General features: G+C 34.6%; 58 protein-coding genes and 1 tRNA gene (1 of these 59 running past the window's edge). 24 read left to right on the forward strand and 35 right to left on the reverse strand.

Features of this window, described 5'->3' with window-relative positions; all coding sequences use genetic code 11:
- The 5 genes from CW752_RS05415 to CW752_RS05435 all read left to right on the forward strand — a co-directional run.
- On the forward strand, positions 1–759 hold a 759-nt coding region (locus CW752_RS05415), incomplete at its 5' end, for an acetyl-CoA carboxylase carboxyltransferase subunit beta (protein ID WP_101238742.1).
- 54 nt (positions 760–813) lie between these two features.
- On the forward strand, positions 814–1,323 hold the full coding sequence (locus CW752_RS05420; RefSeq protein ID WP_101238743.1) for a DUF6973 domain-containing protein: 510 nt from the start codon (positions 814–816) through the stop codon (positions 1,321–1,323).
- A gap of 237 nt (positions 1,324–1,560) precedes the next feature.
- Positions 1,561–2,964 (forward strand): nucleoside recognition domain-containing protein, encoded by a 1,404-nt coding sequence (locus CW752_RS05425; RefSeq protein WP_101238744.1) that lies wholly within the window; start codon positions 1,561–1,563, stop codon positions 2,962–2,964.
- 51 nt (positions 2,965–3,015) lie between these two features.
- Positions 3,016–3,381 carry a four helix bundle protein gene (locus CW752_RS05430; protein WP_101238745.1) on the forward strand — a complete coding sequence of 122 codons (366 nt, stop codon included), beginning with the start codon at positions 3,016–3,018 and terminating at the stop codon, positions 3,379–3,381.
- 63 nt (positions 3,382–3,444) lie between these two features.
- Complete coding sequence (locus tag CW752_RS05435; RefSeq protein ID WP_101238746.1) at positions 3,445–3,837, forward strand: hypothetical protein; 393 nt, start codon at positions 3,445–3,447, stop codon at positions 3,835–3,837.
- A gap of 20 nt (positions 3,838–3,857) precedes the next feature.
- On the opposite strand, the gene CW752_RS05440 is transcribed toward CW752_RS05435, so the two are convergent.
- From CW752_RS05440 to CW752_RS05455, 4 genes are all read right to left on the reverse strand, one after another.
- Entirely contained in the window at positions 3,858–4,748 is an 891-nt protein-coding gene (locus tag CW752_RS05440) for a ferric siderophore ABC transporter substrate-binding protein (protein WP_101238747.1), read from the reverse strand.
- 35 nt (positions 4,749–4,783) lie between these two features.
- Positions 4,784–5,182, reverse strand: a complete 399-nt coding sequence (locus CW752_RS05445; RefSeq protein ID WP_101238748.1) for an ExbD/TolR family protein — start codon at positions 5,180–5,182, stop codon at positions 4,784–4,786.
- Between the two features lie 11 nt (positions 5,183–5,193).
- Complete coding sequence (locus CW752_RS05450; protein WP_047095050.1) at positions 5,194–5,898, reverse strand: MotA/TolQ/ExbB proton channel family protein; 705 nt, start codon at positions 5,896–5,898, stop codon at positions 5,194–5,196.
- 170 nt (positions 5,899–6,068) lie between these two features.
- Positions 6,069–6,530, reverse strand: a complete 462-nt coding sequence (locus tag CW752_RS05455; protein WP_101238749.1) for a hypothetical protein — start codon at positions 6,528–6,530, stop codon at positions 6,069–6,071.
- Positions 6,531–6,698: 168 nt separating this feature from the next.
- On the opposite strand from CW752_RS05455, the gene CW752_RS05460 reads away from it, so the two are divergent.
- Both CW752_RS05460 and CW752_RS05465 read left to right on the forward strand, forming a co-directional pair.
- Positions 6,699–8,495, forward strand: coding sequence for a DUF885 domain-containing protein (locus CW752_RS05460; RefSeq protein ID WP_101238750.1), 1,797 nt, complete (start codon positions 6,699–6,701; stop codon positions 8,493–8,495).
- Between the two features lie 101 nt (positions 8,496–8,596).
- Positions 8,597–9,043, forward strand: coding sequence for a DinB family protein (locus tag CW752_RS05465; protein WP_101238751.1), 447 nt, complete (start codon positions 8,597–8,599; stop codon positions 9,041–9,043).
- Positions 9,044–9,264: 221 nt separating this feature from the next.
- On the opposite strand, the gene CW752_RS05470 is transcribed toward CW752_RS05465, so the two are convergent.
- Positions 9,265–9,885: an endonuclease III domain-containing protein gene (locus CW752_RS05470; protein ID WP_101238752.1), complete on the reverse strand. Its 621-nt coding sequence runs from the start codon at positions 9,883–9,885 to the stop codon at positions 9,265–9,267.
- 33 nt (positions 9,886–9,918) lie between these two features.
- Here CW752_RS05470 and bcp point away from each other — a divergent pair, with 33 nt between their 5' ends.
- Positions 9,919–10,365, forward strand: a complete 447-nt coding sequence (bcp, locus tag CW752_RS05475) for a thioredoxin-dependent thiol peroxidase (RefSeq protein ID WP_101238753.1) — start codon at positions 9,919–9,921, stop codon at positions 10,363–10,365.
- Between the two features lie 83 nt (positions 10,366–10,448).
- Here bcp and CW752_RS05480 read toward each other — a convergent pair whose 3' ends face one another.
- The 5 genes from CW752_RS05480 to CW752_RS05500 are packed head-to-tail and all read right to left on the reverse strand — an operon-like array spanning position 10,449 to position 14,657.
- The gene (locus CW752_RS05480; protein ID WP_101238754.1) at positions 10,449–10,982 is read right to left on the reverse strand and encodes a GNAT family N-acetyltransferase; all 534 of its coding nucleotides are present in this window, start codon (positions 10,980–10,982) and stop codon (positions 10,449–10,451) included.
- Positions 10,951–11,616, reverse strand: a complete 666-nt coding sequence (locus CW752_RS05485) for a hypothetical protein (protein WP_101238755.1) — start codon at positions 11,614–11,616, stop codon at positions 10,951–10,953. The genes CW752_RS05480 and CW752_RS05485 overlap by 32 nt, the downstream gene beginning before the upstream one ends.
- Positions 11,617–11,651: 35 nt before the next feature.
- Positions 11,652–12,734: a mannose-1-phosphate guanylyltransferase gene (locus tag CW752_RS05490; RefSeq protein WP_228401634.1), complete on the reverse strand. Its 1,083-nt coding sequence runs from the start codon at positions 12,732–12,734 to the stop codon at positions 11,652–11,654.
- A 2-nt stretch (positions 12,735–12,736) separates the two neighbouring features.
- Positions 12,737–13,327, reverse strand: coding sequence for a SprT-like domain-containing protein (locus tag CW752_RS05495; RefSeq protein WP_101238756.1), 591 nt, complete (start codon positions 13,325–13,327; stop codon positions 12,737–12,739).
- A 1-nt stretch (position 13,328) separates the two neighbouring features.
- Positions 13,329–14,657 carry a TolC family protein gene (locus CW752_RS05500; protein ID WP_101238846.1) on the reverse strand — a complete coding sequence of 443 codons (1,329 nt, stop codon included), beginning with the start codon at positions 14,655–14,657 and terminating at the stop codon, positions 13,329–13,331.
- A 186-nt stretch (positions 14,658–14,843) separates the two neighbouring features.
- On the opposite strand from CW752_RS05500, the gene CW752_RS05505 reads away from it, so the two are divergent.
- From CW752_RS05505 to CW752_RS05515, 3 genes are all read left to right on the forward strand, one after another.
- Complete coding sequence (locus CW752_RS05505; RefSeq protein WP_101238757.1) at positions 14,844–16,088, forward strand: bifunctional folylpolyglutamate synthase/dihydrofolate synthase; 1,245 nt, start codon at positions 14,844–14,846, stop codon at positions 16,086–16,088.
- Positions 16,089–16,130: 42 nt separating this feature from the next.
- A tRNA-Val gene (locus CW752_RS05510) sits at positions 16,131–16,205 on the forward strand.
- Between the two features lie 112 nt (positions 16,206–16,317).
- The gene (locus CW752_RS05515; RefSeq protein ID WP_101238758.1) at positions 16,318–17,445 is read left to right on the forward strand and encodes a glycosyltransferase; all 1,128 of its coding nucleotides are present in this window, start codon (positions 16,318–16,320) and stop codon (positions 17,443–17,445) included.
- Here CW752_RS05515 and CW752_RS05520 read toward each other — a convergent pair.
- The 4 genes from CW752_RS05520 to CW752_RS05535 form a co-directional block, all read right to left on the reverse strand.
- Positions 17,435–18,406, reverse strand: a complete 972-nt coding sequence (locus tag CW752_RS05520) for a glycosyltransferase family 9 protein (RefSeq protein WP_228401637.1) — start codon at positions 18,404–18,406, stop codon at positions 17,435–17,437. The two genes, CW752_RS05515 and CW752_RS05520, sit on opposite strands and share 11 nt — an antisense overlap.
- 2 nt (positions 18,407–18,408) lie before the next feature.
- Positions 18,409–18,828 (reverse strand): SufE family protein, encoded by a 420-nt coding sequence (locus CW752_RS05525; protein WP_101238760.1) that lies wholly within the window; start codon positions 18,826–18,828, stop codon positions 18,409–18,411.
- 108 nt (positions 18,829–18,936) lie between these two features.
- Positions 18,937–20,049, reverse strand: coding sequence for a glycosyltransferase (locus CW752_RS05530; RefSeq protein ID WP_101238761.1), 1,113 nt, complete (start codon positions 20,047–20,049; stop codon positions 18,937–18,939).
- The gene (locus tag CW752_RS05535; RefSeq protein WP_101238762.1) at positions 20,049–20,276 is read right to left on the reverse strand and encodes a uroporphyrinogen decarboxylase; all 228 of its coding nucleotides are present in this window, start codon (positions 20,274–20,276) and stop codon (positions 20,049–20,051) included. Before CW752_RS05535 ends, CW752_RS05530 begins: the two co-directional genes overlap by 1 nt.
- 152 nt (positions 20,277–20,428) lie before the next feature.
- Here CW752_RS05535 and CW752_RS05540 point away from each other — a divergent pair, with 152 nt between their 5' ends.
- A complete protein-coding gene (locus tag CW752_RS05540; protein ID WP_101238763.1) occupies positions 20,429–22,966 on the forward strand; it encodes an ATP-dependent Clp protease ATP-binding subunit in 2,538 nt (845 codons plus the stop codon).
- A gap of 228 nt (positions 22,967–23,194) precedes the next feature.
- On the opposite strand, the gene CW752_RS05545 is transcribed toward CW752_RS05540, so the two are convergent.
- The gene (locus CW752_RS05545) at positions 23,195–23,722 is read right to left on the reverse strand and encodes a hypothetical protein (RefSeq protein WP_101238764.1); all 528 of its coding nucleotides are present in this window, start codon (positions 23,720–23,722) and stop codon (positions 23,195–23,197) included.
- A 177-nt stretch (positions 23,723–23,899) separates the two neighbouring features.
- Between CW752_RS05545 and mnmA the strand changes: the two genes are divergently transcribed.
- Complete coding sequence (mnmA, locus tag CW752_RS05550; RefSeq protein WP_101238765.1) at positions 23,900–25,087, forward strand: tRNA 2-thiouridine(34) synthase MnmA; 1,188 nt, start codon at positions 23,900–23,902, stop codon at positions 25,085–25,087.
- A 70-nt stretch (positions 25,088–25,157) separates the two neighbouring features.
- Here mnmA and CW752_RS05555 read toward each other — a convergent pair whose 3' ends face one another.
- The gene (locus tag CW752_RS05555) at positions 25,158–25,508 is read right to left on the reverse strand and encodes a hypothetical protein (RefSeq protein WP_101238766.1); all 351 of its coding nucleotides are present in this window, start codon (positions 25,506–25,508) and stop codon (positions 25,158–25,160) included.
- Positions 25,509–25,520: 12 nt separating this feature from the next.
- Positions 25,521–26,240 (reverse strand): glycine-rich domain-containing protein, encoded by a 720-nt coding sequence (locus tag CW752_RS05560; protein ID WP_101238847.1) that lies wholly within the window; start codon positions 26,238–26,240, stop codon positions 25,521–25,523.
- A gap of 113 nt (positions 26,241–26,353) precedes the next feature.
- On the opposite strand from CW752_RS05560, the gene CW752_RS05565 reads away from it, so the two are divergent.
- Positions 26,354–27,250, forward strand: coding sequence for a hypothetical protein (locus tag CW752_RS05565; protein WP_101238767.1), 897 nt, complete (start codon positions 26,354–26,356; stop codon positions 27,248–27,250).
- Positions 27,251–27,431: 181 nt separating this feature from the next.
- Entirely contained in the window at positions 27,432–28,661 is a 1,230-nt protein-coding gene (locus tag CW752_RS05570) for a DUF6051 family protein (protein WP_101238768.1), read from the forward strand.
- A gap of 409 nt (positions 28,662–29,070) precedes the next feature.
- Here the strand turns inward: CW752_RS05570 and CW752_RS05575 are convergent, their stop codons facing one another.
- The 10 genes from CW752_RS05575 to CW752_RS05620 form a co-directional block, all read right to left on the reverse strand.
- Positions 29,071–29,814, reverse strand: a complete 744-nt coding sequence (locus CW752_RS05575) for a LytR/AlgR family response regulator transcription factor (protein ID WP_101238769.1) — start codon at positions 29,812–29,814, stop codon at positions 29,071–29,073.
- 60 nt (positions 29,815–29,874) lie between these two features.
- Positions 29,875–30,162, reverse strand: a complete 288-nt coding sequence (locus tag CW752_RS05580) for a 2TM domain-containing protein (RefSeq protein ID WP_101238770.1) — start codon at positions 30,160–30,162, stop codon at positions 29,875–29,877.
- 27 nt (positions 30,163–30,189) lie between these two features.
- Positions 30,190–30,483 (reverse strand): 2TM domain-containing protein, encoded by a 294-nt coding sequence (locus CW752_RS05585; RefSeq protein ID WP_101238848.1) that lies wholly within the window; start codon positions 30,481–30,483, stop codon positions 30,190–30,192.
- A 209-nt stretch (positions 30,484–30,692) separates the two neighbouring features.
- Positions 30,693–31,262: a methyltransferase family protein gene (locus CW752_RS05590; protein WP_101238771.1), complete on the reverse strand. Its 570-nt coding sequence runs from the start codon at positions 31,260–31,262 to the stop codon at positions 30,693–30,695.
- A 57-nt stretch (positions 31,263–31,319) separates the two neighbouring features.
- Positions 31,320–31,625, reverse strand: a complete 306-nt coding sequence (locus CW752_RS05595) for a 2TM domain-containing protein (protein WP_101238772.1) — start codon at positions 31,623–31,625, stop codon at positions 31,320–31,322.
- Positions 31,612–32,943 (reverse strand): 2TM domain-containing protein, encoded by a 1,332-nt coding sequence (locus CW752_RS05600; RefSeq protein WP_101238773.1) that lies wholly within the window; start codon positions 32,941–32,943, stop codon positions 31,612–31,614. Before CW752_RS05600 ends, CW752_RS05595 begins: the two co-directional genes overlap by 14 nt.
- 161 nt (positions 32,944–33,104) lie before the next feature.
- Complete coding sequence (locus CW752_RS05605; protein WP_101238774.1) at positions 33,105–33,764, reverse strand: hypothetical protein; 660 nt, start codon at positions 33,762–33,764, stop codon at positions 33,105–33,107.
- Between the two features lie 47 nt (positions 33,765–33,811).
- Positions 33,812–36,058 carry a TonB-dependent receptor gene (locus CW752_RS05610; protein ID WP_101238775.1) on the reverse strand — a complete coding sequence of 749 codons (2,247 nt, stop codon included), beginning with the start codon at positions 36,056–36,058 and terminating at the stop codon, positions 33,812–33,814.
- Positions 36,059–36,152: 94 nt separating this feature from the next.
- Entirely contained in the window at positions 36,153–37,055 is a 903-nt protein-coding gene (locus CW752_RS05615) for a GyrI-like domain-containing protein (protein ID WP_101238776.1), read from the reverse strand.
- A gap of 83 nt (positions 37,056–37,138) precedes the next feature.
- Positions 37,139–37,780, reverse strand: a complete 642-nt coding sequence (locus tag CW752_RS05620) for a 4'-phosphopantetheinyl transferase family protein (protein ID WP_101238777.1) — start codon at positions 37,778–37,780, stop codon at positions 37,139–37,141.
- 232 nt (positions 37,781–38,012) lie between these two features.
- Here CW752_RS05620 and CW752_RS05625 point away from each other — a divergent pair, with 232 nt between their 5' ends.
- Complete coding sequence (locus tag CW752_RS05625) at positions 38,013–38,516, forward strand: superoxide dismutase family protein (RefSeq protein ID WP_101238778.1); 504 nt, start codon at positions 38,013–38,015, stop codon at positions 38,514–38,516.
- Between the two features lie 59 nt (positions 38,517–38,575).
- Here the strand turns inward: CW752_RS05625 and CW752_RS05630 are convergent, their stop codons facing one another.
- The gene (locus tag CW752_RS05630) at positions 38,576–40,705 is read right to left on the reverse strand and encodes a carboxy terminal-processing peptidase (RefSeq protein ID WP_101238779.1); all 2,130 of its coding nucleotides are present in this window, start codon (positions 40,703–40,705) and stop codon (positions 38,576–38,578) included.
- Between the two features lie 335 nt (positions 40,706–41,040).
- Here CW752_RS05630 and CW752_RS16720 point away from each other — a divergent pair, with 335 nt between their 5' ends.
- On the forward strand, positions 41,041–41,211 hold the full coding sequence (locus tag CW752_RS16720) for a lmo0937 family membrane protein (protein WP_117614361.1): 171 nt from the start codon (positions 41,041–41,043) through the stop codon (positions 41,209–41,211).
- 330 nt (positions 41,212–41,541) lie between these two features.
- Positions 41,542–42,324 (forward strand): 5'/3'-nucleotidase SurE, encoded by a 783-nt coding sequence (gene surE, locus CW752_RS05635; RefSeq protein WP_101238780.1) that lies wholly within the window; start codon positions 41,542–41,544, stop codon positions 42,322–42,324.
- Positions 42,325–42,543: 219 nt separating this feature from the next.
- Here the strand turns inward: surE and CW752_RS05640 are convergent, their stop codons facing one another.
- From CW752_RS05640 to CW752_RS05650, 3 genes are read right to left on the reverse strand one after another with little or no spacing between them, the layout of a single operon-like run.
- A complete protein-coding gene (locus tag CW752_RS05640) occupies positions 42,544–43,947 on the reverse strand; it encodes a radical SAM protein (protein WP_101238781.1) in 1,404 nt (467 codons plus the stop codon).
- A gap of 9 nt (positions 43,948–43,956) precedes the next feature.
- Positions 43,957–44,193, reverse strand: a complete 237-nt coding sequence (locus CW752_RS05645; RefSeq protein ID WP_101238782.1) for a hypothetical protein — start codon at positions 44,191–44,193, stop codon at positions 43,957–43,959.
- Between the two features lie 2 nt (positions 44,194–44,195).
- Entirely contained in the window at positions 44,196–44,945 is a 750-nt protein-coding gene (locus CW752_RS05650) for a prolipoprotein diacylglyceryl transferase (protein WP_101238783.1), read from the reverse strand.
- A gap of 61 nt (positions 44,946–45,006) precedes the next feature.
- Here CW752_RS05650 and CW752_RS05655 point away from each other — a divergent pair, with 61 nt between their 5' ends.
- Positions 45,007–46,047 carry a GMP reductase gene (locus tag CW752_RS05655; RefSeq protein ID WP_101238849.1) on the forward strand — a complete coding sequence of 347 codons (1,041 nt, stop codon included), beginning with the start codon at positions 45,007–45,009 and terminating at the stop codon, positions 46,045–46,047.
- A 94-nt stretch (positions 46,048–46,141) separates the two neighbouring features.
- Here CW752_RS05655 and fabG read toward each other — a convergent pair whose 3' ends face one another.
- The 4 genes from fabG to CW752_RS05675 form a co-directional block, all read right to left on the reverse strand.
- Complete coding sequence (fabG, locus tag CW752_RS05660; RefSeq protein ID WP_101238784.1) at positions 46,142–46,885, reverse strand: 3-oxoacyl-[acyl-carrier-protein] reductase; 744 nt, start codon at positions 46,883–46,885, stop codon at positions 46,142–46,144.
- 171 nt (positions 46,886–47,056) lie between these two features.
- Positions 47,057–48,571 carry a WG repeat-containing protein gene (locus tag CW752_RS05665; protein ID WP_133121656.1) on the reverse strand — a complete coding sequence of 505 codons (1,515 nt, stop codon included), beginning with the start codon at positions 48,569–48,571 and terminating at the stop codon, positions 47,057–47,059.
- 6 nt (positions 48,572–48,577) lie between these two features.
- A complete protein-coding gene (gene rsmI / locus CW752_RS05670; protein ID WP_101238786.1) occupies positions 48,578–49,252 on the reverse strand; it encodes a 16S rRNA (cytidine(1402)-2'-O)-methyltransferase in 675 nt (224 codons plus the stop codon).
- 2 nt (positions 49,253–49,254) lie between these two features.
- On the reverse strand, positions 49,255–50,676 hold the full coding sequence (locus tag CW752_RS05675; protein ID WP_101238787.1) for a hypothetical protein: 1,422 nt from the start codon (positions 50,674–50,676) through the stop codon (positions 49,255–49,257).
- A gap of 61 nt (positions 50,677–50,737) precedes the next feature.
- On the opposite strand from CW752_RS05675, the gene CW752_RS05680 reads away from it, so the two are divergent.
- From CW752_RS05680 to mnmG, 5 genes are all read left to right on the forward strand, one after another.
- Complete coding sequence (locus tag CW752_RS05680) at positions 50,738–51,325, forward strand: thymidine kinase (protein ID WP_101238788.1); 588 nt, start codon at positions 50,738–50,740, stop codon at positions 51,323–51,325.
- Positions 51,326–51,498: 173 nt separating this feature from the next.
- The gene (locus CW752_RS05685) at positions 51,499–53,946 is read left to right on the forward strand and encodes a bifunctional UDP-N-acetylmuramoyl-tripeptide:D-alanyl-D-alanine ligase/alanine racemase (RefSeq protein WP_101238789.1); all 2,448 of its coding nucleotides are present in this window, start codon (positions 51,499–51,501) and stop codon (positions 53,944–53,946) included.
- 2 nt (positions 53,947–53,948) lie between these two features.
- A complete protein-coding gene (locus CW752_RS05690; RefSeq protein ID WP_101238790.1) occupies positions 53,949–56,105 on the forward strand; it encodes a patatin-like phospholipase family protein in 2,157 nt (718 codons plus the stop codon).
- 4 nt (positions 56,106–56,109) lie between these two features.
- Entirely contained in the window at positions 56,110–56,529 is a 420-nt protein-coding gene (ybeY, locus tag CW752_RS05695; protein WP_101238791.1) for an rRNA maturation RNase YbeY, read from the forward strand.
- 146 nt (positions 56,530–56,675) lie between these two features.
- On the forward strand, positions 56,676–57,671 hold the 5' portion of the coding sequence (gene mnmG, locus CW752_RS05700) for a tRNA uridine-5-carboxymethylaminomethyl(34) synthesis enzyme MnmG (RefSeq protein WP_101238792.1). The gene runs 867 nt beyond the window's last position; only the first 996 of its 1,863 coding nucleotides appear in the window; it begins with the start codon at positions 56,676–56,678; its stop codon lies off the right edge, out of view.

The raw sequence follows: 57,671 nt of genomic DNA on the forward strand, positions 1-57,671 counted from the left end.
TCTGGAAAAGTTGTGGAACATGATGAATTAAAGAGAAATAACTATGTTTCTCCTGAAGACGGATTTCATGTAAGAATAGGAAGTGCGGAATTTTTTGACATCCTTTTTGACGGTGGTAAATTTACCGAACTGGATGCCAATGTTGAAAGTATTGATATCTTAAACTTCAAAGATACAAAGGCCTATAAAGACCGATTAAAAGAAGTAAAAGCAAAAACAAAACTGACCGATTCCATCAGAAATGCTGTGGGAACTGTAAAAGGAACTGAAATGGTAGTTTCTTGTATGGATTTCGCGTTTATCGGGGGGTCTTTAGGTTCCGTAATGGGGGAAAAAATCAGAAGGGCTGTAGATTACTGCATCAAGCACAAACTTCCGTATATGATTATCTGTCAGTCCGGAGGAGCAAGAATGCAGGAAGCTACTTATTCATTGATGCAGTTGGCTAAAGTACAGGCTAAACTTGCTCAACTTTCTGAAGCAGGCCTTCTTTACATCGCTTACCTTTGTGATCCTACCTTTGGAGGAATCACTGCTTCTTTCGCAATGACAGCTGATATCATCATGGCTGAACCGGGAGCACTGATCGGTTTTGCAGGACCAAGAGTAATCCGTGAAACGATTGGTAGAGACCTACCGGAAGGATTCCAGACATCAGAATTCTTACAAGAGAAAGGATTTGTAGATTTCATCGTAAAAAGAACTGAAATTCAGGACACAGTTGCAAAAACTGTTAATTTATTAACAGTAAAAGCATAGTACCTGTAACAAAAACAATACAATCTCTCTCTAATTAGGGAGAGATTTTTATTTATGAGGACTTTCAAGATATTTTTCAATACCATTAAGAGTATGAGTTTTAAAAAGATTATCCGTCTTTTATCACTTGTTCTCCCCCATCCTCTTTTTGCTATGTTAAGCTTTTATGCTACCGTTAAAGCATTCACTATTGCTCAGAAAAAGTTCCCGGAAACAGCGTCTAACAACGGTATAGGAAACGCTTTCAGACACGCATTGTGGTGTTGTTTTATCATGATGTACTGCTGCAAAATCTCATCACCTAAAAAAGCGTTGGATTTCTGCAAAAGAATGACAGATATGCATGAAGAATTATTTCCCAATCAACCGCTGGAAACAAAAATGGATCTTCATAACAACAAATTCGGGATGGATTATTTTATGGAATTATTACCAGGAATTCATCGCCAATTTTTTGAAAAAAGCTTTTTCGTAAATGGATTAGTCAAAAAAATGGATGACGCCAAGGTTCTAAAAAATCTGGATGATGACTTTAAAGGACACCTTGTTTATCTGGAAGAGTAAATATCTATTTATTTAAGCCACAAAAGAATTAAACACTTAAGTTTTATAAAGTAGATAAAATGCTGTTGAGAAGAGCACTTAAGCTTTTTAAAATCTTTGATTTTTATCTTATGTAAACTTTTTATGTTGCATTATTTTAAACTTACTTAAGTGGACTAAAGTGTTTTAAAATAAAATCTTTTGTGACTTTTGCAGTTTAAAGTATTTTTGATAAGTTTAAACAATTAAATCAATCGAATGGTTCTTAGCAGAATTTGGTCGGCCTTTATTATTATTGCCATTGCCATTGCCAGTATAAAATACGTTTCATCAAGCCATTATAATGCTATTTTTAACGATATGGTGGTGGGAAAAGGAGGTGATACCGTGAAGATAGCGACTCAACCTTTCAGCACACTCTCCCCCATCGTCAAAGATAGTCTGGTGAAAAAAAATGATTTTGCAGACAGCAGAATTCATTATAAAACAGATTCTTTAAAGCAAAATGTAAAGGTATATCGTGTTCAGGAAGCAGATGGTGTCATCGGTACCTCTGAAACTGCGGTAAAAATATGTCTTGGTCTGATCGGAATTATGACCCTGTTCATGGGTTTCATGAGTATTGCCGAAAAAGCTGGCGGAATCAATTTATTAAGTCGTTTTATTCAGCCCTTTTTCTCAAAATTGTTTCCGGAAATCCCTAAAAACCACCCGGCATTTGGCCATATGCTGATGAATTTTAGTGCTAACCTTTTGGGACTGGATAATGCGGCTACTCCTTTTGGATTAAAAGCAATGGAAAGTCTCCAGACTCTAAATCCTAATAAAGACACCGCAAGTAATTCACAGATTATGTTTCTCTGCCTTCACGCAGGAGGAATGACTTTGATTCCGGTATCTATTATTGCGATCAGGGCCTCAATGGGCTCCAAAACCCCTACCGATATTTTTCTGCCATGTATGATTGCCACTTTCACAGCAACATTAGCAGCGATGATTATTGTTTCTTTATATCAAAAGATCAATCTTCTCCGTCCTGTAGTGATTGCTTATGTTGGGGGAATTTCAGCTATTATTGCTTTATTGGTTGTATATCTTGTTCAGCTTAGCAAAGACGAACTTGATGATTTCAGTAAGGTACTCAGTAATGGCCTTATTCTTTTTATTTTCCTTGCCATTGTACTTGGAGCTGTTTATAAAAAGATCAACGTTTTTGATGCTTTTATTGAAGGAGCCAAAGAAGGCTTCACCACCTGCGTAAAGATTATTCCTTACCTGGTAGGAATGTTGATTGCTATTTCATTACTAAGAACATCCGGTGTTTTTGACGTCCTCATCGATGGAATGAAATGGGTTGCCAACGCAGCAAGCCTGGATCCAAGATTTGTAGATGGATTACCAACTGCTTTAATCAAACCTTTATCCGGTTCCGGAGCAAGGGGAATGATGGTAGATACCATGTCTACATTTGGAGCAGATAGTTTCCAGGGGAAATTAGCTGCTGTTCTTCAGGGAAGCTCAGATACGACGTTTTACGTGATCGCCGTATATTTTGGCGCCGTAGCCATAAAGAACACAAGATATACGGTAATAGCCATGCTTCTGGCCGATTTAGTGGGGATTATAACATCTATTGCTTTAGCTTATTTGTTTTTTGCTTAATCAAGGCAGGTTGATTAATTGCTAGTTTTTTTATCGTTAAAAACGAGATTAATGAGTTACGAAAAACTTGACATTTATAATATTGCTTTTGAGTTATTTATAGAAACTCATCAGCTCTCACTTCAACTGCCAAAGTATGAACTATATGAACTTGGCAGTCAATTAAGGCGTTCAGCAGATTCCGTTGTTACAAATATTGCAGAAGGCTATGGAAGGAACAATTACAAAGGGGATTTTATCAAATTTCTAATTTATTCTCAGGCAAGCTGTGATGAAACCGTTTGTCATTTATCAAAAATCACAATACTATATCCGGAATTAAACTCAGGTTTTAAAGAAAAATCAGAACAATATAAATTATTAGGAGGAAAAATCAATAACTTTATAAAATACGTCCAATTAAACTGGCGCACATAACTCCAAACTAGCAACTAGCAACTAGCAACTAGCAACTAGCAACTAGCAACAAAATTACCATTTATGATTACAGATAAAGAATTCACCCTCAGACTCATCCGTCAATTGACTCAGGCATTGGAAAAGCTGATCCTTGATAAACCGGAAGAAAGCTTAATGCAAAAAGAACTGGATTTTGATACTTTGATGAGAGATATTTTCAAAATGAATTTCACTGAAGTATCTTCAATGACTAAAGAAGAAATGATCACTCTTGTAAATGAAAGACAGGAAAGAGATCGCAAAGATTATTATGAAATGCTGGGAAACCTTTTCTATTTCAAGAGCAGAGAAGCACAGAATAAAGATTTCCAAGATAAGGCTAAGACGTTCTATGAGCTCTATCTTCAGACCAGCGGAATCTTTGCCCTTCCGGTGATCAACAGAATTAATGAATTAAAAAAAGCACTTGAATAAAATAAAGTGCTTTTTGTATTTTAGAATGTAATTTTATAGGTTCCCGTAGAAGAGGTACTGGCTTTCTCCGCCTTTACATACTTCTTAACCCAGGTAACTGAGGTAGAAGATACACAAGGATCTGAAATACCTCCTGATCTTCTCGCAGAAACTACATTTCCCGCCTTATCCACAGTATAGGCAATCGTAATAGATCCACTTGCTGTACAACTGTGAGATGGCTGAGCTCCCCCTCTTCCCATTGTTCCTGGAATATATCCAACAAGTTTTCTATCAATTCCTACTTTGCTGTCCCCGTTTCCGTCTCCACCTAAAGGATCTCCTGCATTTCCTATTCCGTCACCTGTTCCTTGACTTCCGGCTTTTGTACCTCTTCCTTTAATTAGATTCCCGATGGCAGCATTCCCTTTTCCATCGCCATTCCCGGTTTTAGAATTAGCAGTAGTAGCACCTGATTTTTTAGCATTTTTAGAAGCACTGGTACTGGTAGCCACTTTCTTTTCAACTTTTTTTGATTCTTCTTTTTTAGGAACCGTATTTTTTGAATTTTTCCCGGTAATAACCTTCTCCTTAACTTCAGTTTTCTTTGGCTCCGGTATAGGCTCGGGTTCTGGTTTTACAACAGTTTTAGTTTCTGGAACCGGTGTTTCAGCAGGTTCAGACTTTACTTCCTCAGTAGCGGCCGCTAAACTCCCCGGTTGCTCTGCAGGTTCTTCAATTCCTTTTCCGTTCCTGTTATCTCCAAAATTGACAAGCATAGTAGTAACTACTTCTGGTTCTTTATCTAACTCTGGTTTTAATTTATATAGAAAAACAAAAAGCAAAACTGCAGCCCAAATAAGAATAGAAAGCAGTGCGCTTTTTACTCTATCCTTGTTTTCTTCGTTTTTGTTTGCTGTATAGCTTCTCATCTTAAAAAGTAATGATTTCCGGAATTCCGGGTTTATTATTTATCTTTAACCGTTGCAATGGCAATATTAAACTTATATTTTTCAGCAATTTCCATCACAAAAACAACATCTTTATGCAGAGTATTTTCATCTGCTCTGATGGTAAAAGATTTATTGGTTTGACCGGCTAATTTGTCAACAATAGTTTTCTCCAACTCTCCTTTATTGACAGGATTATCATCTACATAAAATGACCCATCCGGTTTAATACTTACGGTTAAAGGATTCGGTATATTATCTTCAACGGCTCCGGTCTTTGGTAAATTCACATCTATTGCACTCTGATTAGCTGCAGAAGACGTTACCATAAAGAAGATCAGCATCAACAGGATAACATCTGTCATCGCTGCTAAACTGAATTCCGGGTTTGCTTTATTTCTTCTTTGAATTTTCATCGTAAGAAAGCTTATAAAGGTTTATTGATAAGATCTAAAAATTCTCCCGACATATTCTGAGCCTTCAATACGAACTTATCAATTCTTGTCAAAAGAATGTTATAGCAGAAGTTAGCAGGAATAGCCACTGCCAAACCTACAGCCGTCTGTCCTAATGCAGTATAAATACCTTCAGAAAGGGTCTTTGGAGAGAAAGAACCTGTTGCATGGGATAAATTGAAGAAAGCAATAATCATCCCGATTACCGTACCCAAAAGTCCTAACATCGGAGCAATACTTGGTACTACCGCCAAAAGGTTTAGGTTTTTCTCCATATTGGCGACCTCTACTTGCGCCTGCGCTTCCATAGCACTGACAATATCAGAAACCGGACGCCCCAATCTTGAAATTCCTTTTTCCAGAATTCTTCCTTCCGGAGAATTTTGAGTTTTACAATAATCGGACGCCGCCTCTATTTTTCCAGCTTTGATAAAGTCTTCAATATTATTCATAAAGTTGGAATCTGTCTTTGAAGTCAGTCTTTTAATAAAGAAAAACCTTTCAAAAAACAGGTATAGAGAAAACACTCCCAACAGCAACACTGTGACCATCACTATTTTAGCGAAGGCTCCTCCATGGAACATGATCTTCCAAAATGAGAACTCTAAATTGTCTGTGGCAACTGCAGGTGTAGCGATTTGTGCAAATAAAATCTGAGAAAGTTCCGTTAACAGCATTAAATGTGAATTTTATTAAAGTTTCAACGACAAATGTAGTGGAATATTATTAATTGATCTCTTAAAAATTGCTTAAAAACTACTTAAAATTTGTTATGATTTGCAAACAACAAATTTCTTTCCAAAAAGAATTTGAAAAGAAATTGGTATAAAAAATAAAGTGGAGACGTTTAGTCCTCGTCTACCTCAATATCATCCTGCTTAAATTCGCATTTTAACCGGAAAGGAATCGGGGTATCGGATCCTGTATAGAAATCATCGATAGTTCCCTTCCAGATTACCTGGAGTTCACCTTCTTCGTTTTTCTCAAAAAGAAGCTCATTATCATAGATATAGGCCTCTTCATCATCGAACAGATCTACTTCCGTATATGTCTCCTCATCAGAGTCATTAATTTTGATTGTTTTGCCTTCTATATCCGTAGATTCGATAGGGAAATCGAAAACTTCCAGTGAAAGCTGCGGAAAGTTGTACTGTAATGAATCATCATCTACATGATCCAAACTGTCATCCGTTATAATTTCAACCTCTAAAAAATGTTGCTGGTTGCTGTAGACTGCTTTACAATAAGTATTTCTGATATTGTATTTTAGCGTTTCCTCTGGATGGTAAATTTTTAAAATCCCTTTCATTTTTCCTTAAAAAAGAACTGTAATAATATGATTGTTAAACGTTTTAGACAAAGATAAAAAATTGATTGTAAGTGAAAAGGATTTTGAAAATTATTTTTTAAAATCAAATCACAGAATGAGTCGGAATCTCCCAATAATACTTACTTTTGTTACATAAAGATTCTGGAAATGAAAAACATTGTATCAAAAAGTATTTTAGGATTGGGACTCATCATAGGCCTTGCCTCCTGCAAAAAGTCTGACTCTCCCCTTACAAAAGTGACTCCCAGTAATTTGGATTCTATTGCATCCAATTATTACGAACAATATCTTAAACTATACCCTTTAGATGCTACTTCTCAAGGAGATACAAGATACAATGACCAGCTTCCCATTAATATTGATAAAGATTTCATTTCAGGAGAGATTGCCTTTTACAATTCGGTACAGAAACAACTGGAACATGTAGATTATAAAACCCTTTCTGATGAAAACAAAGTCGTATATGACGTTCTTGACTACACTTTAAAAGATAAAATTGAAGGCTATGCTTACCATCCGGAATATATTCCTTTTACCCAATTCGGAGGTCTTCCGCTAACTTTCCCGTTGTATGGAAGCGGGCAAGGAAACCAACCTTTTAAAACAGAAAAAGACTATAGTGACTGGCTGAAAAGAATGGAAAAATTTCCGGAGTGGATGAATGCTGCTGCAGACAACTTCCGCGAAGGAATCAACAATAAGATTGTACTTCCTAAAAAACTGGTTATCAAAATGATTCCTCAAATGAAAGCTGAAGAAATCATCACCAGCGATATGGAAAAAAATATTTTCTACGGACCTATCAAAAACTTTCCAAAAGATTTCACTCAGGCACAAAAAGATAAGTTTTCTGCTCTTTATAAAGACGCTATTACTAAAAAAATCATTCCGGCATACACCAAAATGGGAGTCTTTTTAGAGAAAGAATACCTTCCAAAAGCAAGAGATACGGATGGATACAACAGTCTTCCTAATGGAAATGAAATTTATAGTTATTATGTAAAAAGTTGGACAACCACAAAAAAATCCCCGGAAGAAATTAACAAAATCGGACAACAGCAAGTCGCTATGCTTCGTGCAGAAATGGAAAAAGTGAAGCAACAAGTAGGCTTCACCGGAACATTGGAAGAGTTTATTACCCACGTAAAAACAGATCCAAAAGCAATGCCTTATAAAACCTCTAAGGAAGTTTTAAATGCATTCAACAGCATTTTGACCAAAATTACACCAAAGCTGAAAACCATGTTTAATGTAACTCCTAAGACTAAATTTGAGATCAGACAAACAGAAAAATTCAGAGAAGCCAGTGCCAGCGCAGAATATATCCCTGGAACTCCAGACGGCAAAAGACCCGGTATATTTTATGTTCCACTTCCTGATCCTTCTAAATTTAATGTAACTTCAGGAATGGAATCTCTTTTCCTTCATGAGGCTATTCCGGGACACCATTATCAGGTTTCTTTGCAACAGGAGAATACCAATTTACCAAAATTCATGCGATTTGGGTGGTTTGGTGCTTATGGAGAAGGATGGGCACATTATTGTGAAACATTAGGCCCTGAGTTTGGATTGTATACAGATCCATATCAAAAAATGGGATATCTGAGCGATCAAATGCTGAGAGCCGTAAGACTGGTTGTCGATACTGGCCTTCACACCGGAACAATGACGAGAGAACAAGCCATCAAATATTTTTTAAGCAATATTTCTTATGATGAAGGAGCAGCTACTGCAGAAGTTGAAAGATATATGGCAATGCCGGGACAAGCTTTAGGATATAAAATAGGTTCTTTAAGAATTCGTGAGCTGAGGGAGAAATATCAGAAAGAGCTTGGCAGCAAATTTAATCTCGCAAGCTTCCACGATGAAGTATTAAGCCAGGGATGCCTTCCATTGGATGTTCTGAACAGAAAAATGGAGCTTTGGGCGAAAAAACAAAAATAAGATTTAACAATAAGACTGAAGGGCACTGAATAAAAACAGTGCCCTTTTCATTTAATCTTCTTCTATTCAGTAAATTTGAATAATTTTAAAAATAAAACCCCATGATTACAGAAAGCCTCAGATCTCTTTACAGCAGAGACTTAAATAAACTAAAAGCAGAGATAGAAGCTTATCAAAGCGAAGAAAATCTTTGGAAAACTGATAAAAATATAGCCAACTCTGCAGGTAATCTCGTCCTTCATCTGGTTGGGAACCTTAATCATTTCCTGGGAACACATCTTGGAAACACAGGATATCTAAGACAGCGTGATCTGGAATTTTCTCTAAAAGATGTTCCGAGAACTGAGCTTATTGAAAAGGTTGAAGCTACAGCAATCATGATTGATACTGTTCTTTCTCAATTATCCGAAGAAGATCTGAAAAAGGAATATCCAATCGTTGTTTTTGAAAGCAAAATGACCATAGATTATTTCCTGATCCATTTGATTGCCCATCTTGACTATCATTTGGGGCAAATCAATTACCACAGAAGATTATTGGATATTTAAATTAAATAAACGCAACGATTACAAGGTGATGGTTGCGCTTTATTTTAGTTTGCAAAAGCATTTCACTCAGCGAAAAAACTATTGCCCTAGCTGGACGAAGTGCCTTTGCGAAACTTTCCGGCATAAATTATTATAAAGCCCTTGCAATCATTGCGTTAAAACAAAAAACCATGTCAAGGTTTTGAACCTTGATATGGTTGAACAATATCTCCTTGAGAATATTACTTCTCAAACATCATTTTAGTAATAAAATCCTTCTCCCCTTTTCCTCTGGCCGGAGAATATTCTCTGCCATAGAAAATAATCTGAAGATGAAGTTTATTCCAAACATCTTCCGGGAATAATTTCTTAGCATCTCGTTCTGTCTCTACTACATTTTTTCCTGATGTAAGCTTCCATTGCGTCATCAGGCGATGAATATGTGTATCCACCGGAAAAGCGGGAAATCCAAAGCCCTGGCTCATTACTACTGAAGCCGTCTTATGTCCCACCCCCGGAAGCGCTTCTAATTCTTCATAAGTTTGAGGAACGATACCATTATGTCTTTCCAATAAAAGCTCCGCCATTTTCTTTAAATTCTTGGCTTTGGTATTGGATAATCCTATTTCTTTAATCAATTCTTTGATTTGATATTCCTCTAGTCTGGCCATTCTTTGCGGAGTTCCGGCAACTTCAAAAAGGTTGGGGGTAACTTCATTCACCTTTTTATCTGTGGTCTGTGCAGAAAGTGCTACAGCAACCATTAGTGTATAGGGATCGGTGTGATCCAATGGAATAGGTGTTGTAGGATATAATTTATCCAGTTCTCTCTGAACGAGTTCGGCTCTTTGCTTTTTTGTCATTTTACCCTTAAATTTGAACAAAAATAAATTATTATGTTGAAAGTTGGAGATAAATTACCTGAATTTGAAGGGTTCAATCAAGATGGAAAAACAGTAACCTCATCAAAATTAATCGGAAAAAAATTAATTATTTTCTTCTATCCACAAGCCAATACTCCAACCTGTACTGTAGAAGCATGCAACTTGAGTGATAATTATTCTCAACTTAAAAAAGCAGGGTTTCAATTATTGGGAATAAGTGGAGATTCTGTAAAAAAACAGAAAAACTTCCACAGCAAATTTGCTTTTCCATATGATCTTATTGCTGATGAGAGCCACGATATTATTGAAAAATTCGGTGTTTGGCAGGAAAAAAAGACTTTTGGAAAAACGTATATGGGGATTGTAAGAACAACCTTTATTTTTGATGAAAATGGGATTTGCACAAGAGTTATAGAGAAAGTAACATCAAAAACAGCTGCTGAACAGATCCTGGAATAATTTTTAAACACAAATAGCACAAAAGTATCCACAAATAACACCAATAAATAGACTATGTTATTTGTGAATACTTTTTTATTTATCTATTCTGTTTCATAATAATTTAACTCTTCTGTTTCACCGGGAAGAGTTACATGTTTTTTGAATTTTAATCCTAATTTTCCAATGAGTTTCTGAGAAGAAAGGTTATCCTTTGAAATAATGGCGGATATTTTTGATAAACCAAATTCCTCCATTCCAATAGATTTAACCTTCTGAGCAGCTTCAAAGGCATATCCTTTACCCTCAAATTCTTCCAGCAGCGAATATCCGATATCTACCACATCAAGACCTTCTCTTTCAAAAATTCCTACAGCTCCTATTTTTTCGTTCCTGTCCTTTGTTATTAAAAGATAGTTTCCGTATCCCAATCTTTCAATCTGTGGAGTAAATCTATTCAGAATATAGGTTTCGGCATCTTCAACACTATTCACATTTCGGTTGCCGATATATTGAATAAATTTTGGTCTGTTATAAAGTTCAAAAACAAAATCTTTGTCTTCTGCAGACATTGGACGAAGTATTAAACGCTCTGTTTCATAAGTGTTATCTGCGCTTGGGTGTTTTTTTAGACTCATCTTTCTTGGGTTCTTCCTTTTTTTCGACTTTTAACAGTCTTGGGTTATTAGCACATTTTTTATTGTAAAGCTCAATATAGGTTCCATTATCTTTTACATGGGTAATGGCTCCCGTTGCTTTATTTACAGTTAAAGTATAATGTGTTTTTTGATAAGGACAATCCATTGAAGTTTCTTTTCCTAAATCCAAATAATAATTCGAACGGTCCTCATGATAATTGCCTGCAAGATCTTTGAATTCCTCATCCACCATATAACCATCTGCTGCCGAAATGATAGCCGCCTCCTGGGCATTATCAATTGTTCCGACAAATTTTTTCAAATCCTCTATATTCAGGACATAGTTGATCTTTCCTCCGATAGAGTAAGCTATATAATAAAAACTATCTTCGCTGGGAAATAGATTAAACCCCGAAAATTGAGGAGTATAGTTAGGTTTTCCTCCGGAAACCTTTATTTCCCGACCTTTTCCATAGTCATTGTACACCAATACCCACGAATCTACTCTATCATCCGGACTGATCTGCTGTAAAATATTCGGAATATTCGAAAACTTTTTCTTTTCCTGAGAATAGCCTAAGACTCCCAAAAGCAAGAAAATAAACATTATGAAACGGGATGTAATTTGTATCATACTTCAAAAATCAGCAGAAAATATACCAAATAATTTTACATAAACTTGTCTCCTTTCTTAAAGTTCTTTAAATCAAGAACGTAATCTTTGATCAATTGGTCATTATCGCGGGGACAAATAAGAAGAGCCTTATCTGTATCTACAATAATATAGTTTTCAAGACCATCAATGATAACAGCTTTATTATTATTCTTCAAACGGATAATATTTCCTTTTGCATTGTAAGTCAGCAAATGTTTTAAATTTACGGCATTACCATCTTCGTCTTTTTCTGTATTCTCATAAACCGAAGTCCATGTTCCCAGGTCACTCCAGCCCAGATCTGCAGGAATAACATAAACATTCTTTGCTTTTTCTAAAATTCCGTTATCTATAGAAATTTTCTGTACTTTAGGATAAATAGTTTCAATACAGCTATTCTCTTTTTCAGAATTATACTCACAAGCCATAAAATGCTGAGCCATTTCAGGGAGATACAATTCAAATGCATGATGGATACTCTTTATATTCCAAATAAATATCCCGGCATTCCACAGGAAGTCTCCGCTTTCTAAAAAGCTTTGTGCGATTTCAAGAATTGGTTTTTCCGTAAATGTTTTTACTTTAAAGTAATCTGATCCCTTTTTTTCAACAAACTGAATATATCCATATCCTGTATCAGGTCTTGTAGGGGTAATTCCTAAAGTGACCAGGTACTCGTGTTTTGAAGCTACATCAAAAGCCAGCTCTACCTTTTCCAGAAAAACATCTTCTTTAAGAATCAAATGATCTGCCGGAAGAACAATCATTGTAGCATTAGGATTAATCTCAGCGATTTTGTTTGCCATATATAGGTTACAAGCCGCTGTATTTTTCATTAGTGGCTCTCCTACAATATTTTCTTCAGGAATTTCAGGAAGTTGTTGATGAGAAAGAGCAACATATTCTTTATTGGTAATAACGAATATATGCTCCTTAGGAATCACTTTACTGATCCTGTCATAAGTCTGCTGGATCATTGTACGTCCAACACCTAAAATATCCTGAAATTGCTTTGGAAATTTCTGCGTACTCATTGGCCAGAACCGACTACCGATTCCACCCGCCATTATTACACAGTATCTATCTGATTTTAACATTCTTAACTACATTTTTCTACCCGAGCTAAAGGCTTAAAAGAATACTTCCTCCCAGTAGCCAGGTTCTTACAAAGATAGTTTTTTTTAACCAGACCTTCCAATAAATACTTTTCGTTGCGATATATAAAAAATTCTCCCTTTTGAAGCTCCTCGATAAATTGAAGACTATCATCCTGTTTTTCAGTATGAAAATATCTTACAAGATCAGGGCTAGCCATAAAATTGGCTTTGGGTGATTTTGAGAATCTGACAATAATAGGTTTTAGGTCTTCATCATATACTTCAAGGCTTTCAAGAAGCATTTTCCTAAAAGTTTCCTTCCACTCATTTCCGTGAGGAGAAATTCTTCGTCCATATTTTTCAAAGGCAATTAAATGAGCCAATTCATGGGTGAGAACAAAGAAAAAAAGTTGTGGGGTAAGTGTAGAATTTACCGTAATTTCATGTGAATTGTCCGGAAGTTTTCTATAATCTCCCAATTTAGAATTTCTGTTTCGTGTAACTTTTATGTGAATATAGTAATCTGAAAACCAAATTCTTAAATATTGAAGTGTATTTTGAGGTAAATATTTTTCTAATGATTGGATGGACATTTTACAAACTTAATGGAATTCCTGCATAGAAATTCAATAGTTTAAGACTAAAAAGATAATTATATTTGGCCTGCGCTACTGATCCCTGTGCATTTGCATAATTATTTCTTGCAATATTAACATCATAAATGGTTGTTCTTCCGGCAGCATAGCTTTTGTCTGCAAAATCGAGAGCCAATCTGGTACTCTTTTCTGTTTCTACTGCCGATAAGTAAGTTTCATAATTGGCATCGGCATCAAACTGTGCTTTTTGAACATTTTGTCTTACCGATTGCTTCTGTTGCTCCAGGGTTACTTTAGCAAGACTTTCATTAATTTTAGACTGCTCTACCTGTAGTTTTGTAATTCCTTTATTGAAAATAGGAACGTTCAAAGAAAGACCTATATTTTGTCCGAAATTGTCTTTATATTGTTGAAAAAAACCTACCTGGCTGCTATTCATACCGCCATTGGTGTTTAATATATTGTTATAAAAGGTAGAAAGCCCCGCACTGGCTGTAAGAGTTGGCCAGAATGCTGTTTTACTCACTTCTGTCTGAGCTTCGGCAGACCTTATCCTGCTTTCCGCTGCTTTTATCTGAGGTTGAATTTCATATGCCGTTGTTAAAACTTCGTCAACAGATTTTAATTGTGATTCCAATGTATCCGAAACCCGCACATCTTCAACATCAAAATCTTTATATTCAGGAAGCTGTAAAAGCTGAACGATAGCAAACAAAGCTCTTCCAACATTGACTTCTGCTGTTTTAAGATTTTGTTTTTCTCTTGCCAAGGCTGCTTCTGCCTCCGCTAAAACTGTCTGAGCTGTAGTACCAATCTGGGTGGTTATTTTTGCTCTGTCAAACTGTTTTTGTGCATTATCTACTGCACTTTGAGAAATCTTAACAATCTCCTTATTTAAAAGAGCTGTAAGATATTGCTGTGCGATTTGAAGAGAAATATCATTTTTAATTGTTTCAATATCATATTGGCTTGCTTCAACATCAAACTGTGCTTTTCGAACATTTTTTTCCAGTCTTCCATTGTTATATACCAACATATCAGCTCCTAAACTTGCACTGTTACTGAATCTGTCATTCCTGATACTCCCGGTTCCCAGCGAAAGTTGCCCAAAACTTACCCCGTTGTTCATTCCCGCTGAAACAGAAGGCAAATACCCCTTTTTAGCAATTCTAAGGTTATTATCTTGAGATTGTTTGTTATATTGATTTTGGATAACCTGGAGGTTATGTTCCACTGCATAATTTACACATTCTTTCAGGGACCATTTTTTCTGAGCATTCATACCCAGAAAACCTAACCCCAAAACGATCATCCAAATTTTTTTCATATTGTATATGTTTATTTGTTTTTTAATGGTCATAAGAATCGCATTATCTCCATCAGTCTTTCTACTTGCAAAGCTAGAGCGATTTCATACTAAGATTTTTCCATATTAGACGAGTTAAATATAAAAAAGTTACAGGTAAAAAAAATTATTGTTTCATTTTTATAAAAGTTTTGAGAATTTTGTATCATGACACAGGAACAATATCAGGAAGCTATAGATTGGCTTTTCGTACAAATGCCCAATTACCAGATAGACGGACAAAAAGCTTATAAGCCCGGACTTGATAATATTACCAAGCTTTGTGCTTTTTTTGGAAATCCTCAGGAAAAGATTAAATGCATACATATTGGAGGAACCAACGGGAAAGGATCTTCAAGCAATATGCTTTCCTCAGTACTGCAAGAGGCAGGATATAAAGTAGGGTTATATAACTCTCCGCATCTTATTGATTTTACAGAGCGAATAAAGGTCAACGGCAAAAATTGCAATAAAGAATTCGTTTTTGACTTTATCCAAAAGCTAAAAAAATTGCCGGAAGACATCCGCCCTTCTTTTTTTGAGTTTACAACCATCATGGCTTTTGAGTATTTTTCTCAGCAAAAGGTAGATTTTGCCATTATTGAAGTCGGACTGGGAGGAAGATTGGACTCAACCAATATCATTACGCCATTAGTTTCAGCGATCACCAATGTTCAACTGGATCATCAGAATATTCTAGGAGATACTATTGAAGAAATTGCCGGTGAAAAAGCAGGAATTATCAAAAAGAATACTCCTATTATTTCTGGTGATGATCATGAAACGGTAAAAAATATCATTAAAACAAAAGCAATTAAAGAAAGCGCTCCTTTTATAGATGCAACCCTCATTCAAACCTCTCTAATTTCTGATTTAAAAGGAAATTATCAACAAAAGAATATTCGTGTTGTTCTGGCAATCGTTGAACAATTAAGAAAATTACAAATACCTATCTCTGAAAAAGATTTAGAAACAGGATTATTGCACGTTCATAAAAACACAGGCTTCATTGGCCGCTGGTTTGAGTTTTCAAAAAGCCCGCTCACTATTTGTGATACGGGACACAACCAAGCCGGATTAGAGTATGTTTTTTCACAATTAAACTCTATTGATAGACACAAGCACGTTATTTTGGGCTTCGTCAATGACAAAAAAATAGATGAAGTGATGGCTTTACTTCCTGAAAATTCTGAGTTTTATTTTGCAAAACCATCCATCAATAGAGGAAGACACCCCCAAGATTATGAAAACTTGCTTCAGGAGGCAAAAATTTTTTATAAAATTTTTAATTCCGTACAGGAAGCGTATCTATCTGCAAAAGAACAATGTACAAACGAAGAAATGATTTTTATTGGCGGAAGTAACTTTGTTGTGGGAGAATTTTTAGAAAAAAATTTGGAGATTACCGAATAAGTCGTATATTTGCACCACTCTAAACAAGAGAACAAGTCTAGAGGGTTCTTAGCTCAGTTGGTTCAGAGCATCTGGTTTACACCCAGAGGGTCGGGGGTTCGAATCCCTCAGGACCCACAAAAAATCTCTCAGATTTCTGGGAGATTTTTTTATTTATATCTACTATCCCTTCTTTTTTCAAAACAATCAATTTTCCTGGATATTTATTTACCTTTGTTGTTATACTGTCATGTATTTGAAGGAGCTTCACATCATATCATTCAATTATCCCTATCCTCCGTCTTACGGTGGTATTATTGATGTTTATTACAAGGTGAAGGCTTTATCAGATCTCGGCATTAAAATACATCTTCATTGTTTTGTAGATCGTATTCCCGAAAAAATCGATCCGGAGGTCCAAAGCATTACAGAAAATGTACTTTTTTACAAAAAGAAGAAAAACCCCTTCTTATATTTTTCATCTACTCCATTTGCATCTGTAATAAGAAATTCTGACGCATTATTTGATCATCTGGAGAGGATTAAAGCTCCTATCCTTTTTGAGGGATTACAAACCACAAAAATTATCGATCAATTACAAAAGAAAGAACATAAGCTCTTTCTTCGATTACATAATAACGAAGCCGAATATTATAAAGGCCTTTCTTTTTCGGAAAAAAATCTTTTTAAAAAGATTATATACAGGTTGGAAGCCTTAAAATATAAAGGATATCAGAAAAAACGCTTAAAGGAATTTAAAGCTGTTTTCTGTCTTTCTGAAAAAGAATATCAGGAGACTGAACTCTATTCTAAAAACGCAAAGCTTATTCATCTTTTCCATGGCAACCATCAGGTAAAAACCCTTAGCCAAAAGGGAGATTATTTTCTTTTCCATGGAGATTTAAGTACTGCTGACAATAAAAAGGCTGCAGAAGAAACAATCAAAGTATTCAAAAACCTTCCACAATACAGCCTTATTATTGCTTCTGATCGTGCTTCTGATGATCTCAAAAAGAAAATCAATACTATTGAAAACATCAGCTTGGTTCCCATTGAAAACAACAAAAATCTCAACCGTCTTTTTGAAAGGGCTCAAGCCAATATTTTACTTTCTTATCAAAATACAGGAACAAAAGTGAAACTTTTTAATGCATTGTATAATAGCCGATTTGTTATCATTAATCAAAATATTACAGATGATCCGTCTCTAATTAACTTATGCCTCTTTGCGTCCAATACAAAAAAACTCCGTCAACACATCATAGATGTTTCAGAGAAAGATTATAACGAAAATGAGATTAGAAAAGCAATTTTAGAAAGAAATTATTCTGATGGTCCTAAGGCAGAGGCTATGGTGAAGATTATCTTTACAAATTAATCGCTTGTATTACTTTCCGGATATTGAGCTCTTCGAGACAAGCCCAATCTCCACGATAACATTCTTTATCTCCAAAAACAGAACACGGTCTACAGGTAAGGTCTTTTACCTGAACAACATCATCTTCGCTCTGCCCAAAACCTAAAAATCCGGCATAAGGATGAGTTGCTCCCCATATAGAAACACATCTCGTTCCCATCAAGCTGGCAAGGTGCATATTAGCCGAGTCCATGGAAATCATCAGTTCCAATTCAGAAATCTTATTAAGCTCTTCGGCAAGGCTTAATTTTCCGGCAAGACTTTTAGTATTGGGAATCTTTTTTTCCCAGTCTTCGAGAGTTTCCATCTCTTTTTTACCTCCGCCGAAAAAATATATTGTATGTTTTTGCGCTAAAATCCTGACTAATTCATATGATTTTTCCAAAGGAAGCATTTTTCCTTTATGCTGGGCGAAAGGGGCAAAACCTATTCCGGATTTAGGTTCCGGGGAAGGTCTGAGTTGATGAGATAATTCTAATGTAAAGCCCATTTCACGAAAAACATCAGCATATCTTTCCACTGTTTTTCTCAGCTGAACTTTATTAAGATTCCAAACATCGGTAAGGTGCTCCTTTTCTTCTTTCCCTTTATTGATTTTAAAGACTTTTAATCCTTTTCTCCTATAGATTCTATCCAGGATTTTTGTTCGGATAACGTCATGAAGATTTGCAATACAATCCGGATTAAACTCTTTGATCAACTCATTACTCAATCTGCTTAGTCCAAAAAGCCCCTTGTAGTCGTCCAAATCAATTCCTTTGAATATAACATTGGGAATACCGGCAAATAAGGCTTCAAAATTTTTTCTAGAAACCATAACAATCTCTACTTCGGGGTTTTGCTCAAGAAATTCCCTAAAAACAGGTACCGTCATAGCAACATCCCCAAAGGCAGAAAAGCGATATGCTAAAATTCTAGTCACGATTATGATTTCAATTGATACGCTACCGCATAAAATTTAATTTGCTTCGTCATCGCCATTAATCCATTGGCTCTTGAAGGCGAAAGAAACTCCTGAAGACCAATTTCTGAGATAAACTCAAAATCTGAATCCAGAATTTCCTGGGTAGAATGTCCGCTATAAATACTTACCAAAAGAGAAACAATTCCCTTAGGAAGAATACCGTCTGAGTCCGCATTGAAGAAAAGCTTTCCATCTTTAAATTCAGCATCGATCCATACTTTGCTTTGGCAACCTTTAATAAGGTTCTCCTCTGTTTTCTTGTCTTCCGGAAGCCCTTTTAATTCTTTTCCAAGATCAATAATATATTCATATTTCTGCTCCCAATCGTCAAGAAAAGCAAATTCGTCGATAATTTCCTGCTGTTTTTCCTTAATGGTCATTTTAATCAAATTTCTTTGTGCAAAGATAATAAATTATGCTTTAGGCAATAAGCACCAGATAGTAGACTTATTTTTCAAGCTCTTATGAAACCAGCCTTTTGTTTTTGCTCATTTTTTGGAAGTTATGGCCGAGCCTGCTTTTTGAAAAACCTGTAATAATTTTATTTCTTCATTCTCCCAACAAAGAACGTTTGAAGCTTTTTCCAGTTCTTCCTGATAATTTTTTCTTCCTTTACTTAAAACATTTTTTACTGCTGCAGCTATATTTTCAGGCTGATGATCTCTAATTATTTCTCCGACATCAAACTGATTTTTAATATTCCGCATTTCGGGAAGATTAGATAAAATTAAAGGAACCCTTGATTGAATACAGTCCAGAACTTTATTCGGCAGAGAATAAAGATAACTGTCTCCCCCATTCTCTTCAATACTCATTCCAACATCGGCTGTTACGGTTATCTTTCTTAAATCTTCCGGCTTTAATTTGCCTAAAAACTGAACTTTATGTTGAAGATTTTCCCGGATAACAAGATTTTCATATTCTTCTTTTCTTGGACCATCTCCGGCTATTTTGAAAATCACTCCTTCAAGATGATGCATTGCCATAATCGCTTTATCAATTCCTCGGAAAGGATTAAGGGCTCCTTGATATAAAAATATTTTGGGATTATTTTCCGGAATTTCTGCAGTAAAATTTAGTTTTCTTGGTGCATTTTGAACAACTACAGGGTTTATTCCATATTTTTTATGAAACCAATCAGCATAACTTTTGCTGGCAGTAATCATCCATCTAAGTTTCGGAACAATTTTCTTTTCTGCATACCGCCATACTTTTTGTGACATTTTGCCCTGAATGGCAGGCATTTCTGAAAAAATTTCATGACTATCAAAAACCAATGGAATATTTAATTTTTGAGAAATAAGATAATTGGATACCAAGGCATCAAGATCATTGGCATGAAGAATCGTATTCTGATCCGCTTTGTTTTTTAATTCGTGATACAATTTCCAATTGAATTCAAAATAACCGGTTTTCAGATTTTTTGAATCCAAATGTATTCTTGAAAAAGGATATGGACGCTGCATCTCCTCAGCTCCTTTCCAATCATTTCCGATAAGTTCAATATCATATCCGTTTTCATAAAGAGTCCGGCAGACCTTTTCAATACGTTGGTCCGTATACAGATTACTAAAAGCAGATGTGATTATTTTTTTTTTCATCAGGATTTCTTTCCTAATAGCAAATGATAGATCTGAATAAAACAGATGAGTCCGTTAGGAATGATTACCGGCCATAACGGCTCACTAAAAAAGAAGCCATAGATGACAAAACAAATACAACCTATCATATTGACAATTCTGATTTTTCTTACATCTTTCAGTATGAAACTCAGCACGATAAAAACTGAGGCAGAATATCCAATATAAGTAGTAATTTCAGGATTCATGAGGAATTTTTAAGGATAACAAACTTAATCATTTTCAAGAAGATAATAAAATTTTTTACTGCCATAAAGTCATTAATTGATTTTTGGTAAAATATTTGTAATTTAGATAATGAATAAAAAGCAACGTTGCTTTTATTCTAATGAGATATATTATGGATTATAAGTTTTCACAAGGTTTGAGCCAGGTGTTCAAACAAAGCAAAAGCGAAGCTAAGAGGCTGAAAAGTGAATTTCTTAATACAGAACATCTACTTTTAGGTATTATAAAAACGGAAAACTCTGCAAAAGAAATCCTTCAAAACCTCAATGCGGATTTAACACAAATCAGAAGAAAAATTGAAACTTTAAATACAGCAAGTCTTAATCCTATTTCTGAAGAGGTTACCAATATTTCTTTCACTAAGATGGCAGATCATGCCATTAAACGTGCTGAGTTAGAATGCCGACAATATAAAAGCAATGAAATTAATACCGTTCACCTGCTTTTAGGTATTCTTTATAAATATGAGGACCCTACTTCAAATATACTAGGAGCTTACGATATCGACTATGAAGGAGTTTCAAGAGAATATCAAACCATGCTTAAAAATTCCGGGCAGGCACCACAAATGAGTGCTTATGATGACGATGATGAAAGAGAGGAATTTGAGCAAATGAGAAAGCCTACAGGCAACTTAGGCTCTGCAAAAAGTAAAACACCTACTTTGGATAACTTTGGTAGAGACCTTACTGCTCTGGCAAGAGACGGAAAATTAGACCCCGTTATCGGACGTGAAAAAGAAATTGAGAGAGTTTCTCAGATCTTATCCCGCAGAAAGAAAAACAACCCGCTTCTTATCGGAGAACCCGGAGTTGGTAAATCTGCGATTGCGGAAGGTTTAGCTTTAAGAATTCAACAGAAAAAGGTATCAAGAGTTCTTTACGGAAAACGAGTGATTACTTTGGATCTGGCAAGTTTAGTAGCCGGAACAAAATACCGTGGTCAGTTTGAAGAAAGAATGAAAGCCATCATGACAGAGTTGGAAAAAAACAGAGATGTCATCTTATTTATTGATGAGCTTCATACAATTGTAGGTGCAGGAAGTTCTACAGGAAGTTTAGATGCCTCCAATATGTTTAAACCAGCCTTAGCAAGAGGTGAAATCCAATGCATCGGAGCCACTACTTTGGATGAGTATCGTCAATATATAGAAAAAGATGGTGCTCTGGAAAGAAGATTTCAAAAAGTAATGGTGGAACCTACTTCTATTGATGAAACGATTCAGATCTTAAATCAGATTAAAGACAAGTATGAAGAACATCACAATGTAATTTATACCCCTGAAGCCATTGCTGCATGTGTCAATTTGACATCAAGATATATTACGGACCGTTTCCTACCGGACAAAGCTATTGATGCTATGGACGAAGCAGGATCACGCGTTTATATCAAGAATATGAAAGTTCCTACTGAAATCATTGATTTTGAGAAAAAAATCGAAGATATCAAAGAACTGAAACAAAAAGCAGTAAAAGCACAGGATTATCTTGAAGCCAGAAAACTTAAAGACGAAGAAGAACGTCTTCAAATGGAACTAAATGCCGCTCAGGAAAAATGGGATAAGGATGTAAAAGAGAAAAAAGAAACGGTAACTGAAGAAAATGTAGCTGAAGTCGTTTCTATGATGAGTGGAGTTCCGGTAACGAAAGTTGGTAAAAATGAGCTTGATAAACTAGCTCAGATGGATGGAAAACTGAACGGAAAAGTAATCGGTCAGGAAGATGCTGTGAAAAAAGTAGTAAAAGCTATTCAAAGAAACAGAGCAGGTCTTAAAGATCCTAATCGTCCAATTGGTACATTCATTTTCTTAGGAACAACAGGAGTTGGTAAAACCGAGTTGGCTAAGGTAATGGCAAGAGAATTATTTGATTCGGATGAAGCATTAATCAGAATTGACATGAGTGAATATATGGAAAAATTTGCCGTGTCGAGGTTAGTAGGTGCGCCTCCGGGATACGTAGGATACGAAGAAGGAGGTCAGTTAACAGAGGCTGTAAGAAGAAAGCCTTATGCTGTGGTTCTTTTGGACGAGATTGAAAAAGCTCATCCGGATGTATTCAATATTTTGTTACAGATCCTTGATGAAGGTCACGTTACAGATAGTTTAGGTAGAAAAATTGACTTTAGAAATACCATTATCATCCTTACTTCCAATATCGGAACAAGAGATCTTAAAGATTTCGGAGATGGTGTAGGATTTGGTACTTCTGCTAAAAAGTCAAGCTCAGATAACAGAGCGAGAAGCACAATTGAAAATGCACTTAAAAAAGCATTTGCCCCTGAGTTCTTAAACAGAATTGATGATATTATTATTTTCAACTCTCTTGAGCAAAATGATATTAAGAAAATCATCGATCTTGAGTTGAACAAGCTTTATGGCAGACTTGAAAAATTAGGTTATAAGGTAGAATTAACTGAAGAAGCGAAGGACTTTATTTCTGAAAAAGGATGGGATAAAGATTTTGGTGCAAGACCATTAAAACGAGCTATCCAGAAATACATTGAAGATCTATTGGCAGAAATGCTGGTAAATAAACAATTGAATGAAGGAGAAACCGTAGTTCTTGACCTTAATGAAGCGAAAGACGGGTTGGCTGGTAAAACTTCAAAGCCTAAGAAATCAGCAGCTGAGAAGTCTTCTCAATCTTAAATAAATAATTTAATTTCAATAAAAAAGCACCAGAATTTCCTGGTGCTTTTTGCTTTTTATAAGTTTCGGCTAAAGCCAATTTGATTTTAATGTTTTTAATAGATGGGCTAAAGCCTATCTCTATTAAATATTACCACTACAATATTAGAATGATCTACGTTAATCCGCAAAATCTGTGAGATTATATTTTTAAAAACATCAAGATTCTTCCTGTGAAGTTAAACAAGATTAAAGCCCTACCACAAAGCCGATATTCGGAATCAGCCCACTCGAAAATACACTTGAGTTTTCTTTCCAAAGAACATTATACATCAATCCTATCTGCATAAAAGAGTTATTTCCGATTCTTTGCATATAACCTCCTCCAAGATATAAAGCATTTTCTTCCCTATTATATTTGTAATCATAGTACTTATCTTTATAATTGACAAAATAATGCTGAAAATTCGCTCCTAAATAAAAAGATCTTCCGATATAATAATTGGCAAAAGGACCAACCCCAAACATTGTCGATCTATAATAATCCGAGGTTTGCCATGACACGCTTCCCACAACTCCTGCTTCAAGGTCATTGGTAAGTCTGTAACCTACTCTTGGAGACGCCTGTAGATTAAAAGAGCTATTGCTTCCAAATCCTAATCCAATTCCACCTCCGAATGTCCATCGGTTATTTTCCTGAGCGGGTGTTCCTACAGAAATCTGGGAAGAAGCTAACCCTGAGATAATTAGCATCAATGGAATAATAATTTTTTTCATATCTAAATTTTATTTTAAAGGTGTTATGCCATCGTTGTATGTTCATAAATGGCAGTTTTGTATTAATATCGTTTTTATCAATGTTTAAAATTATGGTTTTTTTACGAATTTTTTAGTTGTATTTTTGCCGCATCAAACTAAGAACTCCCGTTAAGAGTTTCGTAAAATTGAAATACAATGAAAATAGTAGTAGGCCTCTCCGGAGGTGTAGATTCCAGTGTTACAGCATATTTGCTACAACAACAAGGACACGATGTAGTGGCTTTGTTTATGAGAAACTGGAATGATGCTTCGGTAACATTGGAAGACGAATGTCCTTGGATCGAAGATAGTAATGATGCCTTAATGGTAGCCCAAAAACTGGGTATTCCTTTTCAGGTAATTGATATGAGCGACCTTTACAAGGAACGTATCGTTGATTATATGTTTGCCGAATACGAGAAAGGAAGAACTCCCAACCCGGATGTTTTATGTAATAGAGAAGTAAAATTCGATGTTTTCATGAAAACGGCTATGTCACTAGGTGCCGATAAGGTTGCCACAGGACATTATGCAAGGGTAAATTCAACTTTTGATGAAAATGGTAAAGAGGTTTTTCATCTTTTAGCAGGAAAAGACAACAATAAGGATCAGTCTTATTTCCTTTGTCAATTGAGTCAGGATCAGTTATCTAAAGCTTTATTCCCTATCGGAGAATTGACTAAACCTCAGGTAAGGGAAATTGCTAAAGAAATCGGACTTGTAACTGCTGATAAAAAAGATTCTCAGGGATTGTGTTTTATCGGAAAAGTAAGTCTTCCTCAATTTTTACAACAACAATTAAAACCTAATGAGGGTGAAATTGTAGAAATTTTCAAAGATTCACCTCTATTTTCAGGAGAAAAACCAGCATTTTCAACGAAAGAAGAGGAACTTGAATTTTTATCAAAAAAGATCAATTATAAAAAGGCTGACGGAAAAGTTATCGGGAAGCACCAAGGCGCCCAATTTTTCACGATCGGACAAAGCAAGGGCTTAGGAATAGGCGGGCATAAGGAAAGCTGTTTTATCGTATCCAGAGATATGGAAAACAATATCCTTTTCGTAGGAGAAGGAAGTCATTTCCCGGGTTTATATAAAAAAGCCCTAAAAATTGATAATTCCGAATTGCATTGGGTGCGTGAAGATATGAGATTGAAAAATGGTGAATCTATGGAAGTAATGGCAAGATTCAGATATAGACAGCCTTTACAAAAAGCAAATCTATATCAGTTTGAAAATGCTTTTTATGTGGAATTTGATGAACCTCAATCTGCTATTGCTGAAGGACAGTTTGCTTCATGGTATATAGAAGAGGAGCTTGTCGGAAGTGGTGTGATTTCATAGAAAAATCAATATTAACAATACAACTATAAGCCCGGAACTATTTGGTTTCGGGTTTATTCTTATATGTTTTTTACTTGATTTGATTCTTGAAATAAAATTGAATAACCAACACTCCTACAATACATTCTAAAATTAAAATCATCATTAAAAAACCAATAGGTCTGCCCAGTAATAATCCTCTTATCAGCTTTATTATTCCCAAAACGAAAATGCCGCTCATCCCGTAAAATGTTATTTTTGAAATTGATTCCTTAGCTATTTTTAAAAGAAAAATCGAACTATAGAATCCAAGCAAAAGAATTAAATAAAACGTTAAAAATTCCGGACCTTTTAAGGTAATTGGATTGAACGTATCATGTTCTCCAAAAAGCCATATAAAACTTAGCAGAACCGGAATCGAATGAATGATTATCTTTTTCATAATTTTTATTTTTTATCCACCACAACCTCCACAGCCCCCGCAACCGCCTCCACAACCACCTCCACAACTTCCTCCACTACTACAACTGCTTCCACCACAGCTCGAGTCGGAATCTCCCTTATTTTTAGTATTATTATTCTGAAATAAACCCAATAATCCTCCAAAGATAAAAGCTGCTAATAATGAAAAGAAGACAGAGGTAAGGCCACTTATAATTTCGCCCAAACAGGATGATAGTAGCAGAAGAATAGCAAATAAAGAAACAATCCGAAGTTTTTTCCACCAGTTGTTCTTACTCGAAATACTTTCTTTTTGCAGCCAGATATCCCGAGGAATTTCACACTGAAAAACTTCTTTGTAGCTTTTTAGTGTATCGAGAAACCAATTTTGATGCTTAGTATTTTCATTTTTCCCTCCTTTCGAAGGATGGTGATGAAGTGGTCTTCTTAAAATGTTGGGGCAAAAATCTTCCCAATAACTTTGAGTATAGATCAAATGCAGATGCCAGACTTTATCTACAATTTGGCTTGGAGAAGCTCCTTTAGGCAAAATACAACAGAGATAAACAAATTTTTTATATTCTTCAATTGCCCTTTTTGTAAAATCAAGATTCCAATTTTCTTCTTTTGCCAACTTTTTTGAAAAAGGAAAGTCAACATCCGGATCGTCCAATGAATATTCCTGAATTCTTTTCCAAAGAGATTCATCTTTTATGAACATTTTTGTTTCCATTGTTTCTATGATTTGTTTCCATTCAAATATCATTGGATTTCAGAATATAAAAGTCTTTCATAAGTCTTTTTTAGTTTGATAAAAATCTTAAATTAGTCTTATAAAATAACCGAATGAAAAAAGAAGATATTCTACATCTTGAAAAACTTATGAACTTCTTAAGCCGTCAGTTTTTAAAGAAAAATCATTGGGAGGATATTTCTAAAACGGAATGGTCTTACATCTGTGCCGAACTGAATGACCTCATCATAGCAGATCATGAACAGAAAGGAATCAAAAAAAGCCCTGATTTATTAGGAACAAATTACCTTTATGAACATTTGATTATCAACAAATTGAAGAAATACATCCAGAATGAAAATGCTATAATAAGCAAACCTAATCTGGCAAAACTGAGTTTGATTGTAAAAATGTTGGGATATTCAAATTATATAGATTTTATTAATTCAAATACGGAAGCATTCAACTTTAATGACCTTAGAATTGATATGAATAATGTAAATTCTAATACAGTACTTTTAGACCGTTTAGTAGGTTGTTGGTATTCTTACAATAGAAATCTTCCCGAGAAACCTTTACAAGGGAAAGAAGAGCGTATATGGCGTTCTGCTATGGAAATTTATAAGTCCGAAACCACGGGAGAATACTTCATAGAAAGAAGTGGTGGTGATCAGCATAAGTATTTTGGTAAAGTTACTGCATATTCCGACTATGTTTTTATTATCATGAATAGTAATACTTTTATCAGGCAAAGGCATTTTATATCGAGAATAAAAGATATTAAAGAGAAGCTTAAAAATCCGGAATATAAACTTCATGAACTTCACTTCATCAGTACTTGTATCAGTTTTAACCAGGAACCTATCGCTCTGTTTGAAATTTTTCAAAAAGCAGACAGAAGGAATTTTATTTCCGACTCTATTAGCTTTCCTATAGACAGTGACGAAATTCCTGCATCTATTTTAAAACAGCTTGAAGACACAGACGCTAACAGAATTGATTACAGATAATTAATCCAATCCCGAATTCGAAATACACATAAAGAATTCAAAATTTTAAGTTGGTACTTTCAATACCTTATTTTACCTATTCTCTTATGTCTAGAATACATTTAATCTTTCAAAATCAGAAGACTACTGCAATAATTACCTAACTTGATAGTTCTAATTATAACCCCACAATTATCTTGCGATGGAATATTATGAATTATATGAAGTATTGAAAAGCCATTTTGATTCCGGAAAAGCAGTGATTGAAATCGAAGACTTAAATGTAACGATAGAAACGATCTCTTTCGTATCCAGGGCTTCAGACTTGCTTCATCGCTCAGATTATGTGGATTGTGCCCAACATCAGCACCGTTTGGAAGTTGATGAGAATGCTTATTTAATTTATGATCAACCTTCGGTAGATACCAGGGATGGCGATATAGAATGCAATAAAAAATTTGAATACTATATCCTCAAAAGAGCAGATATAGAAACCGCACAAGGTTGTATTCTGTTTTTTCATGGATTGAATGAAAAAAAATGGGATAAATATCTTCCTTGGGCCTATGAACTCTCTCAAAGAACCGGTAAAGCGATTATTTTGTTTCCTATTGCATTTCACATGGATCGTGCAGAAAGTGTATGGAGCGATCGTCATCATATGACGGAAATTGTCAATTTCCGAAAGAAAAAATATCCTGAAAACACCAATTATTCTTACGTAAATGCAGCAATAAGTTCGCGTTTGGAATCACATCCGCAACGTATTTTCTGGTCAGGACTGCAAACGTATTCCGATATCATTGAGGTGGTAAAGGAGATCCGAAATAACAAAATTATGAGCATTGCTCCTGATGCGGGTTTAGATCTTTTTGGATATTCCATTGGCTCTTTCCTTTCCATTATTATAAAAATGGCCGATCCGGGGGGATATTTTACCCAATCCAAAGTATTCTGCTTTTGTGGTGGAATGACAATTGACAGGATGTATCCTATTTCAAAATACATTATGGACGGGCAGGCAACCATTACAATGTTGTCAACATTTACTGAACTATTATGTTCTGACTTTAAATCTGATACCCGATTGAAACATTATCAGAATGAAGATTTACATCCTCAGGAAAGTTGGTTCAAAAAAATGCTTAGATATAATTATTTTCAAAAAGAAAGAGAAAAAAGATTCCGAGAAATCCGATCTCAAATAAAGGCATATGTACTTGAAAAAGATACTGTTGCCCCTCCCATAGAAGCTTTAAATACTCTACAAGGCGGCTATAGAGATATTGACGTAGACGTTGAAATAAAAGACTTTCCTTATGAATATTCACATATGGTTCCTTTCCCGTTAACGTATAAACATAAAACTGAAATTACCGAAGCTTTTCATCATTTCATGCAATCCGCCAGTAATTTCTTTAGCCGGAAATAATATAATCAGGAATAAAATAACATAAGGAAAAGCTTAAAAAACAAGAGTATAAGATCCATATTTTTATATTAAATTTAAAATAAGAGATATAAGATACCAATGTATGAGTATAGGATGGCTCATTAGCATGTCAATATTTTAATTAAACCCAAGTTCGGGTTAAGGAAATTAAGATTTAGATTATTGGAAGCTGGAAGAGGGAGGCTGGAAGCTATTTTCAGTCCCATTATCTATAGATGGTTACCATAAATAATATCATCATTGTTTAAAAAAGATGAAAATATGGGAAAAAACTATTCTTTATAACCTGGATAATTTCCTTCTTCCAGTTCCCAGCTTCCAGCCTGAAATAGAAAATTCTTATCCCGAATTCAGGGTAATTAAAGAATAAATGACGCAGTCTCTCCTACTAGCTTATGAGCCAATCTTTGAAATCTTTTACCCGGTCTCTGCTTATGGTAATTTCTTCCTGAGGCTGAAATTCAAGATCAACTTTATAATAAGGAGAAGTGTGAATATTTTTTATATAATCCGAACTTACAATAAACTGTCTGTTGACACGGAAAAACTTTTTAGTATCCAATACATCTTCTAGTTCATCTAATGTGAAATCTGATGGGTATGTGCGCTCCTCTGTCTGAAGATAAACGATTTTATTCTCACTGAAAAAACAACTTATTTCTTCTGCCTGAATAATTTTCAGATTATACCCTATTTTAACCAGGACCCTGGAAAGCGTTGATTTTTCCTTTTTTATCAATTGTTTGATATCTTGAGAACCTATTGTACTTTCTGATGGAATAAATGATTTAAACTTCTCTATGGCTCCGGAAAGATCTTCATCGAGAACAGGTTTCAGAAGATAGTCTATACTATTCAGTTTAAAGGCTTTCAAAGTATACTGATCAAAAGCTGTCGTATAGATAATAAAACCTTTAGTGGGAACTTTTTCAAATATGTCGAAAGACAATCCGTCTCCTAGCACAATATCTGAAAAGATCAGCTGGGGATGTTCATTTTCACTGAACCATGCGATTCCCTCTTCTACTGATTCTATTTTGGCAATCACTTCAATTTCAGGGAAGTTATTCAACATTCTCTCTAATTTCCTTGAAGCAGGTTTTTCATCTTCAATAATGACAGTTTTGATCATTGAGCTTTAATTTTGGTTTCAGGTTTTAAGGAAATAAAAGTAAATAAAAAACACTTACCATTAAAAGTCTCTTGACTTATCTTTTTTAAGTTCTTTTTCAATCATATCCTTTTCCCACTCGGTATCAAAGATAAAGAGCTTTATTGCTCGGATGATTAAAAAGAGGGCCCAAATTCCAAGGATTGTGTAACCGTCAAACAATCTGATTTTAATAATATGATCCTCAAAAAGTCCCCCCTCAAAAAGGTCTGTTGGAAGGATAATAATAGCTAAGATTCCAAAAAGAAGAAGGCTTTTGTAAAATCTCTTAAGGCTGTTGGTTCTTGCATATGCTGTGTTATAGTCCATGATTGTATAAGTTTTTTTAATTAATGATTATAATGTTTTTGATTTTCCTCTTTCCTGATCCATTAATTCTTTTATTTTTTTCTCTTCCCAGCTTTTTCCAAAACCAAATACGTTCACGGCATGAAATGCAATTCCTATTCCCCATCCTAGCATAGGCCATAAGAACCAAAAATACCCGGGACTTGTCATAAGGTTTAAAACAGCTAAAAAAGGAATTACCAGGCAATAAGAAGCAAGATTTCCATAAAACTCTTTTAATTCTTTTACTCTTTTTGAAGCTTTTTCGTAAGCTCCTGTTTCTTTATTAGATAAGATTTCCATAATGTTTGGTTTTAAAAGGTTAATTTGTCTTTTTTGTTGAATCAAAGGTAGATCAAAAAACATCCTCAAATCAATTTTATATGACCGAACGGTAGAATTTAATACCCGAACGGTAGAAACAAATGATTAATGAATATCACCATTTCAATAAAAGGTCAAAATAAACTATTAAATGAGATTTCCTTGACCTTTAACTCGGAGTGAGTGAGTTAATAAATAAATGGTATCAGCTTTTTAGTACTCTTTCTGTATTGGATATATTCATCTCCAAATTGCTCTACCAAAGCCTGTTCTTCAATTGTAATTCTATAGGTAAACGCTAAAAAAGGAGGAACAACAGCAAAAATAAATGACCACCAATTGTTTAAGTATAAACCGAGTCCTAATGATGTCAGCAAGGAAAAAGCATAGGAAGGATGTCTCAGGTATTTATAAAATCCTTCTTTTTTGATTTTATGATCTTCTTTTATTGTCACGTCGACAGTAAAATATTTACCTAAAGATTTTATAATAATGAATCTGAAAATAATTCCAATAAGAATAAATCCTTCTCCCAGGTAGGAAATCCAAGTTCCATTAACTATTGGGAATCTTGAGCTTTCAGAGGTAATAATAGCTCCCATAATGGAAAAAGGAATGGCCAGCCATAGAATATTCAGAGTAGATTTATCTTTACCTTTTTTATCCTCTTTATTGGATTTCAACATGTTTTTATAAAGAATTTCACTCAAAAACCAAGCAATCATCGAGATAATAAATACGGTATGTAAAGTTTTCATCGTATTAGATTTTAGGGGTTAAAAAGTTTTAAAATGAAAAATTGTGGGGGCTTATTATTAATAGTTTTTTTGTTTATTCATCAATTCACGGGTCTTTTTATCTTCCCATTTTTTGATAAAACCTGTTTCGGAAAAAAAGACGACTAATCCATGGGCCAGAACTCCAATTCCCCAGAATATTGCTGTAAAGAAATTTTTAAATTGGAAATAGTTTTCGCCGGGTTTCAAATCATTATAATTGTAATACACAATCACAATGTTTACAACAATGTATACAAATAAGTGGCTATAGAAACCTCTTAATCTATCTACTTGCTTTTTAGCATTCAGATATTGAATATCATCTTCGTCAAATGTTTCCATTGTATTTGTCGTTTTGTTTGTTCATAATTTCACGGATTTTCTTATCCTGCCAGGATTCGCCGACACCAAAGACCTGAAAGGCATGAGAGGCCAATCCAATTCCCCATCCTAATACCGGAAACCAAAACCAATGATTTCCATGTCCTGTAAAAAGATTGATAAAGATTAAAAAAGGGATTACAATACAATAAGAAATCAGATTGGAATAAAATCCTTTGATCTCTTTCACTCTCTTTTGTGCTTTCTCATATGCCTTATTTTCATCAACAGATTGTATACTGACAGCATTAGGCTTAGCGGATAACATCGGAAGTTTTACTTTAAAATAATCTTCAGATTTCTCTATGAAAACATTCCTTTTAGTAAGAAGGGAATACCGTTGAACAATATTGGTTAGTCCTATTCCGGAGCTTTCTTTAATTTGCTCCCTTACCTGTAGGTTATTCTCAATGCAAAGGGTATCTCCGTCAGAGAATATTTTAATCGTTAAAGGTTTTGATGAAGTGGCAAAATTATGCTTGATACAATTTTCCAATAGCAATTGTAAAGAGAGTGGTACTACATACATTCGGCTATCTTCCGGAGTCACCTCAAAGATAAAATCTACACTATCTTCGAATCTTGTTTTTAAAAGGTTACAATAGGTTTTTGCAAATTCGATCTCTTCTTCTACTGTCACAAGCTCTTTATCTTTTTGTTCAAGTACATACCGGTAAATCTTTGACATTGAAGCGGTAAACTTTTGGGCCTGTTGTGGATTTTCGTCAATCAAAGAGCTTAGGACATTTAATGAATTAAAAAGGAAGTGTGGATCCAATTGGTTTTTTAAACTTTCAAACTGAGCATTTGCAGACTTAGCAATCAGTTTCTGTTCTACAACTTCTTTTTTGGAAGTTTTCTTAAGCTCTTCCATAAAACTTTTTGCATGAAGAAAAGTTGTAATCAAAAGAGCAATATTGATCATAAACCAATTGGTGAGCCCATATCTTTGAGAGAAAAATTCTTCTATCGTCGCCGTCTTCTGAATCACTACATAATTCATAAAATTACAGAAATACACCAGGATAAAGTTTCCGATAATAATGGAAATAATACTTAGAACAGCTCGTGTACGGGTTGCTTCAGACCAGGGAAATTTTTTATTAAGATATTCATTAATAAATCCGTTTCCAAATCCTAATACAAAAGAATACATGGTAGACAGCAACAACGTTATCATAAAAGTATGAAGATTCTTTTCGTCATTAAAAAACAAAAAGAAGAACAAAGTAGTTCCTAGTGAGGTCCAAAGTAATATTTTTGTGTATTTACGCTTCATGATTCGTTTTCTTGACTTAAAATTAGTTTTTATTAAAGGTATCAAAAAATATTTCTTACTGAAGGGCCTGTTTTTATGACTGAATAGTAACAAAAAAGAAGCTGTCTCAAAATCAAATAATTTGGTTCTTGAGACAGCTTCTTAATATTTTAAGTTGAAATTTACTTTGTTGTTTCTGCCGGAAGACTAATAAAATATTCAGCTTCTGATTTCCCCCAATTTGGGTCTAAAGCCGTCTTAGGTTTATAAGTATTAAACTTTGCTAATGCTACTTTAAATTGCTCTATTCCTTTGGTTTTACTTCCACCATATTGTTCGGGAGTGAAATACGTATCTTCCGCTTTGATGAGAGCAATTCTTGGATTAGCAGGATCAAGCTTTTCGGCAACATTTAGTTCCTCAGACGCTCTTACACCATCCGACATATAGCGTTGTTGCGGATTAACCATCATTCGTAGGGAAAAGGTCATTTTTCTCAACAAGTGAATTTCAGCATTATCAGCTCCTGCAAGATTCTGGGCCATTCCAAGATATTTTTCAGCTTGAGCCGCAATGATATCAAGCTCCATCATATTCCCTGTTCTCATCAATACTCTTCCTTTTTGAATACTGGCAAAGGCGGCATAGTATTGTGGAAGCCATTGTGAACTTTCTTTACTTCCTATTCTTTGAAAATCATTTGCCAATGTCTGAAAATCTTCCGGTGTTTTACAAGTTGTTATTTTTGCAATTTTATCGGTCATTATTTTTTCATAATCTGCTTGTGCAAAAGCAGTTAAACTAATAAAAGCTAAAGTAAAGCTTAAAAGGTATTTTTTCATAATATTAATTTTTAAAAGTTAGTTTTCAATTAATCGAAGGTATGTTTTTATAAGTTATTATTGATTGCATTTTCTGTCTTATCTGCTCCAAAACTGATGAATGCTCCTACAAAAACAAAGGTATTCACAGGGGGAACAATTGCTGAGCTTCTGGATCCGTCTACAGAAAAGTTATATCCATATACATTTTTAGCCCCTAAAACATTGGTAATACTCAATACCAGTACAGTGAATGCTTTCGCATCTTTTTTACCAAGATTAGGAAGGTAATTAACGCTGAAATTAAGAGCGTTATAATCTTTTAATCTTCCTTCATTTCTTATATAATTGATATTTTTTCCACCATCCGTTCCACTGGCAATATCATAATAAGGGCGTCCTTTTGCATAGGTATATGACATATTAACACCTAATTTCCATTCCGGGATAAACCTTTTTACCACTGCAGATAATGTATGCTCAGCGGCAAAGCTAGGTTTTAAGCTTACCGGATAATTAAGGAAGTCTCTTTTTGAGTTCAAAAATGAATACGTAATCCAGTAATCTATATTTTTAAACGTCTTCTTGTTATCTCTCCAAAAGAACTCTAACCCTTTTGCGTATCCATACCCGTCATTGTTTAAAGCAGTCTGAATCTGTTGATTTTGTTCTTTTCCGGGTGTAACATTAAAAGTTTTGATCAATTGATCATATTTTTTATAAAAAGCTTCAAAACGTAGGGTTCTTCCCTCTGAAGCTCTCTGAACCTGGAAAATATAATGCTGTGCTTTTTGGAAATCCACATTCGCGGGACCATTTATATACTTACTTTCAGGATTCTGATAAAAAAGTCCATAAGCCAAAGAGGATGTCCAGTCTTTTGCTATGCGATAAGCAACAGCTATACGAGGTGCAATATTGCTCTTACCTAAAAAAGATGAATGCTCTGCTCTTAGTCCAAGCTTTGCTGACAATGCATTACTGAATCCTAAATCTGTTTCTACAAAAGCAGATGAAATCAGGTCTTTATAATGTTTGTCCACTTCTCCATACTTCAGTTTTTCGTCGGTATTATTAAATTCAAAACCACCTCTCACAGCACTGATTCTATTGATTTTTCTTTCTAAAACAGCTTTGAAGTTGATATAATTTCCATCTGTCAGCAATCTTGTTTTATCTGATTCTGTATCATGAGTCTCCGTAGAGAAATTTAAATCTGATTTATTGTAAGAATACGAACCTCCAACATTCAGATGATACTTTCCTAGTTTTTGTCTAAAAGACAGATTATGATAGGTATTTTTTCCATTAAGTCTTACCAGCGCAAAGTCATATCCGGGCTCCAGGCTTTCTGTCTTTACTCCCATTTTATTGGAGTTGTACATTCCGTAATACTTTAAAAATCCGCCTGATTTTGTTTTAATTCTAAAATTAAAATCACTGTTTAATCCCTGTGGTGCATCAATAAAATTAGTATTAAAATTAAATACTTTTTGCATCAAATTTAACATTGAATAGCCTAAAGTTGCTCCAAAAGAGTGGCTCTTATCTTTGCTCAGCTTCTGAAATCCACCACTCAAAAATATAGGTGAAATTCCAACGTCATAAGAACTCTGATCCGGAAGATCTACACTTTCCAATAGCAATGCTCCTGAAAGAGCCTGCCCATATAATGAAGAGTATCCGCCACTTGAGAATATATTTCCTTTAAAGAGTGAGGTATTGAACTGATCTCTTCCTGCAATTCCCGGAATAGAATTAGAAAAATAATTATTGATCAAGCTTCCATCCATGAAGATTTTAGATTCAGTACCTGTACCTCCTCTGATAAATAATCCTTCTGTGCCTCCCACTTTCTGCACTCCCGGAAGATAAGTTAAAGCGGAGGTGATTTGCCCGTCTGCACCTGCGGTAGTGTAGATATCAATGGGAGTTAATAATGCTGTTGCTCTTTTTTTATCACTGGCCTCAATAGAACCTGCCGAAACAACAATAGCATCAATTTCGCTTACTTGTTCTTTAAGTTGGACATTGACAATAACCTCTTGGTTATCAATAACAATATTCTTTTCAACTTCTTCATATTTGGAATGAGTAAAAGTCAGGATATGGTTTCCTTTTTCTGTGGTTTCGAAAGAGAAATTACCCTGGGCATCTGTAGTTGCTCCGTCGTAAGTATCTTTCAGAGTAACATTTACTTCTCCTACTCCTTTATTTTTAAAACTTACCTTTCCTGAAATCTTGATTTGGGAATATCCCATTACAAATGCCATAAGCAAAATCAGGAATAGTATTTTTTGAACTTGTGCTTTCATTGTTATTTATTTTCTGGATCAAAAATAGAATGAGAAATGCCTTTCCGTAAAAAAATTATTACCGAAAGGCATTCTTTTGTTACCGAATGGGAAATTAGTGAATTGGAATGCAAAAATCCACGATCATTTTTCCTTCCGGATGTTCTTTAAAGTTGGAATGATATACCTCAAAAGGGAAAGTTCTCCTCATCGAATAGTTGTGCTCATTCATCCATAAGAATAAAGATACCCAGGCTTGTTCAAAATCATTAAGGGTTACCTCACCTCTTCCCACGATAAATTTTCCGGCATCAATGGTCTCTGAAAAAACTTCACCTTCTATTCCTTTCAACTTCTCATCAAGAAGCATACATGCGTGAATTCTGACCTTATCCGGAGGTGTTACTTTGAAACTGTCATGATAAACGGAAATCATTTTAACATTTTCGCGAGGAAACAGATTTTTCTTTTTTGCCCAGTCTATCAATACATTGTATGAAGGCTCTACATTTACAATCCCTAAACTCATTACCGCTGCCAGATTCATTTCCGGCATTTCTTTTACTTCGATTTTTAAATTCATTTTAGTCCAATTTAATAGGTTTTCTATACTGCAAATGTATTGGCTGAAAACTGTATCAACTTGTCCGTTCTTGCTTTGCGTTTGTAAAATCTTGTGAAATTGATCTGGAGCCGAATTTCGAAACTGGGAAGGTGGAACTCCATAATATTTTTTAAATGTTTTGGTAAAAACTGAGTGATTGGAAAACCCAAGATCAAGATAGATTTCCTTAATTTCTATCTCTTTATACATAGCCAATAAAAAAGCACTCTTCTCAATTTTTTTTCTGATAATATAATTTTGAAGAGTCTCTCCGGTAATCAGTTTAAAGATCCTGTGAAAATGAAATGGTGAGTAGGCACTGATCTCTGCTATTCTTTCTAGAGAAAGGTCTGCATCGAGGTTTTCATTAATGTATTGTATTGTTTTTACAATCCGTTTTTTATATTCTTCCAAATGAAAAGAGTTGATTCACAAAGATATTGATCAGTAGAATATAAGACTTGTTTTTTATTGCGGTTTTTGTTTTAAAACCGACATTACCCCAGGGAAACCTGTTCAAAAATACCTTTTACACTTTTAATCATTTCATCATCAGAAGCAATACAACTGTAGTAATCATGATCAATAAAAATCTCTTTTGTAAAGAATATTTGTCCATCAAGAAAGCATTTATCATCAATCACTTCAAAGGATTCTAAAGGAATCATCATCCCACTGCCGTGTGCTTTTATGACAGCTTCCTTATAGGTCCAATATTTAAAAAAACCATCCGTTTTATCTTCAGAATCATGAATCTTTTGAAATTCGTTATTGGTCATTTGAAATTGAAAATCGAGATAATTTACAGCAGTATCTTTAAATTCTACATCAATTCCTATTGGAAATTCAGCAATGGCACAAACCACTAAATTTTTTGAATGGGAAATATTAAAATGAAGTTTCTGTCCTTTTAAAAACGGCTTATGATTGGATAAACGATCAACAACCACGTCAGATATATCATAATACGTCCGCAATCCATATTGTAACAGAACTCTTCCCAGCAATGAAAGTTGTGCATCCTGCCATCTTTTGTATCTCAGGACACTGTTTTTAAAATCGTCAGAAAAAGTGTCTAAATATGTATCTAAAAGCTTCTGGTGCTTTTTTTCGCTAATAAATGTATGTAGAATTACCATGTTTATTTCTTTGGGTAAGAGCTCTTATAGCCCAATTTCCAATTGTTTTTATTTTTCTAAATTAAAAAATATATACCAAAATCAATAACATATGTCTAAACTCATATCATCTTTAATAACTTGATTATTGGCTGATATTATGGATTTGAAACGAAAAAAAGACCAGAATCATAAAGCATTTTGGAAAATCTTTTTTAATTTTATCCTAAAATCACTTTAAATCATTTTAAAAATGAAAGTACAAACATTAGCATTATTGGCAGGATGTGCACTTTTCGCAGTATCATGTGGTACAACCAAAACGTACACAATCAACGCCAAAAGCGGAACACAAACGGGGGGAACAGCGAAGTTTACCCAACAGGGAGATGATGTAATTATGAAGCTTGATGTAACCAACCTTACCCCTGGCATCCATGCAGTACACATTCATGAAAAAGGAGACTGTTCTGCAGCAGACGGAACATCTACAGGTGGTCACTGGAATCCTTCCAAAAACGATCATGGAAAATGGGGAGCTGAACATTTCCATATGGGAGATATAGGAAATCTGGTTGCGGATCAAAAAGGAAATGCAACATTAACATTCAAGACCAATAAATGGTGCCTTGGTTGTACAGATGAATCCAAAAATATTATCGGAAAAGGGCTTATCGTACATGCTGCAGCTGATGATTTCCACACTCAGCCTACAGGTAATGCAGGAGGAAGAGTGGGATGTGTTGAGATTAAATAATCATATTAATTGCTCAATAAAAAAATCGCTAATTTTCATTAGCGATTTTTTTGTTTTATTTATGATTTCGTTCCCATATCTGCTACAATATTCATTGCTTCCTGCAGATAAAGATCTTTTTTCAGATTTTTGATCCACATTTCAGATTTTTTCTTGAAAACTTCATCTTTTTTCTCTCTTTCTATTTCACTCGGATACATCATAAACTGAAGACCATTCTGAAATTTGGTCAAAGCTTTGAATTTTTCGATCTGAGCCTTTCTGTGTTTCATCACTTCATTGAATTTATTGATATTCAAAGTAATATTCTCTTCTTTATCCAATTTTTCTCTCCATTGAGCTGATTCTAACAATAACTGATAATTGCTATTCTTAGCCATTCTGTCTGAACTCGCTTTCTCAAGAGCCTGAATATTGAAATAATTAAGTTTCTGGAACTTAGTAGGGGCAATTTTATCCCAAGCCAAAGCATAGTCATCATAACGCTCTCCTACCTCCGCATAAGTAAAGAAATCTTTCATTTGAATATCGGAAACGATTCCTTTTCTTTGTGTAGACTCTCCGGTAATTCTATAGAACTTCTGAATGGTTAATTTTAGAGAACCAAAGTCATCTTCCGTATTCAGGAATCTATTGAGATCAACAAATGTCTGAACGGTTCCTTTTCCAAAAGATTGTGGCGAACCAATTATCATTGCTCTTCCGTAATCCTGCATTACTCCTGCTAAGATCTCAGAAGCCGAAGCAGAAAGTTCGTTTTGCATAATTACCAATGGACCTGTCCAGATAGGAGCCTCATATTTGTTCTTTAAAGTCTGTATTTTGCCGTTTCCATCTTTTACCTGAACATAAGGCCCTGCATCCATGAAAAGCCCCATAATATCTCCTACTTCTGTTAAAGATCCACCTCCGTTGTTTCTTAAATCAAGAACAATTCCTTCAATATTCTGAGCTTTAAGCTTAACGATTTCATTCTTAATATCATCAGAGGCATTTCTTCCTTTAGCATTTTCAAAATCTGCATTGAAGCTTGGTAAATTGATAAATCCGTATTTTTTACCGTTTGGAGCATTTACAACAATACTTCTTGCGAAAGTATCCTCAATGGCAACCTCTTCACGAATCATGGTTACATCTTTAATAGAGCCGTCTTTCTTCTGGACTGTTAAAGTAACCGGAGTTCCTTTTTCACCTCTGATTAATCTTACCGCTTCATCAGAAAGCATTCCGACAACATTTACAGCATCGTCTTTTGGCTTAGATTTTACTTTTAAAATCTTATCCCCTTCTGAAAGCTGTTTAGACTTCCATGCAGGTGCTCCTATAGTAAGTGCACCCAAATAAAGGTTTCCTTTTTTCTCCTGAATAATAGCTCCGATTCCGATTACTTTTCCTGTAAATTGAGAATCAAAATCTTCTTTATCTTTTGGAGAATAATAATTGGTATGTGGATCAAATACTTCAGTATAAGCATTCATATATACAGTAAACCAATCCATTTTTTTCCTCTTTTTGAATCTTGTAAATGTATCTTTTACAAGATCTTTTACTTCATCCGTAGCTTTTTTGATCTTCTCATCTTGAGTAAGTGCCTTAAACTTGATGGTATCCTTCAATTTATATTTCTGAACAGAATCTTTTTTCTCTTTTTGAGCCTCTTCTTTGCTGTTCATCGATTCAATTTCCTGAAGGATATTATATTTAATAAACTTCTTCCATTCGTTATATTGTTCCTGCTTGTTGGCAGGTATTTTTTTTAATTTTGGCTCAAGTGTAAGGGTTTCATCTTCCTCTAAATTGATAGGCTTACTGAAAATATCCTGAGTGATTTTATCAATCTCGTCTACCCTTTGATATAGTCTGTCAATAGTAAGTTTATAGAATGTAAGATCTCCCTGATTGATATAATCATCAAGCTTTGTTTCATGCTTACTGAATTCATCCATATCAGATTGTACGAAATATCTTTTTGCAGGGTCTACCAACTCGAAATAATGCTTATAAACGTCCTTCGAATAAGCATCATTGATAGTTTTTGGGCTATAATGCAGATAAGAAAGTGTGTTTTTTACACTCACCATTATTGTTTGCATCTTTTCATCGTCATTCTTCGGCGAGTTGAAACAAAACATTAGACTGGTTAATGGAATTAGGAGTAAAAATTTATTCAGTTTGAAATTTTTCCACATAAACTGTCTTGTATTTATTAATTTTAAAAAATAAGTATTGTAATGAGTAGCAGTAATTACTGGTCTTGTTACAAATGATCAAATTTAACACCTTATTTACAAATATCGAACAGTTTTGACTATTTTTATTAAAAGAGATTCATAAATACAGATCCCTTCTTCGGACATTTCCTATGATCAGGAGCTTTCATTACATTCATTAATCCTGCTTTTTTTAACCTTCGAAAAAAAATTAGCTTTAAAACTTCAAAAAAAGATACCACAAAAATGTTTTTCATGACATAAAGGCATAAAATATGCTGATATTTAAGCATATAACTTTAAATTGTATTGTCATGAGAAGTTTATTATGGTTAATCGCCGTCATTTGTATTGCCGTTTGGCTTTTAGGAATTGCAGGAATTATTCCGGGAATTAGTACTGGTTATTTGATACACATTCTGTTGGTTATCGCAATCATTGTGATACTTTACAACATTATTACCGGAAGAAAACCTCTTGATTAGAATTGAGTTTCTATGTATTTTTAGATTATAATCAACACCATAAAGAATAACGATTCGTCTTTTTATCGATCTTAAGGCAAAAATAATGATGCCCTGGACTTCATTATAATTGAAAGTAACTTCCTGCTTTTTTCCTCCAACTTCCAATCTTTTTACCGGACTTCTTTACCCCGAATTCAGGTGATTTTAATTCAAAATGCACAACGCGTTATAAATCTATTGTTTTATAACATGTTATTTTTAACTACATTTGATGTGTTGAAAATTCTTTTTGTTCAATTCTGCGTATGAACAAATAGTACTGCATTTATTAAAAATTTTAAATAATTTATGGAAAGACCGCTTATTCTGGTTACTAATGATGATGGAATTACAGCTCCTGGTATCAGAAATCTTGTAAATTTTATGAATGAAATCGGAGAAGTAGTTGTTGTAGCACCCAACTCTCCTCAAAGTGGAAAAGGCCACGCTATTACCATTAATTCTACCTTAAGCTACGAAGAAGTTACCCTTGAAGGCCCACAAACAGATTTTTCATGTAGTGGAACCCCTGTAGACTGCGTAAAGATGGCTCTTGATAAAATCTTGAAAAGAAGACCGGATATTGTTGTTTCAGGAATAAACCATGGTGCTAATTCTTCTATCAATGTGATCTATTCAGGAACGATGTCCGCCGCTGTAGAAGCAGGTGTGGAAGGAATTCCTGCCATCGGATTTTCCCTTTTAGACTTTAGCTGGGAAGCTGATTTTACACAGGCTAAAGAATATATTCAGAATATTGTGAGAAGAACTCTTGAGAGACCTATGCCTAAAGGTATTGTTCTGAATGTTAATATTCCTAAACTTCCTGCTGAAGAAATCAAAGGAGTAAAAGTTTGTAAACAGGCCCATGCAAAATGGGAAGAAAGCTTCGATGAAAGAGTGAATCCACATGGTAAAAAATACTACTGGTTAACAGGATATTTTAACAATATGGATGATTCTGAAGATGCTGATGAAACTGCATTGGCCAACGGATATATTTCTATTGTTCCTGTGAAGTTTGATCTTACGGCATATGAGTATATCAATACTTTGGAAGAAGTAATGACTTTTGATACTGTAAAAGAATAAATAATACTGTTATGTAAAGACAGAAAAAGCGTGAAATTTGATTTCACGCTTTTGTTCTTTATTTCTCGCAGATTGAGCAAATAACGCAGATTTAATCTATTTTGAAATCATTTATATGCTAAAAATTAAATTCTTTGATGAACAGATTTTCGCAGATGAAAACAGATGCTTGTGCTTAAAAAATGCAGAAATTAATTAAGAGCAATATTTATTTCTGTTTTAAAATAATACCTTATCTTCCTTCCTCAGTTCTTCCAAATAGCTTTTCTTATCATCGCGGTAGAAAAGGTTCATGGTTTCAAATGGAATTAGCTTCAAATCTTTATTAACGATATGGACGCAGGACTTCTTTACAGCACGAACATCAAAATCATGGGCATCCATAAAATTCATAATGATGATCCTGAATAAATTATCATAATCTAAATTGGGAGCACATACCTCTGGTAAACAACACAATAACTGGTTAACCTTAGGTTTTACTTTATCTACAGAAATTCCTGTACTGAATATATCGAGTAACTGCATATGAAGACCAGTATCCTGTTCATACACAATAGTATTTCTTGATTCATTATTTAAAAGATCGGCAGGATTAATGTATCGCGTTAGAGGAATTGTCTCTCCTTCAAGTTTTAATATATATCCCATGGCCAATGCATCAGGATTACAAGGCACCGGTATAATATCATCCGAATTCAAAAGTGGAAACTGATTGATAATCTCCTGTCTTACTTCCGTTAAGGTAATTTTCTCATGAGCAGAATCTTCTCTGTTTCTTCCCGCAATTTCTACCGGCTGGAAGGTGATCCCCCTCACACATTTCTGCCTCAGGGCAAATTCGATAATCTTCCCAATTTCGTCTATATTTTTATCTTTTTGAAGGACAATCACCAAAGTTGTGGAAAGGTTAAGCTCATTCAATTTTTCCAGAGCCTTCATTCGAACTGCTGTCAGATCTTTTCCTCTGAAATCTTCAAGAACTTCCGGTTTAAAAGAGTCAAACTGGAGATACACTTCAAATTCCGGGGCATATGTCGCCAGCTTTTCTGCAAAACCAGGATCATTAGCAATTCTTATCCCATTGGTATTTAACATCAAGTGTTTAATAGGCTTTGACTTTGCAATATCCATAATTTTGAAAAACTCAGGATGGATGGTAGGTTCTCCTCCACTGATTTGGACAACATCCGGCTCGCCTTCATTTTTCACAATAACATCAAACATTGCTTCTATTTCTTCCAGACTTCTATGACTACCATAATGTGGAGAAGACATGGCATAGCAAGTAGGACACGTTAAATTGCAACGATCTGTCACTTCCACAATAGAAAGACAGCTATGTTGCTCATGATCTACACAAAGGCCACAATCATAAGGACAGCCATATTCTACATCAGTACCGAAATGAAGAGGCATTTCCGATGCTTTATTATAGTTTCGTATATTTTTATAATAATGGACATCAGAAGCTATTTTCGTTTTAAAAAAACCATGATCCGGACATCTCTTAGTCATGAAAACGGCTTCGTCTTCTATAATAATTTTTGCGCCTACCCTTTTAAGACATTCCGGGCAAAGACTTATTGTATAATCGTAATAGGTATAATTTCGTATTGGCATAATTAAGTTTTAAAATCCTCCACCACAGATATATCCGCTGATTAATCCACAGATTAAAAGGCAGATAATCATGGTTAATCCAAATTGTTTTTTGCTGAATTTCCTTCCATCTTTTCCTTCATAAATTATTTTGACAATAAAACTCACGATGACAGAAAAAAATATGGCTCCTAAAGCGAACATTCCAACAATGGCAATAACTACGCCCATAAGGTCACCACCTTCCAAAAAGGTTAAAGTTTTCATTTTTAATATTTTAAATTTAAATATTGGGTGTTTTTGATAGCATAAATGTAGTAAATAATTACACATATACATACAAGCTGAATGGTTCCAAGATTTCCTACAATCTCAATTCTGGGCTTCATAAAGTCTAAAATAAACCGGAAAATAAAATAACTCAACATAAATAATTGAAAAATAAACCCTGATGGATATTTTCTCTGATGCTGAATATATTTGAGCCCTATCCATAAAATGATTAAAAAGCCAATTTCATAAAGCGCAACCGGATGTCTCAGATACTTATCTCCCAAATGCATTCCAAAAATTGAATCAGTAGGAATACCGTATGTTTCTTCATAAATGCCGGTAAGAAAACATCCAATCCTACCAATAATGATCGCAAATAGTAGCGGGAAAACGATCAAATCTCCTGTACTTTCCTTATGATGTACCACTTTTTTAGCCAATTCTACTCCGATGAGCCCAAAAGCCAGACCTCCTACAATCGTATTATTCGACCAAAATTTCTGAAAACTGAAATGTTCAAATAAAGCATAGGGACTTTCCAGATTTCCAATGAGCTTTGAACCTAATAAGGCTCCTGCTGTTGCACCTATTAAAACGGCAGCAGAGGTATTAAAAGATAGTTTTTCTTTAGATTTTCTCTTCAGGTAAAAATAATATCGCATTCCCAAAAACATTCCAACAGCCTCAAAAAGAGGATGAGCAAGGATGGTTTTACCGAAAATATGAAAGGTTACAGGAAATTCCATGGCTTCAAAAATAATCCATTTCAGAATATTTACTAACTTTATTCTGATAAATAATTACAAAATGCGCATAGAATATGACATAAAATTGGGATTTAAGGATGTAATGTTCCGCCCTAAACGTTCTACCTTGAAATCCAGATCAGAAGTAGATTTAGAGAGAGAATTTACGTTTAAACATACCCAAAAGAAATGGAGCGGCGTTCCAATTATTGCTGCGAATATGGATACGGTAGGCACTTTTGAAATGGCCGTAGAGCTTGCCAAAGATAAAATCATTACGGCAGTTCACAAACATTATACTGTTGAAGAATGGAGCCAATTCCTACAAAGTCAGCCTGAAAACATCCATCAATATATTGCCTTGAGTACAGGCACCGGAAAAACTGATGAAGAGAAAATCAGACAAATCCTCGAAAAACATCCAAAAATAGAGTTTCTCTGTATAGATGTTGCCAATGGTTATTCGGAACATTTCGTTGAATTTGTGAAGAGAGCAAGGGCTAATTTCCCGGATAAAATTATTATAGCCGGAAACGTTGTTACGGGAGAAATGGTTGAAGAACTTCTTTTGGTAGGTGCTGATATCATTAAAGTTGGAATCGGACCGGGTTCAGTTTGTACCACTCGTGTTAAAACCGGAGTAGGATATCCTCAGCTTTCGGCGATTATAGAATGTGCAGATGCAGCACACGGCCTGGGAGGTCATATTATTGCAGATGGAGGTTGTAAAGTTCCGGGAGATGTTGCCAAAGCCTTCGGAGGCGGAGCAGATTTTGTTATGCTAGGCGGAATGTTTGCCGGTCATGATGAAAGTGGCGGGGAAATGATTGAAGAAAACGGCAAAAAATATCGTTTATTCTACGGAATGAGCTCTAAAACGGCAATGGATAAACACTCAGGAGGTGTAGCAGAATATCGTGCTTCTGAAGGAAAAACAGTGAAAGTGGCTTATAAAGGTTCTGTTTCAGAAACGGTAAAAGATATATTAGGCGGAGTTCGTTCTACCTGCACTTATGTAGGAGCTTCCAAATTAAAAGAACTTTCCAAGAGAACCACATTTATTAGGGTTCAGGAACAGGAAAACCAGGTTTTTAACGGATAAGACTTTTTCTCGCTGATGTAAGACCTTCTCTTCATCAAGTTAAAGAGATAAACAAAGAAATAGGCTGTACATTTTGTACAGCCTACTTATATTTTTAAGTTAACATTCCTCCGTCAACGTTTAATGTCTGTCCGGTAATGTACGATGCCATATCACTTCCTAAGAAAACGCAAGCATTAGCTACATCAGCAGGTTGTCCTCCTTTTTTCATTGGAATTCCTTCTCTCCACTCCTGAACTATTTTCTCATCTAAAACAGCAGTCATTTCTGTTTCAATGAATCCTGGAGCAATTGCATTACATCTGATATTTCTAGAACCTAGTTCCAACGCTACAGATTTTGTAAATCCGATAACACCCGCTTTAGAAGCTGCATAGTTTGCTTGTCCGGCATGCCCTTGGATACCCACTACTGAAGTCATGTTAATGATAGATCCTGATCTTGCCTTCATCATCGGCTTGATAACCGCTTTTGTAAGGTTGAAAACTGAATCTAAGTTTACTTTCATTACCTGATCCCAATCTTCTTTAGACATTCTCAATAACAAATTGTCTTTTGTAATCCCGGCATTATTTACCAAAATATCAATCTGCCCAAACTCTGTCATTACTTCATCAATCAATTTTTGAGCGGCATCATAATCTGAAGCATCAGATTGATATCCTTTGATTTGGGTTACAGAACTTAAAGCTGCTTCTAATTCTTTAGCTTTGTCTACAGAACCGGCATAAGTAAATGCTACTTTAGCTCCCTGTTGAGCAAACATTTCAGCAATACCTTTCCCGATTCCTCTTGTAGCTCCGGTAATTAGTGCTACTTTTCCTTCTAATAGTTTCATATCTCTTGACGATTATTTTTTTATAACTCATTCAGCTTGTGACAGCTGACTCACTAGTACATATAATTCCTTTTCAGGATTAAACGGTTTGCAAAGATATTATAAATTGTTATTCAATACATTTAAATCATTAAAATACTGAACTTTTTTTGATTATTTCCTTATTTTTTATCAAAACCTGGGCATGTAATTTCTATACCTGGTGAAATAAATGAAGTCAGATTTTTTGTTTCTATCCAATCTTAGAACTTCTTTTTGCCAAAAGTATTTATCATAAACAATATCTTTTAAAAGCTCATTCTGAAAGTTTAAAACACCATATTTTCCTTCTTTTTTTACAATAATTTCATTTTCAGCATTTTCAAAAGCAATAATATCTTCGTAAATAAAGGGTACAATTTCCATTCCCTTCCCATCCAGAATACCATAAAGATTGTTGTTGTTCTTACAAACAAGAGGTTTAGAATATTGATTAAGGAGATTAAAGTACTCTACATCTTGTTTTCTTATCATATCAATATCTTTCAATTCAGTCATCTGATGATTAACTACTGAAAATCGATAGTATTGTTCATTCTTTTTAAGAACCAGATTCTCAGGAAAGAAGCCAATAACTTGAACACCTTCATCAATAATATTATGTAGATTAACATCCAGAAGTTTCTCATCACTCCCTTTTTTAAGGTAAATAAAGTTTTTCCCTGAAATGATAAAATTTTTAATGAAATCATACTCTTGAGGAAGAATAATATTCCCCTTTAAATCAACGATTCCAGTCTTTTTCAACTTATCATTATAAACACTGAAAAGGTTATTAAATAAAGGATTTAAATACTTGAAATTACTAGGATAAAGCTTTCCATCGTTCTTACAGAAAACTGTTGTTTTACCATTTTTTACCAGATAAACATATTCTTTTTTTCCAAAATATTCAGGAGTGATCTCATTAAAAATCTCATCTGCAATGATATGTTCTTCTGTATCTACCAATCCGTATTTTCCGGTATTTTTATTTTGAGTGATTACATAAGGATAAGCATTAATATCGCGAACCAGCTTTGAAAACTGATGAAGAGTTTCCCCATTGATTCCTATAATCTCACTCCGCTGGTCTTCATTAATAATTAACGCTCTGCCCTCTTCAAAGCTATAGTCTGTCTTGAATTCTCTATGATTAAGTTGTTGACCATTAAAATCATATAAGAACCATTTTTTATCCCTCAAAACAAAAAATCTGTTCTTTCCTGAAAATCTTATCCTGTCAGAATATGGAATAATTTGTTTTCCTTTATAATCATAAATGGCTTCTTTACCACCTTTGGAAGAAATTATTCTCTCTTTACTCAGCCAATAGGTATTGAAATCCTGTTCATCCAAAGGAATTAATTCATATCCTTTTTGATCAATTATTGCTGATTTTACTCTAGAAATACCCTCTTCTGATCTTAGAACAAACTTATTTTTGAAAATATGGGAAATACTGCCTCTATAAGGAGATTCAAATGTGATTCTACCTAAGGAATCAACAATTCCCTGTTTTTTGGAATCGGAATCATAGGTCGTTCCATACCCTTCCGCATAAGAGTTTACTTCTTTCCCTGTTTTTTTAGAAAGAATGACCTTCATGTATTGATTGGTCTGCCCCATACAAACCGCAGAGCTCAATACGAAAATTAGTTTTTTCAATGAAAATTAAATAGAATTATTGACGATAAGAACAATTTCTCCTTTTAAAGTTTTAGTCTTAGAAAACTCAATTAACTCATTGATTGTCCCTCGTTTAGTCTCTTCAAATTTCTTGGAAATCTCACGACTTAAACTTGCTTTGGTTTCTTCTCCAAAGAATTCTTTGATCTGTTCTAAAGTTGTATTGATTTTGTGCGGACTTTCATAGAGAACAATGGTTTTTTTCTCTTCTGCAAGTTGCTTTAGTTTGGTTTGTCTTCCCTTTTTTTGAGGTAAAAATCCGGCAAATAGAAACTCGTTATTGGGTAGTCCTGAAACAACTAATGCAGGAATCAAAGCCGTTGCTCCGGGAAGGCAGATCATTTCGATATTATTATCAGCTCCGGCTTTTGCCAACAGATATCCCGGATCTGAAATTCCCGGCGTACCCGCATCGGTAATAATGGCGATATTCTGACCGTTTTTAAGATCGGTAATTACTTTTTCCGTTGCCTGATGTTCATTATGTAAATGATAAGATTTTAAAGGCTTGGAAATTTCAAAATGTTTTAAAAGTATACCAGATGTTCTGGTATCTTCACATAAAATATAATCAACTTCTTTAAGGACATTTACTGCCCTGAAAGTCATGTCTTCCAGGTTCCCAACCGGTGTGGGAACAAAATATAGGATTCCGCTCAAATTTATAAGAATTTATTTTCTACCAATATCCAAAGCCTCTGGGCATATTCGTCTACCTTACTCCATTTTCTTTCATAATAAAGATCACTCAGGTATTCTTTTGCTTCTTCCAATGTTTTAAACTGGTTCAGATGGGCTACCGTTTCATTAAGATCTGCCTGACTTCCTTCAAACAACATTTTAGAAAAGGCAATTCTATCATTCAAATCCAATTTAAACTCCGGTTTTTGCTTCTCAGCTTCCATAAAATTGGTAGGAATATTGGATTTCAAAATACTTCCGTTATCCTCTTTTATTGGTAAAGCTTGTTTTTCCTTTGGAATTTCTCTTTCCAGATGATCATCGTCAAAAAGCGTCTGAACAGCTTTTAATCCTTTGATATTGGCTAATTTTATTTTTTTATCGTGATTGTATTCATCAAGGTTTTCAAAACTTTCATCGGAAGCATGTTTTTCTGTTTCTTCCGGAATCGGTTTATCTATTTCTACAATCTTTCTTCTGTCATATACTTCTGCAAGGATACTTTCCTCCTTTTTTTCTTCTGCAGAATGATCATTCTTGATGTCGCTCAGAATATTTTCTACATTGGAGGTTTCTGTGGCCATTTCTCCTTGTTCTGTCGAAGTATTGGATGAAATATACTGTTCTTCATTTTCTTCAATCAGCATTTCATCATCCAGCATTTCTGTGTCGAAAATACTCGGAATAGTTTCTGTAGCTTTTACTTCTTTTGCATCATTTACCGAAGCATAATCTATTTCTTTATGGGTATCAGCAGCAGATTCTTCATCATCAATTTCATTTAACTGATTATTGAATAATGCTTCTTCTTCAGTGACTGCATTCAGGAACATATCTTCATTGATATCTTCATCAGAATCAGGTTTTGCTTCGGAAAGAATTTTTTCTTCATCTACAAAACTTAAAAGAGCATCTGAATTCGCCGGATGTTCAGTTTCATGATGAGCATTATCTTCGCTATTTTCATCGCGGTTTTCTTCTACGAAGCTTATAATATTCTCATGGAATTCATTTTCAACAATATCATTTAACTGATTGTTAAAAGCTGCTTCTTCATCCTCGGCTGCATGAGCAAAATGATCATTTTCATGTTCATCAATTTCATTCAGTTCATTATTGAAAATAGCTTCTTCTTCAGTGACTTCATGATGAGATTCGTGATGCTCCGGTTCTCCGGAAACGAAAGAAACCTGATGATTTTCCAAATGCTGAGCAGGATCATCTGCTACGAAATATTCTATATTTTTTTCCAATAATTTCAAAAAAGAAATCCTGTTAGCAAGCTCATCTACAAGATCTTGCTTGGAAAGTAATTCGTCTACATTATTTATTTTGTCCAGATTATCAATGATATTCATGGATTCAAAAAAAATCTTTTCCTTTAAATCTTGGATATTTTGCATAATAAGATTCTTATTAAAATTGCTTACTTTTGATGTTAAAAATATACGGCTAATTTAACAAATGTTTTTAGAAAATACAATTAATCATTCCAAACAAAGCGGTTGGATGGAAGTGATCTGCGGCTCTATGTTTTCGGGTAAAACTGAAGAATTAATAAGAAGATTAAGGAGAGCAGAAATGGCGGGGCAACATGTAGAAATTTTTAAACCGAAACTGGATACACGCTATTCTGAAGAGGATGTTGTTTCTCATAATCAGAATAAAATTCGTAGTACTGCAGTAGAAAATCCTAATGAAATTCTGTTGCTGGCATCCAATTGTGATGTGGTAGGAATTGATGAAGCACAATTTTTTGATGAAAGCATTGTTGATATTGCCAACCAACTTGCCAATAGTGGTGTAAGAGTAGTTGTTGCCGGATTAGACATGGACTTTTTAGGACGTCCTTTCGGACCAATGCCTAATTTGATGGCTACAGCTGAATATGTTACAAAAGTGCATGCTATTTGTAAGAGAACAGGTAATCTTGCCAATTATTCCATGAGAACTTCTCAAGGAGATAATCTGGTGGAATTGGGAGAAACAGAGAGCTATGAAGCGGTAAGCCGTCGTGTTTTTATAGACGAGGTGCTTTCAAAAAGGAAATAACCAGCAAAAAAGCCGAGAATACACCAACCAATAAAATATATTCACAATATAAATGAAAAACGAAAAAGCAATTTTGTAAAATCTTGAAAAAAGAATTGGCATAAAATAACTGACGACTTTTCCGATTTTACCTTTTTGCAATTTCGCCTAAAAATAAAGCAGAAAGGGTATCAATGAACTATACAGTACAACAAATTGCAGAAATCACCAATTCACAGGTAATTGGTGACAGCGATATTATGATCAAAAATATAGCTTATGACAGCAGGATTATTTATTCTATAAAAAATACGGCGTTTATTGCTATTAATACTCATAAAAATTCCGGAGAAAAATTTATAGAATCTGCTATTGACAGAGGTATTAATGTCATTATTTCTGAACATCACTATCCCCAATTTGAAAATACAACATGGCTTATTGTTAAAAATGCTGTAGATTTTCTTCAAAAATTAGCAAAATATCATTTCGAAAATTCACATTTAAAATCTATAGGAATTACAGGAAGCAATGGGAAGACTATTTTAAAAGAATGGCTTTATCAATGTTTATGGAATGAATTTCCTACTGTAAAAAGTCCCAAAAGTTTTAATTCACAAATTGGCCTTCCCCTTTCTCTTCTTCAAATTAACAATACCCACCAACTGGGAATCTTTGAAGTTGGAATTTCGAAGCCTCACGAAATGGAGAAGCTCGAAAATATTTTCCATCCTCAGATTGGATTGCTTACCCATATCGGAACAGCGCATGCTGCTAACTTTTCTTCCGAAGAAGAATTGATTGATGAAAAGATTAAACTTTTCAAAGACTCTGAAATTATCATTTATAATGGTGACCATTCTGTAGTTGACGAAAAAATAAAAAAATTATATTCTGATAAAAAATTAATCTCTTACGGTTTCAAAAAAGAAAATAATGTTTTCATCAAAAGCAATATTTCCAAAGATGAAAATATTGTAGTGGAATATTTTGGTGAAGAAATCAGTTTTCCGGCCCATCAAAGAGACGAAGCTACATTAACCAATGCTCTGGCGCTTATCACAGTCTTAAAGGAGCTGAATATCCAAAATAAAAAGATCATCGAAAAAATCAACCTTTTAAAGGCCGTCGAAATGAGGCTTGAAGCGATCGAAGGAAATAAGGGGAATATTATCATCAATGATTCTTTTAATCTTGATCTCGATTCTTTGAAAACGGCCATGCAATTTTTAAACGAATATAATAAACCAAAGAAATCTTTAGTCTTAACAGACATTGTTGGCGTCAATGCCAATTCAAAAGAACTCTATGAAGAGGTTTCCGAATTGGTCAACGAACAACAATTTGAGTCGGTTTTCTTAATCGGCAACGAAATATCAAAGTTTAGTGAGTTATTTAAAACTAAAACATACACTTTCATTGACACTAAAGAACTCATAGAAAGTAAGCATCTTACAGAGATAGAAAATCAAATTATTCTGTTGAAAGGTGCCAGAAAATTTGAAATAGAAAAACTCAAGGATATTCTTGAGCTTAGAAAACATGATACGGTATTGGAAGTAAACCTTAATGCGATACTCCATAATATCAATTACCATAAATCTTTACTGAAACCTGAAACCAAAATGATGGCCATGGTAAAAGCGAATGCATATGGTTTGGGCAGTTATGAAATATCAGAATTTCTGCAACACCATCATATAGATTATCTGGGAGTAGCTTATGTGGATGAAGGTGTTGAACTCCGTAAAAAAGGAATTACCACCCCTATTATTGTGATGAATCCTGAACAGCACAGCTATCAGACTATCATTGAATATAATCTGGAGCCGGAAATTTATAGCTTTAGAGTCCTCGAACTATTTTATGAAGCAGTTCAAAAATCAGGATATGATAAAAAATACCCGATCCATGTTAAACTGGAAACAGGAATGCACCGTCTTGGTTTTAAAGATTTTGAACTAGATCAACTCAGTGAAACTTTACGTGATAAAAATCTGAAAGTACAAAGCCTTTTCAGCCATTTATCATCTTCCGATATGCCGGAGGAGAAAGAATTTACTTTAAAACAGTTTGAATTTTTTTCAAAAACTTCAAGTTATTTAATAGAAAAATTAGGCTACTCTCCTATTCGACATATTTTGAATTCTTCAGGAATTACAAGTTACTCGGATCATCAATATAATATGGTAAGGATTGGTATCGGAATGCTGGGAGAATCACCGGATGCCGAAATTCAAAAACAACTGCAATCCGTTGTAAGTTTTAAAACCGTAATTTCACAAATTTCTTTGGTTGAAAATGGAGAATCCGTAGGCTATAGTAGAAGATATAAGGCAGATCATCTTACAAAAATAGCCACCGTTCCTGTCGGATATGCTGATGGAATCCCAAGGCTCATCGGAAACCAGGTAGGAAACCTTGGAGTTCATAAGACTTTAGCTCCAATTGTTGGAAATATATGTATGGATATGATGATGATCAATATCGATAATATTCCATATGTTAAAGAAGGTGATACCGTAACGGTATTTAATTCAAAACCAAGTTTAAAAGAATTTGCAGGCTACTGCAAGACAATAACCTATGAAGTATTAACCTCCATTTCACCTCGTGTGAAGCGGATTTATATAAAAGATTAACTATGAGAAAACTCCTGATTATTCTCTTCGTATTCCAATTGATTTTGATCCAATCTCAGGTAAAAAAGGGCCTGATGATTCCGAAAAATCCGAAAATAGGACTATCGCTTGCCGGTGGTGGTGCCAAAGGTTTTTCACATGTCGGAGTGCTTAAAGTATTAGATTCATTGGGAGTAAAAATAGATTATATCTCAGGAACAAGTATGGGAGCTATTGTCGGCGGGCTCTATGCATCCGGCTATTCCGGAAAAGAAATAGAAAAAATCGTTATGGATACGGATTTCTATTCCCTGATTATGGACCCAAAATCAAGACAAGAAGCAACTTTCTTTAATAAATCGGTTGACAAATATCTTTTATCAATCCCATTAAAAAATGGAAAAATTACCCTTCCTTCTTCCATTAGTACAGGACAAAGGAATGTTTATTTATTGAAAGAATTATTCAAAAATGTTTCCAATATTGAAGATTTTTCTAAGCTGCCTATTCCTTTTTTATGTGTTGCTACCAATCTGGAAAGTGGCAATATGAAAATTTTTGAAAAAGGAGATCTTGTACAATCTATTATGGCAAGTTCTGCTTTCCCATCCTTAATGGATCCTGTAAAAATTGGTGACAGTATCTATATTGATGGAGCAATGACAGTCAATTATCCATCAAAGCCATTAAAGGACAAAGGAATTGATATCGTCATTGGTGTGGATCTGAATCAGGATTTGGCAAAAAGAGAGGATTTAAACAATATTATAGCCATCCTGAACCAGGTTATTGATTTTGGAATCAAAAAAGATGCAACAAAACAGTATCAATACACTGACATTAATATCAAACCTGATCTTAAAGGGATGTCTGCAACCAGCTATGATGATAAAAAAAAGATTCTCGATAGCGGTTATACAGAAGGATTAAAATATACCAAAATTTTAGACGAATTACCTAAACGTCCGTTTGATCGCCTTCGACAAAGGGTTAATCCCATTTATTCTAATGTCTATAAAATTGATAGCATCTCAATAGAGGGCGGAAAAATTTTTGGGAAAAACTATACTTTGGGAAAAATGGGACTTCGTCTCCCCTCTCTGCAAACTTACGGAAGCATCAACAAAATGGTTGATAAACTTGTTGCCACCAACAACTATAAATTTATCAATTACGATATTGTTCAGGAGAATGATGCTAATTATTTAAAGCTTTACGTCACAGAAGATGATGCCCGACATTTTTTAAAATTCGGATTACATTATGATGAAGTTTTCAAAACAGGACTTCTTTTGAACTATTCCGCAAAGAGACTTTTATTCAAAAATTCAAACCTATCAGTAGATATTATTGTTGGAGACAGACTCAGGTATTATCTGAATTATTTTATTGATAACGGATATATTCCCGGATTTGGTATTTATTCTTCCGGAATGAGCTTTGACTTGAAAAATGTTGACAATAATGTAAGTGACAAATGGGAATGGTCCAGAAATGAAGCGTATATACAGTCCATTTGGAAGGATAAATTTGCTCTGGGAGGTGGTATCAGCCACGACTACTTCAGAGCGGAAATTAATGGCGAAAACAAGCGCTATAGCCGTTTTCTGAATCCATATGTGTTTTTAAAAAGCGATACTCAGGATGATAAGGAATTTCCTACAAAAGGAGTCTATTTTTCTGCTGAAGGAAAAGTAATTGATCTTTTAAAATCTGAACTTGATAAAAGAATCATTCAGGTAAAAGCAGATCTTAGAATAAATATTCCACTTGGAAGACAATTTACATATCGTTTGAATCTATTTGGGGGAATTACAATTGGAGAACATCTTCCCCAATATTATCAATATAGGTTAGGTGGTATTTTTGAGCAGAACATTATCAATTTTAAAAGTTTTGGAGGCTTTTATTTTGCTCAATTGAATACTAACAATGTGATCATTGCCTCAAATGACATCCAGTTTAGGTTCAATAAAAACTATTTTATCAGCGGAAATTTTAGCTTTGCCAATCTTTCTAATGATATCAAATTCGAAGATGCAGTTAAAGTAAATTATAGCTCATTAGGAATTACGGCAGGATACAAATCCCCTTTCGGGCAGATTAAAGTAAACTTTAGCCACTCACTTAAAAATAATCAAAAAGGCATATTCAGTGTTATTTTAGGACACTGGTTTTAATACAATGATACAATTCTTTTACGAAAATTTACCGGAGTCGGTAAATACAGATTACAAAAAATGGCTGGAAGATCTTATACTTTCAGAAGGAAAAAAACTTGGAGAAATCAACTATATTTTCTGTGATGATGAATATCTTCTAAAGATCAATCAGGATTATTTACAGCATGATTATTATACCGACATCATCACTTTTGATTATGTAAAAGGTAAAACAATAAGCGCTGAGATTTTCGTATCTTTGCAGCGCATTTCTGATAACGCCTCTACCCTTTCCCGAGAATATGAAGAAGAATTAAGAAGGGTTTTAGCCCACGGAATTCTACACCTCGCAGGGTATAAAGATAAGACGGAAGAGGAGGAAAAAGAGATGCGAAGAATGGAAGATTTGTACTTAACAAAATATAAGGAATCGAATAATTAAAATTAAATAATCACTTCAAGTCCTATATCTAAAGTACTCACTTTTAGTAACAATACCAACCTACTTAGAGTGCATTCTCCAAAAATGTTTCACGTGAAACATTAGTAAAAAAGGATAAAGTTTAAAGCTTAACAAGCGAGATAAAAATGATTTCAGAAATATATGATGTAATAGTTGTAGGTGCCGGACACGCAGGTTGCGAAGCTGCCGCTTCTGCTGCAAACCTTGGTTCGAAAACCTTACTTATTACAATGAATATGCAGACCATCGGACAGATGAGTTGCAACCCGGCAATGGGTGGAATCGCAAAAGGACAAATTGTAAGAGAGATTGATGCAATGGGTGGATACTCCGGAATTGTGGCAGACAAATCTGCTATCCAATTCAAAATGCTGAATCTTTCAAAGGGTCCTGCCATGTGGTCCCCAAGAACCCAAAATGACAGAATGCTTTTTGCTGAAGAATGGCGATTAGCATTAGAGAACACTCCCAATCTTGATTTCTTTCAAGACATGGTGAAACAACTCATTATTGAGAATAATAAAGTAACAGGAGTTATCACTTCTTTAGGAATCCAAATCAAAGGAAAATCTGTAGTCCTTACTAACGGAACTTTCCTTAACGGATTAATTCACGTCGGTGATAAACAATTAGGCGGAGGAAGAATGGGTGAACCAAGAGCATTCGGAATTACCGAACAATTGGTAACCCTTGGCTTCGAAGCCGGAAGAATGAAAACCGGTACTCCACCAAGAGTAGATGGAAGAAGTTTGGATTATTCCAAAATGGAAGAACAAAAGGGAGATGAAAATCCTCAAAAGTTCAGTTATCTTGACACTCCTAAACTAACAAAACAGCTAAGTTGTCATATTGTTTATACGAACGAAACAGTACACGATATCTTAAGAGAAGGCTTCGACAGAAGTCCAATGTTCAACGGAACGATTCAAAGTTTAGGACCAAGATATTGTCCAAGTATTGAAGATAAAATTAATCGTTTTGCAGAAAGAAACCGACATCAGCTTTTCGTAGAACCTGAAGGATGGAAGACTGTTGAGATTTATGTAAACGGATTCAGCTCTTCGCTTCCGGAAGATGTACAAATCAAAGCAATGAAACATATTCCGGGATTTGAAAATGTA

The sequence above is a fragment of the Chryseobacterium sp. PMSZPI genome, from assembly GCF_002835665.1.
In the GTDB taxonomy this organism is placed as follows: Bacteria; Bacteroidota; Bacteroidia; order Flavobacteriales; family Weeksellaceae; genus Chryseobacterium.

Excerpts from the sequence above, each read along its gene's own strand:
- CW752_RS05420 (WP_101238743.1), top strand. The coding sequence starts at position 814 with ATGAGGACTTTCAAGATATTTTTCAATACCATTAAGAGTATGAGTTTT.
- CW752_RS05425 (WP_101238744.1), top strand. The coding sequence starts at position 1,561 with ATGGTTCTTAGCAGAATTTGGTCGGCCTTTATTATTATTGCCATTGCC.
- CW752_RS05430 (WP_101238745.1), top strand. The coding sequence starts at position 3,016 with ATGAGTTACGAAAAACTTGACATTTATAATATTGCTTTTGAGTTATTT.
- CW752_RS05435 (WP_101238746.1), top strand. The coding sequence starts at position 3,445 with ATGATTACAGATAAAGAATTCACCCTCAGACTCATCCGTCAATTGACT.
- CW752_RS05440 (WP_101238747.1), bottom strand. The coding sequence starts at position 4,748 with ATGAGAAGCTATACAGCAAACAAAAACGAAGAAAACAAGGATAGAGTA.
- CW752_RS05445 (WP_101238748.1), bottom strand. The coding sequence starts at position 5,182 with ATGAAAATTCAAAGAAGAAATAAAGCAAACCCGGAATTCAGTTTAGCA.
- CW752_RS05450 (WP_047095050.1), bottom strand. The coding sequence starts at position 5,898 with ATGCTGTTAACGGAACTTTCTCAGATTTTATTTGCACAAATCGCTACA.
- CW752_RS05455 (WP_101238749.1), bottom strand. The coding sequence starts at position 6,530 with ATGAAAGGGATTTTAAAAATTTACCATCCAGAGGAAACGCTAAAATAC.
- CW752_RS05460 (WP_101238750.1), top strand. The coding sequence starts at position 6,699 with ATGAAAAACATTGTATCAAAAAGTATTTTAGGATTGGGACTCATCATA.
- CW752_RS05465 (WP_101238751.1), top strand. The coding sequence starts at position 8,597 with ATGATTACAGAAAGCCTCAGATCTCTTTACAGCAGAGACTTAAATAAA.
- CW752_RS05470 (WP_101238752.1), bottom strand. The coding sequence starts at position 9,885 with ATGACAAAAAAGCAAAGAGCCGAACTCGTTCAGAGAGAACTGGATAAA.
- bcp (WP_101238753.1), top strand. The coding sequence starts at position 9,919 with ATGTTGAAAGTTGGAGATAAATTACCTGAATTTGAAGGGTTCAATCAA.
- CW752_RS05480 (WP_101238754.1), bottom strand. The coding sequence starts at position 10,982 with ATGAGTCTAAAAAAACACCCAAGCGCAGATAACACTTATGAAACAGAG.
- CW752_RS05485 (WP_101238755.1), bottom strand. The coding sequence starts at position 11,616 with ATGATACAAATTACATCCCGTTTCATAATGTTTATTTTCTTGCTTTTG.
- CW752_RS05490 (WP_228401634.1), bottom strand. The coding sequence starts at position 12,734 with ATGTTAAAATCAGATAGATACTGTGTAATAATGGCGGGTGGAATCGGT.
- CW752_RS05495 (WP_101238756.1), bottom strand. The coding sequence starts at position 13,327 with ATGTCCATCCAATCATTAGAAAAATATTTACCTCAAAATACACTTCAA.
- CW752_RS05500 (WP_101238846.1), bottom strand. The coding sequence starts at position 14,657 with ATGAAAAAAATTTGGATGATCGTTTTGGGGTTAGGTTTTCTGGGTATG.
- CW752_RS05505 (WP_101238757.1), top strand. The coding sequence starts at position 14,844 with ATGACACAGGAACAATATCAGGAAGCTATAGATTGGCTTTTCGTACAA.
- CW752_RS05515 (WP_101238758.1), top strand. The coding sequence starts at position 16,318 with ATGTATTTGAAGGAGCTTCACATCATATCATTCAATTATCCCTATCCT.
- CW752_RS05525 (WP_101238760.1), bottom strand. The coding sequence starts at position 18,828 with ATGACCATTAAGGAAAAACAGCAGGAAATTATCGACGAATTTGCTTTT.
- CW752_RS05530 (WP_101238761.1), bottom strand. The coding sequence starts at position 20,049 with ATGAAAAAAAAAATAATCACATCTGCTTTTAGTAATCTGTATACGGAC.
- CW752_RS05535 (WP_101238762.1), bottom strand. The coding sequence starts at position 20,276 with ATGAATCCTGAAATTACTACTTATATTGGATATTCTGCCTCAGTTTTT.
- CW752_RS05540 (WP_101238763.1), top strand. The coding sequence starts at position 20,429 with ATGGATTATAAGTTTTCACAAGGTTTGAGCCAGGTGTTCAAACAAAGC.
- CW752_RS05545 (WP_101238764.1), bottom strand. The coding sequence starts at position 23,722 with ATGAAAAAAATTATTATTCCATTGATGCTAATTATCTCAGGGTTAGCT.
- mnmA (WP_101238765.1), top strand. The coding sequence starts at position 23,900 with ATGAAAATAGTAGTAGGCCTCTCCGGAGGTGTAGATTCCAGTGTTACA.
- CW752_RS05555 (WP_101238766.1), bottom strand. The coding sequence starts at position 25,508 with ATGAAAAAGATAATCATTCATTCGATTCCGGTTCTGCTAAGTTTTATA.
- CW752_RS05560 (WP_101238847.1), bottom strand. The coding sequence starts at position 26,240 with ATGGAAACAAAAATGTTCATAAAAGATGAATCTCTTTGGAAAAGAATT.
- CW752_RS05565 (WP_101238767.1), top strand. The coding sequence starts at position 26,354 with ATGAAAAAAGAAGATATTCTACATCTTGAAAAACTTATGAACTTCTTA.
- CW752_RS05570 (WP_101238768.1), top strand. The coding sequence starts at position 27,432 with ATGGAATATTATGAATTATATGAAGTATTGAAAAGCCATTTTGATTCC.
- CW752_RS05575 (WP_101238769.1), bottom strand. The coding sequence starts at position 29,814 with ATGATCAAAACTGTCATTATTGAAGATGAAAAACCTGCTTCAAGGAAA.
- CW752_RS05580 (WP_101238770.1), bottom strand. The coding sequence starts at position 30,162 with ATGGACTATAACACAGCATATGCAAGAACCAACAGCCTTAAGAGATTT.
- CW752_RS05585 (WP_101238848.1), bottom strand. The coding sequence starts at position 30,483 with ATGGAAATCTTATCTAATAAAGAAACAGGAGCTTACGAAAAAGCTTCA.
- CW752_RS05590 (WP_101238771.1), bottom strand. The coding sequence starts at position 31,262 with ATGAAAACTTTACATACCGTATTTATTATCTCGATGATTGCTTGGTTT.
- CW752_RS05595 (WP_101238772.1), bottom strand. The coding sequence starts at position 31,625 with ATGGAAACATTTGACGAAGATGATATTCAATATCTGAATGCTAAAAAG.
- CW752_RS05600 (WP_101238773.1), bottom strand. The coding sequence starts at position 32,943 with ATGAAGCGTAAATACACAAAAATATTACTTTGGACCTCACTAGGAACT.
- CW752_RS05605 (WP_101238774.1), bottom strand. The coding sequence starts at position 33,764 with ATGAAAAAATACCTTTTAAGCTTTACTTTAGCTTTTATTAGTTTAACT.
- CW752_RS05610 (WP_101238775.1), bottom strand. The coding sequence starts at position 36,058 with ATGAAAGCACAAGTTCAAAAAATACTATTCCTGATTTTGCTTATGGCA.
- CW752_RS05620 (WP_101238777.1), bottom strand. The coding sequence starts at position 37,780 with ATGGTAATTCTACATACATTTATTAGCGAAAAAAAGCACCAGAAGCTT.
- CW752_RS05625 (WP_101238778.1), top strand. The coding sequence starts at position 38,013 with ATGAAAGTACAAACATTAGCATTATTGGCAGGATGTGCACTTTTCGCA.
- CW752_RS05630 (WP_101238779.1), bottom strand. The coding sequence starts at position 40,705 with ATGTGGAAAAATTTCAAACTGAATAAATTTTTACTCCTAATTCCATTA.
- CW752_RS16720 (WP_117614361.1), top strand. The coding sequence starts at position 41,041 with ATGAGAAGTTTATTATGGTTAATCGCCGTCATTTGTATTGCCGTTTGG.
- surE (WP_101238780.1), top strand. The coding sequence starts at position 41,542 with ATGGAAAGACCGCTTATTCTGGTTACTAATGATGATGGAATTACAGCT.
- CW752_RS05640 (WP_101238781.1), bottom strand. The coding sequence starts at position 43,947 with ATGCCAATACGAAATTATACCTATTACGATTATACAATAAGTCTTTGC.
- CW752_RS05645 (WP_101238782.1), bottom strand. The coding sequence starts at position 44,193 with ATGAAAACTTTAACCTTTTTGGAAGGTGGTGACCTTATGGGCGTAGTT.
- CW752_RS05650 (WP_101238783.1), bottom strand. The coding sequence starts at position 44,945 with ATGGAATTTCCTGTAACCTTTCATATTTTCGGTAAAACCATCCTTGCT.
- CW752_RS05655 (WP_101238849.1), top strand. The coding sequence starts at position 45,007 with ATGCGCATAGAATATGACATAAAATTGGGATTTAAGGATGTAATGTTC.
- fabG (WP_101238784.1), bottom strand. The coding sequence starts at position 46,885 with ATGAAACTATTAGAAGGAAAAGTAGCACTAATTACCGGAGCTACAAGA.
- CW752_RS05675 (WP_101238787.1), bottom strand. The coding sequence starts at position 50,676 with ATGCAAAATATCCAAGATTTAAAGGAAAAGATTTTTTTTGAATCCATG.
- CW752_RS05680 (WP_101238788.1), top strand. The coding sequence starts at position 50,738 with ATGTTTTTAGAAAATACAATTAATCATTCCAAACAAAGCGGTTGGATG.
- CW752_RS05685 (WP_101238789.1), top strand. The coding sequence starts at position 51,499 with ATGAACTATACAGTACAACAAATTGCAGAAATCACCAATTCACAGGTA.
- CW752_RS05690 (WP_101238790.1), top strand. The coding sequence starts at position 53,949 with ATGAGAAAACTCCTGATTATTCTCTTCGTATTCCAATTGATTTTGATC.
- ybeY (WP_101238791.1), top strand. The coding sequence starts at position 56,110 with ATGATACAATTCTTTTACGAAAATTTACCGGAGTCGGTAAATACAGAT.